Annotated in this window: 49 protein-coding genes and 1 tRNA gene; 34 read left to right on the plus strand and 16 right to left on the minus strand. The window is 63.3% G+C overall.

The features are described 5' to 3' along the window. Nucleotides 1-361: 361 nt before the first annotated feature. A complete protein-coding gene (locus tag HV770_RS02970; RefSeq protein WP_175158037.1) occupies nt 362-1,558 on the minus strand; it encodes a M20 aminoacylase family protein in 1,197 nt (398 codons plus the stop codon). A 188-nt stretch (nt 1,559-1,746) separates the two neighbouring features. Between HV770_RS02970 and HV770_RS02975 the strand changes: the two genes are divergently transcribed. Together HV770_RS02975 and HV770_RS02980 are read left to right on the plus strand one after the other, a co-directional pair. After that, complete coding sequence (locus HV770_RS02975) at nt 1,747-3,825, plus strand: molybdopterin-containing oxidoreductase family protein (protein WP_175158038.1); 2,079 nt, start codon at nt 1,747-1,749, stop codon at nt 3,823-3,825. A 146-nt stretch (nt 3,826-3,971) separates the two neighbouring features. Then, nucleotides 3,972-5,645 carry a long-chain fatty acid--CoA ligase gene (locus tag HV770_RS02980; protein WP_175158039.1) on the plus strand — a complete coding sequence of 558 codons (1,674 nt, stop codon included), beginning with the start codon at nt 3,972-3,974 and terminating at the stop codon, nt 5,643-5,645. Between the two features lie 196 nt (nt 5,646-5,841). Here HV770_RS02980 and HV770_RS02985 read toward each other — a convergent pair whose 3' ends face one another. Next, nucleotides 5,842-7,011, minus strand: a complete 1,170-nt coding sequence (locus HV770_RS02985) for a porin (RefSeq protein WP_175158040.1) — start codon at nt 7,009-7,011, stop codon at nt 5,842-5,844. Nucleotides 7,012-7,312: 301 nt separating this feature from the next. On the opposite strand from HV770_RS02985, the gene coq7 reads away from it, so the two are divergent. From coq7 to lpxC, 18 genes are all read left to right on the plus strand, one after another. Beyond that, the gene (gene coq7 / locus HV770_RS02990) at nt 7,313-7,951 is read left to right on the plus strand and encodes a 2-polyprenyl-3-methyl-6-methoxy-1,4-benzoquinone monooxygenase (RefSeq protein ID WP_175158041.1); all 639 of its coding nucleotides are present in this window, start codon (nt 7,313-7,315) and stop codon (nt 7,949-7,951) included. Nucleotides 7,952-8,413: 462 nt separating this feature from the next. Next, nucleotides 8,414-8,842, plus strand: coding sequence for a division/cell wall cluster transcriptional repressor MraZ (gene mraZ / locus HV770_RS02995; RefSeq protein WP_120289375.1), 429 nt, complete (start codon nt 8,414-8,416; stop codon nt 8,840-8,842). Between the two features lie 15 nt (nt 8,843-8,857). Next, entirely contained in the window at nt 8,858-9,811 is a 954-nt protein-coding gene (gene rsmH / locus HV770_RS03000; RefSeq protein ID WP_175158042.1) for a 16S rRNA (cytosine(1402)-N(4))-methyltransferase RsmH, read from the plus strand. Continuing rightward, the gene (gene ftsL / locus HV770_RS03005; RefSeq protein ID WP_175158043.1) at nt 9,808-10,158 is read left to right on the plus strand and encodes a cell division protein FtsL; all 351 of its coding nucleotides are present in this window, start codon (nt 9,808-9,810) and stop codon (nt 10,156-10,158) included. Before rsmH ends, ftsL begins: the two co-directional genes overlap by 4 nt. Then, the gene (locus tag HV770_RS03010; protein WP_175158044.1) at nt 10,155-12,020 is read left to right on the plus strand and encodes a peptidoglycan D,D-transpeptidase FtsI family protein; all 1,866 of its coding nucleotides are present in this window, start codon (nt 10,155-10,157) and stop codon (nt 12,018-12,020) included. The genes ftsL and HV770_RS03010 overlap by 4 nt, the downstream gene beginning before the upstream one ends. Further along, nucleotides 12,017-13,564 carry a UDP-N-acetylmuramoyl-L-alanyl-D-glutamate--2,6-diaminopimelate ligase gene (locus HV770_RS03015; RefSeq protein WP_175158045.1) on the plus strand — a complete coding sequence of 516 codons (1,548 nt, stop codon included), beginning with the start codon at nt 12,017-12,019 and terminating at the stop codon, nt 13,562-13,564. Before HV770_RS03010 ends, HV770_RS03015 begins: the two co-directional genes overlap by 4 nt. Then, entirely contained in the window at nt 13,561-14,973 is a 1,413-nt protein-coding gene (locus tag HV770_RS03020; protein ID WP_175158046.1) for a UDP-N-acetylmuramoyl-tripeptide--D-alanyl-D-alanine ligase, read from the plus strand. The genes HV770_RS03015 and HV770_RS03020 overlap by 4 nt, the downstream gene beginning before the upstream one ends. Nucleotides 14,974-14,990: 17 nt before the next feature. Beyond that, nucleotides 14,991-16,160 (plus strand): phospho-N-acetylmuramoyl-pentapeptide-transferase, encoded by a 1,170-nt coding sequence (mraY, locus tag HV770_RS03025; RefSeq protein WP_095418165.1) that lies wholly within the window; start codon nt 14,991-14,993, stop codon nt 16,158-16,160. 30 nt (nt 16,161-16,190) lie between these two features. After that, nucleotides 16,191-17,705: a UDP-N-acetylmuramoyl-L-alanine--D-glutamate ligase gene (gene murD / locus HV770_RS03030; RefSeq protein ID WP_175158047.1), complete on the plus strand. Its 1,515-nt coding sequence runs from the start codon at nt 16,191-16,193 to the stop codon at nt 17,703-17,705. Next, nucleotides 17,702-18,979, plus strand: a complete 1,278-nt coding sequence (gene ftsW / locus HV770_RS03035) for a putative lipid II flippase FtsW (protein WP_175158048.1) — start codon at nt 17,702-17,704, stop codon at nt 18,977-18,979. Before murD ends, ftsW begins: the two co-directional genes overlap by 4 nt. After that, nucleotides 18,976-20,094: an undecaprenyldiphospho-muramoylpentapeptide beta-N-acetylglucosaminyltransferase gene (murG, locus tag HV770_RS03040; RefSeq protein WP_175158049.1), complete on the plus strand. Its 1,119-nt coding sequence runs from the start codon at nt 18,976-18,978 to the stop codon at nt 20,092-20,094. The genes ftsW and murG overlap by 4 nt, the downstream gene beginning before the upstream one ends. Continuing rightward, complete coding sequence (gene murC, locus HV770_RS03045; protein WP_175158050.1) at nt 20,091-21,494, plus strand: UDP-N-acetylmuramate--L-alanine ligase; 1,404 nt, start codon at nt 20,091-20,093, stop codon at nt 21,492-21,494. Before murG ends, murC begins: the two co-directional genes overlap by 4 nt. A 1-nt stretch (nt 21,495) precedes the next feature. Further along, nucleotides 21,496-22,437, plus strand: a complete 942-nt coding sequence (locus HV770_RS03050) for a D-alanine--D-alanine ligase (protein WP_175158051.1) — start codon at nt 21,496-21,498, stop codon at nt 22,435-22,437. Nucleotides 22,438-22,461: 24 nt separating this feature from the next. Then, the gene (locus HV770_RS03055) at nt 22,462-23,214 is read left to right on the plus strand and encodes a cell division protein FtsQ/DivIB (RefSeq protein ID WP_175158052.1); all 753 of its coding nucleotides are present in this window, start codon (nt 22,462-22,464) and stop codon (nt 23,212-23,214) included. A 27-nt stretch (nt 23,215-23,241) separates the two neighbouring features. Continuing rightward, nucleotides 23,242-24,474 (plus strand): cell division protein FtsA, encoded by a 1,233-nt coding sequence (gene ftsA, locus HV770_RS03060; RefSeq protein ID WP_007180311.1) that lies wholly within the window; start codon nt 23,242-23,244, stop codon nt 24,472-24,474. A gap of 157 nt (nt 24,475-24,631) precedes the next feature. Next, nucleotides 24,632-25,834 (plus strand): cell division protein FtsZ, encoded by a 1,203-nt coding sequence (ftsZ, locus tag HV770_RS03065; protein ID WP_175158053.1) that lies wholly within the window; start codon nt 24,632-24,634, stop codon nt 25,832-25,834. Between the two features lie 255 nt (nt 25,835-26,089). Next, nucleotides 26,090-26,593 carry a peroxiredoxin gene (locus HV770_RS03070; protein WP_168665842.1) on the plus strand — a complete coding sequence of 168 codons (504 nt, stop codon included), beginning with the start codon at nt 26,090-26,092 and terminating at the stop codon, nt 26,591-26,593. A gap of 289 nt (nt 26,594-26,882) precedes the next feature. Beyond that, complete coding sequence (gene lpxC, locus HV770_RS03075; protein ID WP_175158054.1) at nt 26,883-27,800, plus strand: UDP-3-O-acyl-N-acetylglucosamine deacetylase; 918 nt, start codon at nt 26,883-26,885, stop codon at nt 27,798-27,800. Between the two features lie 66 nt (nt 27,801-27,866). Here lpxC and HV770_RS03080 read toward each other — a convergent pair whose 3' ends face one another. After that, a complete protein-coding gene (locus HV770_RS03080; protein WP_175158055.1) occupies nt 27,867-28,352 on the minus strand; it encodes a DciA family protein in 486 nt (161 codons plus the stop codon). Between the two features lie 290 nt (nt 28,353-28,642). Here HV770_RS03080 and secA point away from each other — a divergent pair, with 290 nt between their 5' ends. The 4 genes from secA (at nt 28,643) to HV770_RS03100 (ending at nt 34,193) form a co-directional block, all read left to right on the plus strand. Beyond that, on the plus strand, nt 28,643-31,459 hold the full coding sequence (gene secA, locus HV770_RS03085) for a preprotein translocase subunit SecA (protein WP_175158056.1): 2,817 nt from the start codon (nt 28,643-28,645) through the stop codon (nt 31,457-31,459). 150 nt (nt 31,460-31,609) lie between these two features. Further along, nucleotides 31,610-32,851 (plus strand): bifunctional glutamate N-acetyltransferase/amino-acid acetyltransferase ArgJ, encoded by a 1,242-nt coding sequence (argJ, locus tag HV770_RS03090; RefSeq protein WP_175158057.1) that lies wholly within the window; start codon nt 31,610-31,612, stop codon nt 32,849-32,851. 53 nt (nt 32,852-32,904) lie between these two features. Beyond that, nucleotides 32,905-33,774, plus strand: a complete 870-nt coding sequence (locus HV770_RS03095; protein ID WP_175158058.1) for an ATP-binding protein — start codon at nt 32,905-32,907, stop codon at nt 33,772-33,774. Next, nucleotides 33,771-34,193, plus strand: coding sequence for an NUDIX domain-containing protein (locus tag HV770_RS03100; protein WP_121315761.1), 423 nt, complete (start codon nt 33,771-33,773; stop codon nt 34,191-34,193). Before HV770_RS03095 ends, HV770_RS03100 begins: the two co-directional genes overlap by 4 nt. 58 nt (nt 34,194-34,251) lie before the next feature. Here HV770_RS03100 and yacG read toward each other — a convergent pair whose 3' ends face one another. The 9 genes from yacG to HV770_RS03145 form a co-directional block, all read right to left on the minus strand. Then, nucleotides 34,252-34,449 carry a DNA gyrase inhibitor YacG gene (gene yacG, locus HV770_RS03105; RefSeq protein WP_121315760.1) on the minus strand — a complete coding sequence of 66 codons (198 nt, stop codon included), beginning with the start codon at nt 34,447-34,449 and terminating at the stop codon, nt 34,252-34,254. Between the two features lie 125 nt (nt 34,450-34,574). Next, entirely contained in the window at nt 34,575-35,330 is a 756-nt protein-coding gene (gene zapD, locus HV770_RS03110) for a cell division protein ZapD (RefSeq protein ID WP_175158059.1), read from the minus strand. Nucleotides 35,331-35,570: 240 nt separating this feature from the next. After that, entirely contained in the window at nt 35,571-36,173 is a 603-nt protein-coding gene (coaE, locus tag HV770_RS03115; protein WP_175158060.1) for a dephospho-CoA kinase, read from the minus strand. 3 nt (nt 36,174-36,176) lie between these two features. Next, nucleotides 36,177-37,118: a prepilin peptidase gene (locus HV770_RS03120; protein WP_175158061.1), complete on the minus strand. Its 942-nt coding sequence runs from the start codon at nt 37,116-37,118 to the stop codon at nt 36,177-36,179. Nucleotides 37,119-37,146: 28 nt separating this feature from the next. Then, a complete protein-coding gene (locus tag HV770_RS03125; protein ID WP_175158062.1) occupies nt 37,147-38,376 on the minus strand; it encodes a type II secretion system F family protein in 1,230 nt (409 codons plus the stop codon). Next, nucleotides 38,373-39,668: a GspE/PulE family protein gene (locus HV770_RS03130; protein WP_175158063.1), complete on the minus strand. Its 1,296-nt coding sequence runs from the start codon at nt 39,666-39,668 to the stop codon at nt 38,373-38,375. Before HV770_RS03130 ends, HV770_RS03125 begins: the two co-directional genes overlap by 4 nt. A 151-nt stretch (nt 39,669-39,819) precedes the next feature. Next, entirely contained in the window at nt 39,820-41,118 is a 1,299-nt protein-coding gene (locus tag HV770_RS03135; RefSeq protein WP_175158064.1) for an HlyC/CorC family transporter, read from the minus strand. Between the two features lie 197 nt (nt 41,119-41,315). Beyond that, nucleotides 41,316-41,392: transfer RNA gene (locus HV770_RS03140), tRNA-Pro, on the minus strand. Nucleotides 41,393-41,440: 48 nt separating this feature from the next. Beyond that, the gene (locus HV770_RS03145) at nt 41,441-42,433 is read right to left on the minus strand and encodes a polyprenyl synthetase family protein (RefSeq protein ID WP_175158065.1); all 993 of its coding nucleotides are present in this window, start codon (nt 42,431-42,433) and stop codon (nt 41,441-41,443) included. A 240-nt stretch (nt 42,434-42,673) separates the two neighbouring features. Here HV770_RS03145 and rplU point away from each other — a divergent pair, with 240 nt between their 5' ends. The 4 genes from rplU (at nt 42,674) to proB (ending at nt 45,814) form a co-directional block, all read left to right on the plus strand. Further along, on the plus strand, nt 42,674-42,985 hold the full coding sequence (gene rplU, locus HV770_RS03150; protein ID WP_007180329.1) for a 50S ribosomal protein L21: 312 nt from the start codon (nt 42,674-42,676) through the stop codon (nt 42,983-42,985). Nucleotides 42,986-43,010: 25 nt separating this feature from the next. Next, nucleotides 43,011-43,274, plus strand: coding sequence for a 50S ribosomal protein L27 (gene rpmA, locus HV770_RS03155; RefSeq protein ID WP_020071242.1), 264 nt, complete (start codon nt 43,011-43,013; stop codon nt 43,272-43,274). A gap of 227 nt (nt 43,275-43,501) precedes the next feature. Continuing rightward, entirely contained in the window at nt 43,502-44,620 is a 1,119-nt protein-coding gene (cgtA, locus tag HV770_RS03160) for an Obg family GTPase CgtA (RefSeq protein WP_175158066.1), read from the plus strand. Nucleotides 44,621-44,695: 75 nt separating this feature from the next. Next, nucleotides 44,696-45,814 (plus strand): glutamate 5-kinase, encoded by a 1,119-nt coding sequence (gene proB, locus HV770_RS03165; RefSeq protein ID WP_042320793.1) that lies wholly within the window; start codon nt 44,696-44,698, stop codon nt 45,812-45,814. Nucleotides 45,815-45,937: 123 nt separating this feature from the next. Here the strand turns inward: proB and HV770_RS03170 are convergent, their stop codons facing one another. Both HV770_RS03170 and HV770_RS03175 read right to left on the minus strand, forming a co-directional pair. After that, a complete protein-coding gene (locus HV770_RS03170) occupies nt 45,938-46,495 on the minus strand; it encodes a CNP1-like family protein (protein WP_175158067.1) in 558 nt (185 codons plus the stop codon). 76 nt (nt 46,496-46,571) lie between these two features. Continuing rightward, a complete protein-coding gene (locus HV770_RS03175; protein WP_175158068.1) occupies nt 46,572-47,312 on the minus strand; it encodes an RNA pyrophosphohydrolase in 741 nt (246 codons plus the stop codon). 303 nt (nt 47,313-47,615) lie between these two features. Between HV770_RS03175 and HV770_RS03180 the strand changes: the two genes are divergently transcribed. Together HV770_RS03180 and HV770_RS03185 are read left to right on the plus strand one after the other, a co-directional pair. Next, nucleotides 47,616-49,352 carry a proline--tRNA ligase gene (locus HV770_RS03180; RefSeq protein WP_175158069.1) on the plus strand — a complete coding sequence of 579 codons (1,737 nt, stop codon included), beginning with the start codon at nt 47,616-47,618 and terminating at the stop codon, nt 49,350-49,352. A 12-nt stretch (nt 49,353-49,364) separates the two neighbouring features. After that, nucleotides 49,365-49,964: a MarC family protein gene (locus tag HV770_RS03185; RefSeq protein ID WP_175158070.1), complete on the plus strand. Its 600-nt coding sequence runs from the start codon at nt 49,365-49,367 to the stop codon at nt 49,962-49,964. 163 nt (nt 49,965-50,127) lie between these two features. Here the strand turns inward: HV770_RS03185 and HV770_RS03190 are convergent, their stop codons facing one another. Together HV770_RS03190 and ffh are read right to left on the minus strand one after the other, a co-directional pair. Then, on the minus strand, nt 50,128-50,679 hold the full coding sequence (locus tag HV770_RS03190) for a hypoxanthine-guanine phosphoribosyltransferase (RefSeq protein ID WP_042320806.1): 552 nt from the start codon (nt 50,677-50,679) through the stop codon (nt 50,128-50,130). Between the two features lie 166 nt (nt 50,680-50,845). Further along, nucleotides 50,846-52,213 (minus strand): signal recognition particle protein, encoded by a 1,368-nt coding sequence (gene ffh / locus HV770_RS03195; protein ID WP_121315750.1) that lies wholly within the window; start codon nt 52,211-52,213, stop codon nt 50,846-50,848. Between the two features lie 81 nt (nt 52,214-52,294). Here ffh and HV770_RS03200 point away from each other — a divergent pair, with 81 nt between their 5' ends. From HV770_RS03200 to HV770_RS03215, 4 genes are all read left to right on the plus strand, one after another. Then, nucleotides 52,295-53,221, plus strand: coding sequence for a cytochrome C assembly family protein (locus HV770_RS03200; protein WP_175158071.1), 927 nt, complete (start codon nt 52,295-52,297; stop codon nt 53,219-53,221). A gap of 10 nt (nt 53,222-53,231) precedes the next feature. After that, on the plus strand, nt 53,232-53,552 hold the full coding sequence (locus HV770_RS03205) for a PP0621 family protein (RefSeq protein ID WP_175158072.1): 321 nt from the start codon (nt 53,232-53,234) through the stop codon (nt 53,550-53,552). After that, nucleotides 53,549-54,145, plus strand: a complete 597-nt coding sequence (gene ampD, locus HV770_RS03210) for a 1,6-anhydro-N-acetylmuramyl-L-alanine amidase AmpD (RefSeq protein ID WP_175158073.1) — start codon at nt 53,549-53,551, stop codon at nt 54,143-54,145. Before HV770_RS03205 ends, ampD begins: the two co-directional genes overlap by 4 nt. Before the next feature lie 527 nt (nt 54,146-54,672). After that, nucleotides 54,673-57,669 carry a ribonucleoside-diphosphate reductase subunit alpha gene (locus HV770_RS03215; protein WP_175158074.1) on the plus strand — a complete coding sequence of 999 codons (2,997 nt, stop codon included), beginning with the start codon at nt 54,673-54,675 and terminating at the stop codon, nt 57,667-57,669. Nucleotides 57,670-57,671: the final 2 nt, after the last annotated feature.

A 57,671-nucleotide genomic window follows, 5' to 3' on the forward strand; every position in this document is an offset into this window, starting at 1 on the left:
CCCATCCCGAACAGGACCGTGAAACGACTCCACGCCGATGATAGTGCGGATTGCCCGTGTGAAAGTAGGTAATCGTCAGGCTCCCCAGCAGCAACAGAAACCCCACCCCGACAAGGTGGGGTTTCTGCGTTTACGGCGCGGCAGGGCACCGTACGGAATAGAGGAAAACGGCCCGGGCAGGCGCTTCGCGCGTTGCTCCGGACGGCACCTCAGCGTTCCCCTATCCCCAGCGCATCCGCATAAGCCAACAGTTCCAAATGGCGGCGAGTACACTCCCCGCCAATCACATTACCCACCCCATCACGCGCCCGGCAGCACAAATACAAGCGGCGACGCCTCACACGTTGCCGTGTGCCGGTCACTACTTCCCCTGCGGCAGAAACCGTTGTGCCAGACGAACCCAATACGTCGACCCGATTGGCAATAATTCGTCGTTGAAATCGTAACTCGCGTTATGCAGCATACAAGGGCCAGCTCCATGTCCGGCCTCCCGGTGGCCGCCATCGCCGTTGCCTAGAAAGGCGTAGCAACCCGGCTTCGCCAGCAGCATGAACGAAAAGTCCTCCGCGCCCATGGTCGGCTCAACCGCGTCGTCGACATTCTCTGCCCCAACGATCTCCTTCATAACCGAAGCAGCAAAACGGGCTTCCTCGCCACTATTGATAGTCGGCGGATAGTTTCGATGAAAGTGGATCGTGACGGAGCAATCGTAAGCGTCTGCTGTACTTTCAGCGATCTTGCGCATACGCGCTTCGATCAGGTCGAGCGTTTCAGTGGTGAATGTTCGAACCGTCCCGGCGATCCACGCATCGTTGGGGACGACATTGACCGCGTCGCCGGCGTGAATCTGGGTAATTGACAGGACGGCAGTATCGAGCGGCTTTTTGTTCCGCGTGATGATGCTCTGCAGCCCGTTTGCGATCTGCACCGCCGTAAAGACAGGATCCCGGCCGTTGTGCGGAAGCGCTGCATGCGAGCCCACCCCTTTTATTTCGATCCGGAACTCATTGCTCGATGCCATGATCGGGCCTTCGGTCACGCCGAAGTGGCCCGCCGGCATTCCCGGCCAGTTATGGATGCCGAACACCGCATCCACCGGAAACTTGACGAATAGACCGTCATCGATCATTGCCTGGGCGCCGGCTCCGCCTTCTTCCGCCGGTTGGAAAATGAATACGATCGTACCGTCGAATTCGCCGTGTTTGACCAGATGCCGGGCGGCACCGAGAAGCATCGCGGTATGTCCGTCATGGCCGCACGCGTGCATTTTGCCGTTGTTTTTCGACCTATGATCGAAGCTGTTCAACTCCTGAATCGGCAGCGCGTCCATATCGGCGCGCAGGCCAATGGCGCGGGAACTATTGCCGCGTTTCAAGACGCCGACCACGCCGGTTTTGCCTAATCCGCGATGAGTTTCAATGCCCCAGGACTCAAGCGTTCTGGCAACGAGATCTGCAGTCGAAGTCTCTTCGTAACGCAGTTCGGGGTTGGCGTGAATTGTTCGTCGAAGGGTCTGAATTTCGCCGTGAGCGGCCTGGATTTCTGGGATCAGTTTCATGATGGAGTGATATTGCGCTTGTGCTTTGACTTGCGTGGGATCGCTCGGGGTCACATCGACCCGGGCACGGTGATAAACGATTCTACGCCGAAGGCAATTTTGGCGGCACCATCCAGGCTAACTGCCAGTGGACGTAATAAAATCCCGCTTTACTCACTGCTTACTGCTTCTTCGACGAAGTTCCGACAATGAACGCCCCGACTGAATTCGCTCGCGCCGTGTGCCCGCACGATTGCCCTGACACCTGCGCGATGCGTGTGACCGTCGAGAATGGCCGGGCGATCAAGGTCGCCGGCGATCCCGACCATGCGCCGACGCAAGGCGCGTTGTGTACCAAGGTCAGCCGCTATGCGGAGCGTGTGTACCATCCGAACCGGCTCAGCACGCCGATGAAGCGTGTCGGTCGCAAAGGCGAGGGCCGCTTCGAGCCGATCACCTGGGACGAAGCGCTGGAGCTCGCGGCCACCCGTCTGTCAGAGATTGCACGCCGCTCGCCGGAGGCGATCTTGCCCTACAGCTATGCCGGCACGATGGGGCTGGTGCAGGGCGACAGCATTGCGCAGCGGTTCTTTCACAAGCTCGGCGCCTCGCAACTCGACCGCACGATTTGCGCGGCGGCCGGCGCGGCCGGCTTGAAATATACCTACGGCGCAGGCATCGGCATGCTCACCGAGTTTTTCGCCGAGAGCGAGGTGATCCTCATCTGGGGCGCGAATCCCATCGCGTCGAGCTTGCATTTCTGGACCCGCGCCCAGGAAGCCAAGCGTCGTGGCGCGCGACTGATTGCGATCGATCCGTACCGTTCGCTGACGGCGGAAAAATGCCACCAGCACATTGCACTGAAGCCCGGTACGGATGGCGCCTTGGCGCTCGGCATGATGCATGTGCTGATTACGGAGAACCTGCTCGATCACGCCTACATTGCGGCTCACACACTGGGCTTTGCGGAACTGAAGGCGCGAGCGCTCAGCTACCAGCCGTCGCGAGTCAGCGAGATTTGCGGCATCGAAGAGTCGGTGATCGTCGATCTCGCGCGACTTTACGCGAGTACGAAGAAAGCCGCGATTCGCATGAACTACGGGTTGCAGCGGGTGCGCGGCGGTGGCAACGCCGTACGCGCGATTGCTTGCCTGCCGTCGCTGACGGGCGCATGGCGCGAAAGAGCGGGCGGGGCGTTGCTATCGTCGGGAGGCTGGGCACCGGTCGATTCGCATGCCCTGCAGCGTCCGGACCTGATGCCGGGCTGGCCCGCCAAGCCAAGCCGTGTGATCAATATGAACGCGATTGGCGACGCGCTGCTGCATCCCGGCGACGCCACGTTCGGCCCTAAGCTCGAAGCCATCGTCGTCTACAACTCGAATCCCGTTGCGGTCGCGCCGGACTCGGAGCGGGTCGCGGCGGGTTTCGCGCGCGAAGACCTGTTCACCATCGTCCTCGAGCATTTTCAGACTGACACCGCGGACTATGCCGATCTGCTCCTGCCCGCGACGACGCAGCTCGAACATCTCGACGTGCACAAGTCGTACGGTCACACACATGTGATGCTCAACTTGCCGGCGATCGCCCCGGTCGGCGACGCACGTCCGAATACGGAAATATTCCGTGGCCTCGCACATCGGATGGGCTTCGACGAACCGGCGCTGTTCGAAAGCGACGAAGCCGTCGCGCAGGCCGCTTTTCGCTGGCAGGACAGCACGCTGGAAGGCACGGACTGGGACGCGTTGAAGAAGGTCGGCTGGGCAAAGCTGAATCTGCCCGACGCCCCTTTCGCCGACGGTGGTTTCCGAACCCCGTCCGGCAAATGTGAGTTCTACAGTGAGCGCCTTGCGCAACAAGGCCTCGATCCGCTGCCCGACTACCTGCCGCCGTACGAGTCCGCCGACGGCGCGCCCGAACTCGCCGCGCGTTACCCGCTCGCGATGATCTCGCCGCCCGCCCGCAATTTCCTGAACAGTACGTTCGTGAACATCGAAAGTCTGCGCGCGACGGAAGGCGAGCCGCATCTGGACATCCATCCTGCGGATGCGCACGCACGGGACATCGTCGACGGTGCGCAGGTGCGCATCTTCAACGATCGCGGCTCGATGCAGGCGCGCGCCCGCGTCACCGACAAAGCGCGCGAAGGGCTGGTCGTCGGCCTTTCCATCTGGTGGAAAAAGCTCGCGCCGGACGGCCGCAACGCCAACCAGGTGACAAGCCAGGCGCTCACCGATCTCGGCGGATCGGCCACTTTCTACGACTGCCTCGTCGAAGTCGAGCGCGTCTGAAACCCGTCAGGAATCCCGGCAGCGTTCGCCTCCAGCGGGTTGGAGGCTGTCGTCTAACCCGGTGGCTTTTCGCAAATAGCAACGGGATGCGCATGCTACGATGCGTTTTTAGCACGACCATTCGAAAATAAATCAGGAGACGCTGCATGGACAAAATCTGGCTGAAATCTTATCCGCCCGGCGTTCCCGCAGACATTGACCCGACGCGCTATTCATCGGTTGCCGACCTGCTCGAAGAAGCCTTTCGTGAGCATCGCGCCAAACCAGCGTTCGTCTGCATGGGCAAGGAGATCAGCTACGGCGAGCTCGACGCGCTTTCACGCAAGCTTGCTGCGTGGTTTCAGTCGAAGGGTCTCGCGCGCGGCGCGCGCATCGCGATCATGATGCCGAACGTGCTGCAATATCCGGTCGCGATTGCCGCGATTCTGCGGGCCGGCTACGTGGTCGTGAACGTGAACCCGCTGTACACGCCTCGCGAACTCGAACATCAGTTGAAGGACTGCGGCGCGGAAGCGATCATCCTGCTCGAAAACTTTGCGCATACGCTGCAGGCAATCGTGCGCAATACCGCGGTCAAGCACGTCGTCGTGGCGGCGATGGGCGATCTGATGGGCATCAAGGGCACGCTGGTCAACTTCGTCGTGCGCAAGACGAAAAAGATGGTGCCGGCGTGGAATCTGCCGGGCCACGTCAAGTTCAACGCCGCGGTCTCGGAAGGCGGGCGCCAGCATTTCAAGCCGGTGCAACAGGGTCCGGATGACGTCGCGTTTCTCCAGTACACGGGCGGAACGACCGGCGTGGCGAAGGGCGCGACGTTGCTGCATCGGAACCTGATCGCCAATGTCATGCAGTCGGAGGCGTGGCTCAATCCGGTTCGCGCGAACCGTACAGACATCGACCAGTTCATCACCGTCGTCGCACTGCCGCTCTATCACGTGTTTGCGCTGACCGTGTGCGGGCTGCTGACGATCCGCACCGGCGGACTCGGCGTGCTGATTCCGAATCCGCGCGACATCCCGGGCATGATCAAGGCGCTGGAAGGTTATGCGATCACGACGATCCCCGCCGTCAATACGCTATACAACGCGTTGCTGAACAGCCCGGACTTCCACAAGCTCGACTTCTCGAAGCTGCTCACCGCGAACGGCGGCGGCATGGCCGTGCAAGAGGCGGTCGCCAAACGCTGGTTCGAGTTGACGAATACGCCGATCGTCGAAGGTTACGGGTTGTCGGAGACGTCGCCATGTGTGACGTGCAATCCGGTGACCGTCACCGAATACAGTGGGACGATCGGTTTGCCGTTGCCATCCACGGAAGTGTCGATTCGCGACGACGAAGGCAACGAAGTGCCGCTCGGTCAGCCAGGCGAAATCTGCATTCGCGGCCCGCAGGTGATGGCTGGCTACTGGAACCGGCCGGACGACACCGCCAAGGTGATGACGCCGGACGGCTTCTTCAAATCGGGCGACGTCGGTCTGATGAACGACGGCGGCTTCGTGAAGATCGTCGATCGCAAGAAGGACATGATTCTGGTGTCCGGCTTCAACGTGTATCCGAACGAGATCGAGGACGTGGTCGCCAAGTTGCCGGGCGTGTTCGAAGTCGCAGCGGTCGGCGTGCCGGACCAGCACTCGGGCGAGGCCGTCAAGCTGTTCGTCGTGAAGAAGGATGAGGCGCTGACCGACTCGGATATCTTCGCGTACTGCAAGACGCAATTGACCGGCTACAAGCGGCCGAAGGTCGTCGAATTCCGCACGGAACTGCCAAAGAGCAATGTCGGCAAGATTCTGCGCCGCGAGTTGCGCGACGGGCGCGCATAAGAGCAACCGTCGAAGCGCCTGATTCCACACGAAGCCGACATCACGGAGCGCATAGCAAAAAGAGAAAGCCCCGGCAGACGGAAGTCTGCCGGGGCTTTCTCTTTTGTCATCACATTGCACCTGGCAGCCAAGCGCAACCGCCATAAAAAAAGGCGCCCGAAGGCGCCTTTGAGGCAGACTGCTTTATTACGACTTATTAGAACTTGTGGCGGATGCCGACGCGAGCCGCGAACTGGTTGCTGCCCGACGAACCCGTCAGGCCGTTGATGCCTGCCGTTGCGTCGACCGTAGCGCCAGCCTGGTTGAGCGTTTCACCCAGAGCGTGCTGGTACACGCCGATCACGTAGACGTCGGTACGCTTGGACAGGAAGTAATCCACGCCCAGCGAGCCTTGGTGATACTGAGCACGGTCTGCGCCGTTGATTTCCGCGCCGCGCGTGTAGTCATACGCTGCGCCAACCAGCAATGCCGGCGTCAACTGATACTTGAAGTTGATTTCGCCGTTGTTGAACGTAACCGACTGGCCAGCGAACGGCGACGCGAACGACTTGCCGAGGTTGGCGAAGCGGATGTTCGAGTACGTCAGGCCGATCGTTGCCGCGCCGAACGTGTATGCGCCGCCTGCACCGATCACCTGGTACGTGTTAGCCGACGTGAAGCCACCGTAGATCGGGTTCGTCACTGCGGCAGCTGCTGCAGTCGTCGTGCCGCCGTTGTTGAACAGGCCGCCCGTCGCTGCCGGCGTGCGTGCGTTCAGGTAGCCGACGCCCAACACGAGAGGACCGTTGTTATAGCCAGCACCCAACGACCAGATCTGGTTGCCGGTGATGTTGCCTGCCTGGCCACCGAGGCTGTACGTGCCGCCGAACGTCAGGCCGCCATAGTTCACGCTCGTGAACTTGACCGTGTTGTTGGTGCGGTATGCGTTGTTGAAGTTGTCGATGTCGCCCGGGTGAGCACCGATGTAGCCGCCCCATTGGTCGCCCGATTCCAGCGGACCGACGTAGTCGACGACTGAGTCGTACTGACGACCCAGCGTGACCGTGCCGAACTGGCTCGACAGACCGACGTAAGCTTGACGACCGAACATCAGGCCGCCTTGACCCAGCTTGCCGTTGGTCACGTCAAAGCCGTTTTCCAACACGAAGATTGCCTTCAGACCGCCGCCCAGGTCTTCCGTGCCGCGCAGGCCGAAACGCGAGCCTTGCAGAACACCGCTGGACATGTCGTACTTGTGGCTGCCGCCTGCGTTGGTATTCATGTTGATACCAACGTCAATAATGCCGTACAGGGTCACGCTGCTCTGAGCATGTGCGACGCCTGCGAATGCGCCCAGTGCTGCGAGAGCGAGAAGCGACTTTTTCATCGAATGATCTCCAAGGATTACGAATCTTTTGTACAAGGCGAATATTTATCTAGCGTTGAGGCCTTGCTGTCTAACTTCGCGAGAAGTTGCACGTAATGTAACAAAAGGCATACATGGCACAAAGAAAAAGGAGGTCGCCAGGAACGCTCCTGTTTCGTTTACGCAACATGGTCTAAAATCCAAAATTGGCTGGTTGATTCATGCGAATTCGTGCTTGCCGCGAAACTGGTTTTGCGCCGCAAACCCCTGTCGCACGGACCCGCCGGTTCGATGAAGCGATTGTTGAATCAGGGAGTGCTTAATGTTTCTGGACGAGTTGATTAGCGAGTTTGATCGGGGTTTACGCTCAATCACGGGCGTATCGCGGATGAGTCGTCCGTTGCCGGTTCCGCAAGAATCGGCGGTGACGGCGCAGGCGCCCGAACTGTCACCGGCGGAGCGCGCGCACGCGGCCGCATTGATGCGCGTCAATCACGTTGGCGAGGTATGCGCGCAGGCGCTGTATCAGGCTCAGAAACTTGCGACCCGGTCGCCGTCGTTGCGCGCCGTGTTCGATCACGCCGCCGCCGAGGAAGAGGATCACCTTGCGTGGACCGCGAAGCGTCTCGAAGCGCTCGACTCGCGTCCCAGCCTGCTGAACCCGCTGTGGTATACGGGGGCGCTGGCGATCGGCCTCGCGGCGGGACGCCTCGGCGACCGCGTCAGCCTCGGCTTCATGGCTGAAACCGAGCGTCAGGTGGAGCAGCATCTCGACAGCCATCTGGATCACCTGCCCGCTGCGGACCATGAGTCGCGCGTGATCGTCGAGCAGATGCGCGCGGACGAAATGGCGCACGGCAAGGCGGCCATGGATGCCGGCGGCGTCGAGATGCCGTTTCCCGCGCGCGCGCTGATGCGTGCGGCTTCGAAAGTCATGACTCGCACTGCCTATTACATATAAAGGCGCGGCCACCGCGCACCCGTTTCCGAAGTGGGACGGCGCCTCGCGCGCCGTCCGCCGCAGATCCTCGAGTCACCCTCTGCCGTCTCTTAATTCCCCGCTGCGATCTGTTTCATTCCGTACTGTTCCCTCAGACTTTTCACGTATCACCTTCACAAGTTGCACTAGCTCATTCATTTATAACGGTTTTCCGTTTTATGTCTGATGTGAAGTAGTCGCGCTAAGTCCTTGTTCTAACAAACAAAATTCGCTCGAAAACCGGCTGGCTCCCTTGACCCCTGTTTGTCGTTACTCTAAAGTGGGAGACAGTGTGAGAAAGTGTATTTTTGTGTGATCTCGCGGGCGGTTTGGGGTAGATTTTCACGAATCGGACAGCGGGCACAAAAGTGCCGGCGAGCAACCAGTTGCATGGGACCGCAGTAAGCGCTAAAGCGCCAACTCCGGTCGACAGGGGAGAACGAAGTGTTCCAAGGGGCGTCGGCGCTGACGCTCGATGCGAAAGGGCGGATGTCGATTCCCTCTCGTTATCGGGATGCGCTGCAAACACAGGCAGAGGGCCGGGTGACGATCACCAAGCACCCGGACGGCTGCCTGTTGCTCTTTCCTCGCCCTGAATGGGAAATCTTCCGCGACAAGGTCGACAAGCTGCCGATGAACGCGGCCTGGTGGAAGCGCATTTTTCTCGGCAATGCAATGGATGTGGATATGGACGGCGCAGGCCGCGTGCTCGTGTCGCCGGAACTGCGCACGGCCGGTGGGCTGGAGAAAGAAGTGACCTTGCTCGGCATGGGGCGTCACTTCGAGTTATGGGATGCACAAACCTACGCCGCGAAGGAACAGGCGGCGATCGCCGAGGGCATGCCCGAAGCGTTGAAGAATTTCACGTTCTGATCGCGGCTTACATATATGGCACCTGCGATGGGAAACGAATTGCAGCATCGCACGGTGCTGCTGAATGAAGCGGTCGATGCGCTGGTCACGCGCGCGGACGGCGTGTATGTGGACGGTACGTTCGGGCGCGGCGGTCACAGCCGCCTCGTGCTGGAGCGGCTGAGCGAGTCGGGGCGTCTGATCGCGTTCGACAAGGATCCGCTCGCCATTGCCACGGCACAGCAGATCGCGGATCCGCGCTTTGGCATCGTGCACGAGAGTTTTGCTTCACTGCGCACCGCGATTGCGGAGCGCGGGGTAGGGCGGGTGTCGGGCGTTTTACTGGATCTGGGCATATCGTCGCCGCAAATCGACGATCCGGAGCGGGGCTTCAGCTTCCGCGCCGACGGCCCGCTCGACATGCGGATGGACCCGACGCGCGGCGAGTCTGCCGCTGACTGGCTCGCGCGGGCCACGGTGCAGGAACTGACGGAGGTGATACGAGATTATGGGGAAGAACGGTTTGCTTTTCAGATTGCAAAGGCGCTTGTTGCTCGCCGGGCAGAGTCCGACCGTCTTGGGCCTCTCGTCAGCACGGGCGAGCTTGCCCAAATCGTGGCTAACGTCGTCAAAACCCGTGAGAAGGGCAAGGATCCGGCAACCCGCACCTTTCAAGCTATACGGATTCACATCAATCAAGAGCTTGCGGAGCTGCAAGTCGTTTTAGAAGCAGCGTTGTCGCTGCTGGAGCAAGGGGGGCGGCTGGTGGTCATCAGCTTTCATTCGCTCGAGGACCGGATCGTCAAGCGATTCATGCAGGCGCACGCCAGTACGCCTGCGGTCGATCGTCGTCTGCCGATCCGCGCCGTCGATTTGCCGAGCCCCCCGCTCAAAATCATCGGCCGCGTGTTCGCGAGCGACGCTGAAGTCGCCGCGAATCCGCGCGCCCGTTCTGCCGTGATGCGTGTGGCGGAGCGGATCGTGCCATGAATCGTCTCAACATCTTCCTGCTGATCATCGTGATGGGTTGCGCCTTGTCGGTCGTCAATGCGACCAACCAGCAGCGGCAGATCTTCATCCAGTTGCAGCGCGCTCAATCGCAGGAGCGACAGCTGCAGCAGGATTATTCGCAGCTTCAATATCAGCAGAGCGCGCTCTCCAAGACCTCGCGCATCGAGCAGCTCGCCACCGCCTCGCTGAAAATGCAATCGGTCACGACCGGCCGCACGCAATATCTGACGCTCGATGCGGGCGCCGCGCGCGCCGAGGACGCGCCGATTCCGACATCCGGTCCGGCGTCCGCGCCGGCGGCGACCCGTCGCGGAGGCGTGCGATGAAAAAATCGTCGGCTCGCAAGAGCGTGGCCTTTTCGGCCAATCCGATCCTGTCCGTGCGTCTGCCGATGTGGCGCTCGAAACTGGTCGTGTTCCTGCTGTTCATGGCTTTCGTCGCGCTGGCCGGGCGCGCCTTCTGGATTCAGGGACCGGGCAACGCGTTCTATCTGAAGCAAGGTGAAATCCGCTATCAGCGCCGGCTCGAGTTGCCGGCTACGCGCGGCAAGATTCTCGACCGCAACGGTCTCGTGCTCGCCACGAGCCTGCCGGTGCGCGCGATCTGGGCGATTCCCGAATCGGTGCCGGACGACCTCGGCGCGGACAAGCTGAATTCGCTCGGGCAATTGCTCGGCATGACGAACAAAGAACTGCGCCGCAAGCTGTCGGAAGACAAGAACTTCGTCTACGTGAAGCGCCAGGTGCCGGTCGACGTCGCTGCGAAAGTGACGGCGCTGAACATCCCCGGCATTTATGCGCGCGACGAATACAAGCGTTTCTATCCGGAAGGCGAGATCACGGCTCACCTGATCGGCTTCACGAACGTCGAGGACGAAGGCCAGGAAGGCGTCGAACTCGGCGACCAGAAGCTGCTCGCCGGCATGTCGGGCAGCCGGCGCGTGATCAAGGACCGCATGGGCCACATCATCGAGGATGTGGACGAGCAGGTCGTGCCGCACAACGGCCAGGACGTCGATCTGTCGATCGACAGCAAGATTCAGTACATCGCGTACACGAACCTGAAAGCGGCCGTCGAGAAGTTCAAGGCGAAGGCCGGCGCGGCGATGGTGATCGACGTGCGCACCGGCGAAGTGCTCGCGCTCGTCAACTATCCGACCTACAACCCGAACGACCGCACGCACCTGACCGGCGACCAGTTGCGCAACCGCATCCTGACCGATACGTTCGAGCCGGGCTCGATCATGAAGCCGTTCACGGTGTCGCTCGCGCTCGATCTGCACCGCGTGACGCCGACTACACTGGTAGATACGGGAGCGGGCCGCTTTGTGCTCGATGGCGCACCGATTACCGACGACAGCGGCTTCGGCGTGTTGACGGTGGGCGGCGTAATCCAGAAGTCAAGCAACATCGGCGCGACGAAGATTGCGATGCAGCTCAAGCCCGAAGAGATGTGGAACATGTACACCAGCATCGGTCTCGGCCAGGCGCCGAAGGTCGGTTTCCCCGGCGCGGCGGCGGGCCGTCTGCGTCCGTGGAGAAGCTGGCGCCGCATCGAGCAGGCCACCATGTCATACGGCTACGGCCTGTCGGTGTCACTGTTCCAGCTGGGCCGCGCGTACACCGCGATCGCGCATGACGGCGAGATCATGCCGGTGTCGATTTTCCGCACGCCAGGCGACCAGCCGGCCACCGGCCCGCAGATTTTCGCGCCGACGACCGCGCGTGAAATGCGCGCCATGCTCGAAACCGTGACGGCGCCCGGCGGTACGTCGCCCGATGCGGCGGTGCCGGGTTATCGCGTCGGCGGCAAGAGCGGTACCGCGTATAAGCATGGTGCGCACGGCTACGACCACTCCAAATACCGCGCGTCGTTCGTCGGCATGGCGCCGATGCCGAATCCGCGCATCGTCGTGGCCGTGTCCGTCGACGAACCGACGGCGGGCAGCCACTTCGGCGGGCAGGTGTCGGGCCCGGTGTTCTCGGGCATCGTCGGCGATACGCTGCGCTCGCTGAACGTGCCGCCGGACATGCCGGTCAAGCAGATGGTCGTGTCCGACGATGCGGCGCCGGCCGCCCCCGGCGCGCCGGCTACGCCGCCGGGCGCCAGGAAGATTTCCACCAGCGCCGGCGCGAAGAAGATGACGATTTCCGCCAGCGCGAAGAGCCACCCCGGAGTCGAGCGATGAGCGCGCTGCGTACCAAGCACCCAGCGCACCGGCAGGTGGCCGACGCCCTCACCTGGCTGCACGCCCGCGTGCAGCCAGACGCGCATCTGCATGCCGACACGCGCTCGCTCGCGGCCGGCGACGTGTTTTTCGCCTACGCGGTGGATGGCGCGGACAACCGCCCGTTCATCGAAGGCGCGATCGAGCGTGGCGCGGTCGCGGTGCTGGTTCAGCCCGAAGGCTTCGGCGGCGCGATCGATCCGTCCATCGCGCTCGCCGTGCCGGCGCTGAACGAAATCGCCGGTTCGATCGCGAGCGGCTGGTACGACGACCCGAGCGACAGCATGCTGACGCTCGGCATCACCGGGACGAACGGCAAGACCTCGTGCAGCCAGTGGATCTCGGCGGCGCTGACCGCGCTCGGCCAGCGTTGCGCGATCATCGGCACACTCGGCACCGGTTTGCCTGGCCAGCTCGTGCACACCGGTTTCACGACCCCCGACGCGCCGCAACTGCAGCGCAGCCTCGCGCAATTGCGCGCGGCGGGCGCGCAGGCGGTGGCGATGGAAGTGTCGTCACACGCGCTGCATCAGGGGCGCGTGAACGGCACCGCGTTCGACATCGCCGTGTTCACGAATCTCACGCAAGACCACCTCGACTATCACGGCACGTTCGACGCTTATGAGGCGGCGAAGGCGCGTCTGTTCGCGTGGCCCGACCTGCGCGCTGCCGTGATCAATCGCGACGATGCCGCCGGCCGCCGTCTGCTCGCCAGCACGCGGCGCCACGCGCGCACGATTGCCTACGGTCTCGACGCCGCTCAGCAGGACGCGCCGCAAGCCGACGCGCTGCTGCTCGCATCGAACATACGCGCAACCGCCACCGGCACCGCATTCCAGCTGAACACATCGGACTGGGGCAACGCTGAAGTCGAAGTGCAAACGCTCGGCGCGTTCAACGTTAGCAATCTGCTCGGCGTGCTCGGTGCGCTGCTCGCCGCCGACGTGCCGTTCGATGCCGCACTCGCCGAACTCGCGAAGCTCGAATCGGTGAACGGCCGCATGCAACGCCTCGGCGGCCGCCTGCAGAACGACGAGCCGCTCGTTGTAATCGATTACGCGCACACGCCGGACGCGCTCGAAAAAACGCTCGACGCGCTGCGCCCGATGGCGGCCGCGCGCGGCGGCGAACTGATCTGCATGTTCGGGTGCGGCGGCGACCGCGACGCGACCAAGCGTCCGCTGATGGGCGCGATCGCCGAGCGATTCGCGGACGGCGTCGTCGTGACCAGCGACAACCCGCGCAGCGAAGACCCGCAGTCGATCATCGAACAGATCGCCGCGGGCATGAAGGACGCGTCGAAGGCGCGCCGCATCGAGGACCGCGCGAGCGCGATCCTGCAAGCGATCCGCGGCGCCGCGCGCGAAGACGTCATCGTGCTGGCCGGCAAGGGGCATGAGGCAACACAGGAAATCATGGGCAAGAAACGCGCTTTCTCCGATCAGGACCACGCCCGCCTCGCGCTCGCCGCGCGGGCGACGCATGCACGCGGAGGTAGCGAATGAGCATGTTCACGCTGCGTGAAGCCGCCGCGCTGATTCCCGGCGCAACCGTGCCCGGCGACGATGGGGTCGCATTCGAACGCGTGTCGACCGACAGCCGCAGTGCCGGTCCCGGCGATCTGTTCGTCGCGATCAAAGGCGAGCGTTTCGACGCGCACGATTTCCTGCCGGAAGTCGCCGCGCGCAACGTGACGGCCGCGCTCGTCACGCGCACGCCGGACGGCTGGAGCGTGCCCGCGATTCGCGTGGCCGACACGCGCGTCGCGCTGGGCGCGCTCGCCCGCGGCTGGCGTCGCCGGTTCGGCATGCCGCTCGTCGCGGTGACGGGCAGCAACGGCAAGACCACGGTCAAGGAAATGATCGCGTCGATCTTCGCCGCCGCCGTCGGCGATCACGCGCGTCTTGCGACCGCGGGCAACTTCAACAACGACATCGGCTTGCCGCTCACGCTGTTCCGTCTGCACGCCGCGCATCAACTGGCGGTGGTCGAACTCGGCATGAACCATCCGGACGAAACCTCGCTGCTCGCAAAAATCGCCGAGCCGACGGTGGCCGTGGTGAACAACGCGCAGCGCGAGCATCAGGAGTTCATGGCGACCGTCGAAGCGGTCGCGCTCGAACACGCGAGCGTGATTCACGCACTCAAGCCAGAAGGCGTCGCGGTCTTCCCGGCGGACGACGCCTACGCGAGCATCTGGCGCGTAGCGGCAACCGGCAACCGCATCATCGACTTCGCGTTGAACAACGATGGCCGCGCGACCGAAGCAGCGGTGACGGGCGCGTTCGACGGCAAGCAACTGAGCATCGACACGCCCGAAGGCCATCTCGACGTCACGCTGCAAGTGCTCGGCGACCACAACGCGCACAACGCGTTGGCCGCGACATCCGCCGCGCTGGCTGCGGGCGTGTCGCTCGACGCGATCAGGCGCGGCCTCGAATCGTTCGGCGCCGTCAAAGGCCGCTTGCAGGTGAAGCAGGCCGTACTCGGCGCGCTCGCCGGCGCCACCGTGATCGACGACACCTACAACGCCAATCCCGACTCGATGCGCGCCGCGATCGACGTGCTCGCCTCGTGCGCCGCACCGCGCGTGCTGGTGATGGGCGACATGGGCGAAGTCGGCGACAACGGTCCGGCGTTTCACCGCGAAATCGGTGCGTACGCCAAAGAGCGCGGCATCGACGCGCTGTATGCGATGGGCGACGCTTCGCGCGACGCCTGCAGCGCATACGGCGCGGGCGCGCATCACGTGGCCGACGTCGGCACGTTGATCGCGCAATTGCAGCAGGCCGGTTTCGGCGCTGCCGCAACGTTTCTCGTGAAAGGCTCGCGCTTCATGCAAATGGAGCGCGTGGTGGACGCCGTGACGAGTCCACAACCCAACGCAGCGGGCTCGACGCCCGCCGCACATTGAAATAGAAGGACCGAAGCATGCTACTGGCGCTGGCGCAATGGCTGCAGAATGACGCAAGCTTCTTGCGCGTGTTCAGTTATCTGACTTTCCGTGCGGTGATGGCGACCATCACCGCGCTGCTGATCGGGCTCGTCTGTGGCCCGGCCGTGATTCGCAAGCTGACCGCGATGAAGGTCGGCCAGGCCGTCCGCAAAGACGGCCCGCAGACTCACCTCGTCAAATCCGGCACGCCGACCATGGGCGGCGTGCTGATTCTGCTCGGCATCGCCGTGGCCACGCTGTTGTGGGCCGACCTGACCAACCGTTTCATCTGGATCGTGATGCTCGTCACGTTCGGTTTCGGTGTGATCGGCTGGGTCGACGATTATCGCAAGGTGGTCTACAAGGACCCGCGCGGCATGTCCTCGCGCGAGAAGTATTTCTGGCAGTCGGTGATCGGTCTGTTCGCGGCGGTGTATCTCGCGTTCAGCGTGTCGGAAGCGAGCAATGTGCGCGTGTTCGATCTGTTCATGGCGTGGGTGCGCAGCGGCTTGTCGATGGGCTTGCCCGCGCGCGCCGACCTGATGCTGCCGTTCGTCAAGTCGATCAGCTATCCGCTCGGCGTATGGGGCTTCATCGTGCTGACGTATCTGGTGATCGTCGGCGCGAGCAATGCGGTCAATCTCACCGACGGTCTCGACGGTCTCGTGATCATGCCGGTCGTGCTGGTCGGCGCATCGCTCGGCGTGTTTGCGTACGTGATGGGCAGCTCGGTCTATTCGAAGTACCTGCTGTTTCCGCATATCGCCGGTGCCGGTGAATTGCTGATCTTCTGTTCGGCGATGGGCGGCGCGGGGCTCGCGTTCCTGTGGTTCAACACGCACCCGGCGCAGATGTTCATGGGCGACGTCGGCGCGCTCGCACTCGGCGGCGCGCTCGGCACGGTCGCGGTGATCGTGCGTCAGGAAATCGTGCTGTTCATCATGGGCGGCATTTTCGTCGCGGAGACGCTCTCCGTGATGTTGCAGGTCACGTGGTTCAAATTCACCAAGCGCCGGTTCGGCGAAGGGCGGCGTCTCTTCAAGATGGCGCCGCTGCATCACCATTTCGAACTGTCGGGATGGAAGGAAACGCAGGTGGTCGTGCGCTTCTGGATCATCACGTTGATGTTGTGTCTGTTTGGTTTGTCCACGCTCAAGCTGCGTTAAGCAATAGTCGAAGTTAAGGGAAAGCAAGCGATGTTCGGCGAGAAGTTTCGGGATCGGCAAAAGCCGATGGTGCTCGTGCTGGGACTGGGTGAATCCGGTCTCGCGATGGCGCGCTGGTGCGCGCGGCACGGCTGTCGGCTGCGTGTGGCCGACACGCGCGAAGTGCCGCCGAACCTGTCCGCGCTGGAAGCGCACGGCGTCGACGCCGATTTCGTCGGCGGCCCGTTTTCGCCCGTGCTGCTCGAAGGGGTGGAGCTGGTCGCGATCAGCCCGGGCCTTTCGCCGCTCGCCGCCGACCTGTTGCCGCTGATCACGGCGGCGCGCGAACAGGGCATCCCCGTGTGGGGCGAACTCGAATTCTTCTCGCAGGCGTTGAAGACGCTCGGCGAAAGCGGCTACGCACCGAAAGTCATCGCGATCACCGGCACTAATGGCAAGACCACGACCACGAGCCTGACTGGCCTGCTGTGCGAGCGCGCCGGCAAGAAGGTCGCGGTGGCCGGCAACATCAGCCCGGCCTTGCTCGACAAGCTCAGCGAAGCGATCGAGCACACCGCGCTGCCCGACGTGTGGGTGCTCGAACTGTCGAGCTTCCAGCTGGAAACCGCGCACACGTTTTCGCCGGATGCGGCCGCCGTGTTGAACATCACGCAGGACCACCTCGACTGGCACGGCGGGCTCGATGCGTACGCCGCCGCGAAGGGCCGCATCTTCGGTACACAGACCGTGCGTGTGCTGAACCGCGATGACTCGCGCGTGATGTCGCTCGCACCTTCGGGCGACAGCGAAGCGGACACGATCACCTTTGGCGTCACCGAGCCGAAGAATGGCGGCGACTACGGTTTGCTGCGCGAGAACGGCATGATCTGGCTCGTCGAAGCGCACGATCGCGACGCGAGCGATGAGCCCACGCCGAAACGCCGTCGCAAGAACGAAGTGGCGACCCCGCCCGACATCGCGCTCAAGCGTCTGATGCCCGCCGACGCGTTGCGCATCCGGGGCCTGCACAACGCCGCCAACGCGCTGGCCGCGTATGCGCTCGCGCGCGCGATTGGCTTGCCGGGCGCGCCGTTGCTGCACGGTCTGCGTGAATACCATGGCGAGCCGCACCGCGTGGAGTTGATTGCGTCGATCGACGGTATCGACTACGTGGACGACAGCAAGGGCACCAATGTCGGTGCGACGGTGGCCGCGCTCGACGGCCTCGCGCAGCGCGCGGTGCTGATCGCCGGCGGCGACGGCAAGGGCCAGGCGTTCGAGCCGCTCGCCGCGCCGGTGATGCGCTGGTGCCGCGCGGTGATGCTGATCGGCCGTGACGCGCCGCTGATTCGCGCGGCGCTCGAACACAGCGGCATCGCCATGACCGATCACGCCACGCTCGAAGAAGCGACGCGTGCCGCCGCCGCGCTGGCCCAACCGGGCGACGCCGTGCTGCTCTCGCCGGCTTGCGCGAGCTTCGACATGTTCAAGGGTTATGCGCACCGTGCCGCCGTGTTTCGCAGCACGGTGGAAGACATCGCGGCCGAACGGGGGACGATGATATGAGCTGGTCGGAACGTTTCGGTTCGCGCCAGGCGGCTGCCGGCGATGCGGGCGGCTCGGGCGGAGCGGCGCGCATGGCGGGCCGCACGGGCGGCAGCGGGCTCGCGAGCGCCGTCAACGGCGTGCGTCCGCTGCGTTCGCGGATGCTCGACTACGATCACTCGCTGCTGTGGGTCGTTGTCGCACTGCTCGGACTCGGCGTCGTGATGGTGTATTCGGCGTCGATCGCGATGCCCGACTCGCCGAAGTACGCGTCGTATCGCGACTACGCGTTCCTCGTGCGCCAGATCATTTTCGTGACGATGGGCGCGGTGGTCGGCGTCGTGTCGTTCCGCATCCCGATCTCGACGTGGGACAAGTACGCGCCGAAGCTCTTCCTGATCTCGCTCGTCGCGCTCGTGATCGTGCTGATCCCACACGTCGGCAAGGGCGTGAACGGTGCGCGCCGCTGGATTCCGCTCGGCATCACGAACATGCAGCCGTCGGAAATCATGAAGCTCGCGGTGACGATCTACGCGGCGAATTACACGGTGCGCAAGCAGGAATACATGCACAGCTTCGCCAAGGGCTTTCTGCCGATGGCGGTCGCGGTCGGTCTCGTCGGCGCGTTGCTGCTGCTTGAACCGGATATGGGCGCGTTCATGGTGATCGCGGCAATCGCCATGGGCGTGCTGTTCCTCGGCGGCGTGAACGGCAAGCTGTTCGGCGGCCTCGTCGCCACGGCGGTGGGCACGTTCAGCTTGCTGGTGTGGGCGTCGCCGTGGCGTCGCGAGCGGATTTTCGCGTACCTCGATCCGTGGGACGACCGTTACGCGCAGGGCAAGGCCTATCAATTGACGCACTCGCTGATCGCGTTCGGGCGTGGCGAATGGTTCGGCGTGGGGCTCGGCGGCAGCGTCGAAAAGCTCAACTATCTGCCGGAAGCGCATACCGACTTCATCCTCGCGGTGATCGGCGAGGAACTCGGGTTCGTCGGCGTGCTGGTCGTGATCCTGATGTTCTACTGGATCGTGCGCCGCTCGTTCGAGATCGGCCGTCAGGCGCTCGCACTCGACCGCACGTTCGCGGGTCTCGTCGCGAAGGGCGTGGGCATCTGGTTCGGCGCGCAGACGTTCATCAACATGGGTGTGAATCTCGGCTTGCTGCCCACTAAAGGTCTCACGCTACCGCTCGTGAGCTACGGCGGCTCGGGAATTTTGCTGAACTGTGTCGCGGTCGCTGTGTTGATGCGCGTGGATTACGAGAACCGTGTGTTGATGCGTGGGGGCAAAGTATGACCGCTCTCCACCAACGCACGCTGATGGTGATGGCCGGTGGAACCGGAGGACACGTCTTCCCGGGGCTCGCGGTCGCGCATCTGATGCAGGCGTGGGGCTGGAAGGTCGTGTGGCTCGGCAACCCCGCGGGCATGGAAGCGACGCTGGTGCCGAAGCACGGCATCCCGATGGAATACGTGCGCTTCGGCGGACTGCGCGGCAAAGGTCTGAAGACCAAGCTGATGCTGCCGCTGAATCTGCTGCGCGCGTGCACGCAGAGCCTCTCCGTGCTGCGTCGCGTGAAGCCGGACGTCGTGCTCGGCATGGGCGGCTACATCACGTTCCCGGCTGGCTTGATGACCGCGTTGAGCGGCCGTCCGCTGGTGCTGCATGAACAGAATTCGATCGCGGGTCTCGCCAACAAGGTGCTCGCGAAGCTCGCCAAACGCGTGCTGGTTGCGTTTCCGAATGCGCTGCCGCACGGTGAATGGACCGGCAATCCGATTCGTGAGGAACTTGCGCGCGCGATTGCACCCAAAGCACGCTACGCGCAACGCACGGGTCCTCTGAATGTGCTGGTGGTGGGTGGCAGTCTCGGCGCGGCGGCGTTGAACGAAGTGGTGCCGCGCGCGGTCGCGCTGCTCGCGCCGAACGAACGGCCGCGCATCGTGCATCAGGCGGGTGCGAAGCATATCGAGGCGCTGCGCGAGAACTACGCGGCAGCGGGTCTGCAAAGCGGAGCCGAGCTCGAACTGGTGCCGTTCATCGACGATATGACGAGTGCGTACGCGAAGGCCGACCTCGTGATTTGCCGCTCCGGCGCGATGACGGTGTCGGAGATTTCGGCGGTAGGCGTGGCGGCGTTTTTCGTGCCGTTCCCCTATGCAGTAGACGATCACCAGACCACCAATGCAGCGTTTCTCGCCGATAACGGCGCGGCGCTAGTCGTGCAGCAACGTGACCTGTCGGCGGACACACTCGCCGACTGGTTGCGCAGCCAGACGCGCGAAACGCTCGCGGAAATGGCGGAGCGTTCGCGCTCGCTCGCGAAACCCGACGCCACGGAGCAGGTCGCGCAGATTTGCGCGACCGTGGCGGGTTCGATTTCGGGCGCGAGCCCAGAAGGAAAGCAATGAAACATATCGTCAAACACATCCACTTTGTCGGCATCGGCGGTGTCGGCATGAGCGGCATCGCGGAGGTGCTGGTCAACCTGGGCTATCAGGTAAGCGGCTCGGATCTGTCGAGCAACGCAATCACGGATCGCCTCGCCGCGCTCGGCGCGCGCATTGCGATCGGTCACGCGGCCGAGAACATCGAAGGCGCGAACGCGGTGGTGGTTTCCACGGCAGTGCGCAGCGACAACCCCGAAGTGCTGGCCGCGCGTCATCGCCGCATTCCGATCGTGCCGCGCGCGGTGATGCTCGCGGAACTGATGCGCCTGAAGCAGGGCATCGCGATTGCCGGCACGCACGGCAAGACCACGACCACTTCGCTGGTGGCGAGCGTGCTGGCCGCGGGCGGGCTCGATCCGACCTTCGTGATCGGCGGGCGGCTCATCAGCGCGGGCGCGAATGCGCGACTCGGCACGGGCGACTTCATCGTCGCCGAAGCGGACGAATCGGACGCGTCGTTCCTGAACCTGTTTCCGGTGATCGAGGTCATCACGAACATCGACGCCGATCACATGGACACCTACGGCCACGACTTCGCGCGGCTCAAGCAGGCGTTCATCGAGTTCACGCACCGTCTGCCGTTCTACGGCATCGCGGTGCTGTGCGTCGACGATCCGAACGTGAAGGAGATTCTGCCGTTCGTGTCGAAGCCGATCATCCGTTACGGTCTCGCGCCGGACGCGCAAGTGCGCGCGGTGAACGTAGAGGCGCGCGACGGCAAGATGCATTTCACCGCGATGCGCGAAGACGCGGCGCCGCTCGACATCGTGCTGAACCTGCCCGGTGAGCACAACGTGCAGAACGCGCTGGCGGCGATTGCGATCGCGACTGAACTCGAAGTGAAAGATGCCGATATCCAGCGAGCGCTCGCGGATTTCAACGGCGTGGGCCGGCGCTTCCAGCGCTACGGCGAAGTACCGGTTGCAACCGGGGGCGAGGTCGCGGGCGCTTATACGCTGGTCGACGACTACGGTCACCACCCGGTCGAGATGGCCGCCACGGTGGCGGCGGCGCGCGGCGCATTCCCGGGCCGTCGTCTGGTGCTCGCGTTCCAGCCGCACCGCTTCACGCGCACGCGCGATTGCTTCGAGGATTTCGTGAAGGTGTTGTCGACCGTCGATGCGCTCGTGCTGACCGAAGTCTATTCGGCCGGCGAAGCGCCGATCGTCGCCGCGGACGGCCGTGCGTTAGCGCGCGCGCTGCGAGTGGCGGGCAAGGTCGAGCCGGTGTTTGTCGATACGGTGGATGAAGTGCCGGGCGCGCTCGCAGCAGTGGTGCGCGACGGCGATGTGGTGATTACGATGGGCGCGGGTTCGATCGGCGGTGTGCCGGGTCGCCTCGCGCAGGAACTGAAGGTGTGAGATGAGCAGTATCGACCCTAAACAATTCGGCAAAGTGGCAGTGCTGCTCGGTGGAGATTCCGCCGAGCGCGAGGTATCGCTCAACTCCGGACGGCTCGTGTTGCAGGGCCTGCGCGACGCCGGCGTCGACGCGCATCCGTTCGATCCGGCCGAGCGCCCGCTCGCCGCGTTGAAGGAAGAAGGCTTCGTGCGCGCGTTCAACGCGCTGCATGGCGGCTACGGCGAGAACGGCCAGATTCAGGGCGCGCTCGACTTTTACGGCATCAAGTACACCGGCAGCGGCGTGCTCGGCTCGGCGTTGGGTCTCGACAAGTTCCGCACCAAGCTCGTGTGGCAGCAGCTCGGCATTCCGACGCCGCCGTTCGAAACAGTGCTGCACGGCGACGACTACGCGGCGCGCGCGAAAGACATCGTCGCGAAGCTCGGCTTGCCGCTCTTCGTGAAGCCGGCGAGCGAAGGGTCGAGCGTCGCGGTGATCAAGGTGAAGAGCGCGGACGCATTGCCGGCCGCGCTGATCGAAGCGGTGAAGTACGACAGGATCGTCGTGGTCGAAAAGAGCATCGAAGGCGGCGGCGAATACACCGCGTGCATCGCGGGCGACCTGGACCTGCCGGTGATCCGCATCGTGCCGGCCGGCGAATTCTACGACTATCACGCGAAGTACATCGCCAACGACACGCAGTATCTGATTCCGTGCGGTCTGGCGGCGCACGAGGAAGCGCGCCTGAAAGTGCTGGCGCGCCGGGCGTTCGACGTGCTCGGCTGCACCGACTGGGGCCGCGCCGATTTCATGCTCGACGGCGAGGGCAATCCGTACTTTCTGGAAGTGAACACGGCGCCTGGGATGACCGATCACTCGCTGCCGCCGAAAGCGGCGCGCGCAGTGGGCATCAGCTATCAGGAACTGGTTGTCGGCGTGTTGGCGCTGACGCTGCAGGATTAACCGGGGCGACCCGAAAGCAACACCATGTGGAACAACGTTCGCCAGCTCAATCTCGCCACCAACGCATTGCATGCGTTGCTGGTGCTCGTGCTGCTGGCGGCGGGCGGTTACTGGCTGATCCAGCGCCCGAATTTCGCGCTGCGCGAAATCCAGATCGATGGCGACACCGAGCACATCAATTCGCCGACGGTGCGCGCCGGTGTAGTGGGGCGGTTGAAGGGCAACTTTTTCACGGTCGATCTCGACGTCGCGCGGCAGGCGTTCGAGCAGATGCCGTGGGTGCGTCACGCGAGCGTGCGGCGGGTCTGGCCGAATGCGCTGGCTGTCACGCTCGAGGAGTACAAACCGCTGGGAACATGGGGCAGCGATCAGCTGGTCAGCGTCGACGGCGAGCTGTTCACCGCGAATCAGGGCGAGCTGGAACAAGATCTGCCCGCGTTCGACGGCCCGGACGGCACGGCAAAAGAGGTGGTCGCGCGTTATCACGACTTCCAGAAGTGGTTTGCGCCGTTGGGCGCGACGCCGGACGAAGTGACGCTGTCGCCGCGCTACGCGTGGACGGTGAAGCTGTCGAACGGCACGCAGGTTGAACTTGGACGCGAACGCAATCAGGACACGCTGCTCGATCGCAGCAAGCGCCTGACGGCGGCGTGGGGCGCGGTGACGCAACGTTGGGGAAAGGATATCGAGTATGCGGACTTGCGCTATCCGAACGGTTTCGCGATTCGCGCGGCTGGCATGCGCTTTATCAGCGAACCCGACAAGGGCAAGAAGTAAACGGACATCACACGCAATGAGCACGCTATGAGTAAAGACTATAAAGATCTGCTGGTCGCCCTCGACATCGGGACGTCGAAGGTCGTGGCCATCGTCGCCGAGTTGAAGGGCGAAGGTCACTACGAGGTGATCGGCCTCGGCCAGAGCGAATCGAAGGGGCTCAAGAAAGGCGTGGTGGTGAATATCGAAGCCACCGTGCAGTCGATTCAGCGCGCGCTCGAAGAAGCCGAGCTGATGGCCGACTGCAAGATCACGAATGTGTTCACCGGGATCGCCGGCAGCCATATCCGCAGCTTCAATTCGAGCGGCATGGTGGCGATCAAGGAGAAGGAAGTCACGCAGACGGACGTCGCGCGTGTGATCGAAACGGCGAAAGCGATCAACATCCCGACCGATCAGCAGGTGCTGCATATCCTGACGCAGGAATTCATCATCGACGGTCAGGAAGATGTGCGCGAGCCGATCGGCATGAGCGGCATCCGCCTCGAAGTAAAGGTGCACATCGTCACCGGCGCGGTGAGCGCGGCGCAGAACATCGTCAAGTGCGTGCGCCGTTGCGGGCTCGAAGTGAACGATCTGATTCTGCAGCCGCTCGCGTCGTCGCTCGCGGTGCTGACGGAAGACGAGAAGGAACTCGGCGTGGTGCTGGTCGATATCGGCGGCGGCACGACGGATATTGCGATTTTCAGCGAAGGCGCGATCCGTCATACGGCCGTGATTCCAATTGCCGGCGATCAGATCACGAGCGACATCGCGATGGCCTTGCGCACGCCGACGCCGGACGCCGAAGACATCAAGGTCGATTACGGCATCGCCAAGCAGGCCTTGGCCGATCCGGACGAGATGATCGAAGTGCCGGGTCTCGGCGAGCGCGGTCCACGCACGCTGTCGCGCCAGGCGCTGGCGGCGGTGGTCGAGCCGCGCGTCGAAGAACTGTTTTCGCTCGTGCAGCAGGTGGTGCGCGAGTCGGGTTACGAGGAACTGCTGAGCTCCGGGGTGGTGCTGACCGGCGGCGCGTCGATGATGCTCGGCATGGTCGAATTGGGTGAAGACATTTTCCTGAAGCCGGTGCGCATCGGCGTGCCGGAATACGCGGGCGGTCTCGCCGACGTCGTGCGCAATCCGCGCTATTCGACGGCAATGGGCCTGCTTGTCGAAGGACGCTCGCAACGCATGCGTGGCCGCAAGGTCGCGGTGCAATCGGGCTCGATGGGACAGGTGTTCACGCGCATGAAGGACTGGTTCCTCGGGAACTTCTGACGCAACGGTTTTGCTGCACAGATTTCGCTGAACGGGTTTCGAACGGGTTCTAAAAAATACGCGCTGGTGCCGGCGGCCGGCGCGCGACAGGCGGTTGCCCGATCTCCTGCCGAATAACGGCCGAGTGGCTGTAATTTTTTATCTTGACGGAGGCAACATGGAATTCCAGATGCTGGAAACCGAAACGAACGGCACCATCATCAAGGTGGTCGGAGTAGGTGGCGCTGGCGGCAATGCCGTTCAGCACATGATCAACAAAGGCGTGCAAGGCGTCGACTTCATCGTGATGAACACGGACGCGCAGGCACTGTCGCGTTCGCGCGCCACCGCGGTGATCCAGCTCGGCAATACGGGTCTGGGCGCCGGCGCCAAGCCGGAAATGGGCCGCGCCGCAGCCGAAGAAGCACGTGAGCGCATCGCCGACGCATTGCGTGGCGCACACATGGTCTTCATCACGGCCGGGATGGGCGGCGGCACGGGCACGGGTGCAGCACCGGTGGTCGCGCAGATCGCCAAGGAAATGGGCATCCTGACCGTCGGTGTGGTCAGCAAGCCGTTCGAGTTCGAAGGCGGCAAGCGCATGCGCGTCGCTGAAGCCGGTTCGCAGCAACTGGAGGATCACGTCGATTCGCTGATCGTCGTTCTGAACGACAAGCTGTTCGAGGTGATGGGCGACGACGCCGAGATGGACAAGTGCTTCCAGTGCGCGGACGATGTGCTGAACAACGCAGTGGCCGGCATCGCGGAAATCATCAACGTCGACGGTCTGGTGAACGTCGACTTCGAAGACGTGAAGACGGTGATGGGCGAGCAGGGCAAGGCGATGATGGGCACGGCGACGGTTGCCGGCGTCGATCGCGCGCGGCTGGCCGCCGAGCAGGCCGTTGCCAGCCCGCTGCTGGAAGGCGTGGATCTGTCGGGTGCGCGTGGCGTGCTGGTCAACATCACGTCGAGCCGTTCGCTGCGTCTGTCGGAAACGCGCGAAGTGATGAACACGATCAAGAGCTATGCTGCAGAAGACGCAACCGTGATCTTCGGCGCGGTGTACGACGATGCGATGGGCGACGCGCTGCGCGTGACGGTCGTGGCAACGGGTCTGGGCCGTGCGGCGAAGAAGCAGCAATCGGCACCGATGACGCTCCTGCGCACCGGTACCGACAACCAGCCGATCGGCGGGATGCAGCACGCAGCGCATGCTCCGTCGGCGTCGCACGCGAGCACGGCCGATTACGGCGCGCTGGACACGCCGGCAGTGTGGCGCACCTCGCGCGATACGGCCGCGTCGCACGTGCAGGCGTTGCAGGAAAAGGGCGTCGACACGTACGACATTCCGGCATTCCTGCGCAAGCAGGCGGACTGAGCGCGCGAGCAGGCTTTCGTTGCCGCGCTGTCTTTAGCAGCGCTGGCCGACGAATGCACGAGCGTGGCGGGTGAACAGCGAACAGGCCGCGTATCGTTCAGATTCGCGGCAGGAAAAGTGCCCTCTTCGGATTCGCGAAGCGGATTGGGCGACTGTCGCCGAACGGCGGAGCCAGTAGTACGTTAAGGCCCAGCCGGATTTCACTGCGACACGAGAACGTGCGAGCGTGCTTCGCATCGATGCAAAGGACTGAGCATGATTCAAGCAGGTGACAAGCTGCCCGACGCAACGCTTTTCGAGTTTATCGAAGACGAGCGGGCGGGCTGCACGTTGGGGCCGAACAGCTTCAGCGTGCGCGAGCAGACGGCGGGTAAGCGCGTGGTGATTTTCGGATTGCCGGGCGCGTTCACGCCGACCTGTTCGGCCAAACATGTACCGGGTTATGTCGAGCACGCCGGGCAGTTGCGCGCTCTTGGCATCGACGAGATCTGGTGCGTGTCCGTCAACGACGCGTTCGTAATGGGCGCGTGGGGACGCGATCAGCACGCCTCGGGCAAGGTGCGCATGATGGCGGACGGCAGTGCGGCTTTCACACGGGCGCTCGGTCTCGAGCAGGATTTGTCGGCGCGCGGCATGGGAATCCGTTCCCAGCGCTACGCGATGGTGGTCGACGACGGCGTGGTCAAGACGTTGAACGTCGAGGCTGCCGGCAAATTCGAAGTCAGCGATGCAGGGAGTATTCTCGCCACGTTGAGCTAGTTGCGCGGCGTCGCGCCTTCGCCTCTCCTCTGCGCGGATGTGCCGCGTTGCGGCAGGGCAACGGTGGATAAGACGCTTTTGTGACAGGCCGTTACGCGGGCCGATGACCGGAAACGCCTCCGTTCCGGACATCGGCCCGTCACGCTTTCCCTGACGGGCGCCCATTGGGTAATGCCGCGAAACAGATTGATACGTTCCGCGCAGCGACGCTCCTTAGGGTATTGGAGTATACTTCGCGCTATGGAATAAAAAGTCCCGATTGGGATTTTCAATCGAATAGAAGATCACCATGTTGAAGCAGCGCACTATCAAATCAATCGTCAAGACAGTTGGCATCGGGCTGCACTCCGGCCGTAAAGTCAACCTGACGCTCCGCCCGGCGGCGCCGGACACTGGCATCGTGTTTTCGCGCGTGGATCTGCCCACGCCGGTGGACATCCCGGCGTCGGCGATGGCGATTGGCGATACGCGTCTCGCTTCCGTGTTGCAAAAAGATGGCGCGCGCGTGTCGACCATCGAGCACCTGATGTCCGCCTGCGCCGGTCTCGGCATCGACAATCTTTACGTCGACGTCACCGCCGAAGAAATTCCGATCATGGACGGCAGTGCCGGTTCGTTCGTGTTCCTGATCCAGTCCGCGGGTATCGAAGAGCAGAACGCGGCGAAGAAATTCATCAAGGTCACGAAGCCGGTCGAAATTAGCGACGGCGACAAGTTTGCGCGCCTCGATCCCTACTTCGGTTTCAAGCTGAAGTTCACGATCGACTTCCGTCACCCGGCCGTTGACAAGACCGGCCAGGCGCTGGAAGTGGATTTCGCCAACACGTCGTACGTGCGCGAAATCGCGCGTGCCCGCACGTTCGGTTTTGCGCATGAAGTGGAAATGATGCGCGAACTGGGTCTGGCACGCGGCGGCAGCATGGACAACGCGATCGTGCTCGACGAATACCGCATTCTGAACAACGACGGCCTGCGCTACGACGACGAGTTCGTGAAGCACAAGATGCTCGACGCGATCGGCGACCTGTATGTGGTCGGTCATCCGTTGCTGGCGTCGTACAACGCGTACAAGTCGGGTCACGGCCTGAACAACGCACTGCTGCGCGAGTTGCTGGCGCATGAAGACTCGTACGAAATCGTCACGTTCGAAGACACGCAGAAAGCACCACGCGGCTTCGCGTACGAAACGCAAACGGCATTCGCATGACGCCTTTGTTTGATCACGCGGAAGCAAGTGCATAAAAAACGGCCCACGCGGGCCGTTTTTTTTCGTTCAGCGATTTCTTCGATGCCTTGCCGCCATTCTCGCCAGCGCTTCCTGGAGCGGGGACGGCGCGAGCGACTCGGAGAGCGCATACAGTGCGTCGGCGCCGGTCGGCGTCATGCGCGCCTGCTTGACCGGCGGGGGCGCTTTGACCGGCTGCGGCCGCACCCGAATTCTCAGCGCATTGACCGGCCAGCCGCGCTGCTGCAGGTCCGCCAGTAGCCGCGGCTCCAGATGCCGCAGCCGCGCGGCGAGCGCATTGTGCGCAGCAAAGAGGGCCAGCACGCCGTCCTTGATGAAGCCCGGCTCAACGCTCGTCGCCAGATAATCGGGCAGCAGCGCACGCAGATCCTTTTCCAGCGCGGCGATCTGCTCGACGCCCGCGCGCAGGGCCGCGAAGGCGTCCGTGCGATTGAGCACCTCGGCGACAGGCTGGGGGCGGCGCGCCTTGAACTGCTGGGGCGGCGGCCTTGAAAAGGACGGAAAACGGCTCATGTTTGACGGTAGCGGCGTGTTCGCACCCGATGCGCGTCCACGCTGCGATTGTACCGTGCGGGATGCCCGCGAGCCCGTCTCGATGCGTGCTGTCAAAGATCGCTGCGGCGGGCTTCAGATGCCTTGCTGCCGTCGCGGCTCTGACACAGGCGCTGCCGGGGGCGCGTGCTAAAATGCCCGATTCGAATTCACTCTTGGACTAAGCCGCCGAGGCCCTTCCGACCCCGGAGCGCGCGTGCCTGAACAACACGCCGTGACCCAGCCGAAGCCGCGACGCAGACACCGATCCGATGACCACCGGTTTTCTACAAAAGATTTTTGGCAGCCGCAACCAGCGGTTAGTCAAGCAATATCAAAAGACCGTCGCGGCGATCAATGCGCTCGAACCGCAGATCGAGCAATTGACGGACGATCAACTGCGCGCCAAAACGGGTGAATTCCGCCAGCGCGTCGCGAGCGGCGAATCGCTCGACAAGCTGCTGCCCGAAGCGTTTGCCGTGTGCCGCGAGGCCAGCAAGCGGGTGCTGAAAATGCGCCACTTCGACGTGCAACTGATCGGCGGCATGGTCCTGCACTACGGCAAGATCGGCGAAATGCGCACTGGCGAAGGCAAGACGCTCGTCGCCACGCTGCCGGTGTACCTGAACGCGCTGTCGGGCCGCGGCGTCCACGTGGTCACGGTCAACGACTACCTCGCTCAGCGCGACGCCGAATGGATGGCGCGTCTGTACAACTTCCTCGGTTTGTCGGTCGGCATCAACCTGTCGCAGATGGACCACGAAGCGAAGCAGGCAGCTTACGCCGCCGACATCACGTACGGCACGAACAACGAATTCGGCTTTGACTACCTGCGCGACAACATGGTCTACGAGACCGAAGCGCGCGTGCAGCGAGCCCTCAACTTCGCGGTGGTCGACGAGGTTGACTCGATCCTGATCGACGAAGCGCGTACGCCGCTGATCATCTCCGGCCAAGCCGAAGATCACACCGAACTCTATGTGCGCATGAATGCGCTGCCGCCGCTGCTCGAACGCCAGATCGGTGAAGAGAAGGCGGACGGCACCGGCGTCGAAAAGCCGGGCGACTATACGCTGGACGAGAAGGGCCGTCAGGTGTTCCTGACCGAGTCGGGCCACGAAAAGGCCGAGCGCCTGCTCGCCGAGTGGGGCCTGATTGGCGAGGCCGAAAGCCTGTACGCACCGCAGAACATCACGCTGATGCACCACGTGTACGCGGCACTGCGCGCGCACACGCTGTTCTTCAAGGATCAGCACTACGTCGTGCAGAACAACGAAGTGGTGATCGTCGATGAATTCACCGGTCGTCTGATGGCGGGCCGCCGCTGGTCGGACGGCTTGCACCAGGCAGTGGAAGCGAAGGAACACGTGAAGATCCAGAGCGAGAATCAGACGCTCGCATCGATCACGTTCCAGAACTACTTCCGCATGTACGCGAAGCTGGCCGGCATGACCGGCACAGCCGATACCGAAGCGTACGAATTCAACGAGATTTACGGTCTCGAAACGGTCGTGATCCCGACCAACCGGCCGCCCAAGCGGCTCGACAAGCAGGATCAGATTTACAAGACCGCCAAGGAGCGCTACGACGCGGTGATCCGCGACATTCGCGAGTGCTACGAGCGCGGTCAGCCGGTGCTGGTCGGCACGACGTCGATCGAGAACTCCGAGCTGCTCTCGCATCTGCTGAAGCAGGCCGGTCTGCCGCACGAAGTGCTGAACGCGAAGCAGCACGCGCGTGAAGCCGAGATCGTCGCCGAAGCGGGCCGCCCGAAGCGCATCACGATCGCCACCAACATGGCGGGCCGTGGTACCGACATCGTGCTTGGCGGCAATGCGGAAAAGCAGGCGTCGTTCATCGAGCAGGACGAGACGCTGTCCGACGACGAGAAACAGCGCCGCATCCAGAAGCTGCACGACGAGTGGCAGGCGCTGCACGATCAGGTGAAGGCCGCGGGCGGTCTGCACATCATCGGCACCGAGCGTCACGAATCGCGCCGCATCGACAACCAGTTGCGCGGCCGCGCCGGCCGTCAGGGCGATCCGGGTTCGTCGCGCTTCTATCTGTCGCTGGAAGATCCGCTGCTGCGCATTTTCGCGGGCGACCGTGTGCGCGCGATCATGGATCGCCTGAAGATGCCGGAAGGCGAGGCGATCGAAGCGGGCATCGTGTCGCGCTCGATCGAATCGGCGCAGCGCAAGGTCGAAGCGCGCAACTTCGACGTTCGCAAGCAATTGCTCGAATACGACGATGTGTCGAACGATCAGCGCAAGGTGATCTATCAGCAGCGCAATGAATTGCTCGAAGCGAACGACATCACCGAGACCATCGGCGCGATGCGTCATGGCGTGGTCGCCGACATCGTTCACCAGTTCGTGCCGGCGGGCAGCATCGAAGAGCAGTGGGACGTGCCCGAGCTCGAGGAAGTGCTGCGCAACGAATGGCAGCTCGACCTCGCGATCCAGGAAATGATCAACGAGTCGAACTCGATCAGCGCGGACGAGATTCTCGAAGCGGTCGAAGCCGCCGCCGACGAAGCGTACGAGGCGAAGGTCGAACTGGTCGGCCGCGAATCGTTCAGCGCGTTCGAACGCTCGATCATGTTGCAAACGTTGGACCGTAGTTGGCGCGAACATCTGGCCGCGCTCGACCATCTGCGCCAGGGCATCCATCTGCGCGGCTATGCGCAGAAGAACCCGAAGCAGGAATACAAGCGCGAAGCGTTCGAACTGTTCGCCGCGATGCTCGACGCAGTGAAGCTCGAAGTCACCCGCGTGGTAATGAACGTGCAGATCCAGTCGCCCGAACAGTTGGAAGAGGCGGCCGAACAACTGGAAGAGCAGGGCAGCCATCTCGAGAACGTCGAGTTTCGCCACGCCGAGTTCGCCGAAGCTGCGGCCGCAGCGCCGGTCGCCGCCGAAGCGGCCACCGCTGCGATGATCGGCGACGCGATGAGCCACGGCCACGGTGCGGCGTCGCCAGCGACGGTGAATTTCGGCGCGGACAACGTGCCGAAGGTCGGCCGCAACGATCCCTGCCCGTGCGGCAGCGGCAAGAAGTACAAGCAGTGCCACGGCAAGATCGTCTGATGCCGAAAGCGGCGCGCTCCTGAGCGCGCCGCGTCGTTTTACGCAGCGCTTTGCTGTTGATTTCGCGGTGGCTCGGCAACCTGCCCGGGCCATCAGTTCCGTTTCCTCGATGCCGGCGCCTGCCGGCATTTTCTTCGACAGGTCGCGACCATGGCTGTCAATTTCCCCTCGATCGATCCCGCTCAACTCCACCCTGTCGCCGGCGTTACGCTCGGCTGGGCCGAGGCGAACATCCGCAAGCCGAACCGTAAAGACGTGCTCGTCATCTCCGTCGACGAAAGCGCGACGGTAGGCGGCGTGTTCACGCAGAACCGTTTTTGCGCGGCGCCCGTCACGGTGTGCCGTGAGAATCTGGCGCGCGTGCGCGCCGGCGGCAAGCCGATCCGCGCGCTGGTGATCAACACGGGCAATGCGAACGCGGGCACGGGTGAGCCGGGTCTCGTGGCGGCGCGCGAAACGTGCGCCGAACTCGCGCGTCTCGCCGACATCGCGCCGGAACAGGTGCTGCCGTTTTCGACGGGCGTGATTCTCGAACCGCTGCCGGTCGATCGTCTGAAGGCCGGTTTGCCGGCCGCGCTGGCCAACCTTAAGGAAGCGAACTGGTACGACGCCGCGCAGGCGATCATGACCACCGACACGCTGGCGAAGGCCGCCTCGCGCCAGGTCACGATCGACGGCCACACGGTCACGCTGACCGGCATCAGCAAGGGCGCGGGCATGATCAAGCCGAACATGGCGACCATGCTCGGGTTCCTCGCGTTCGACGCAGCGCTCGCGCAGCCGGTGCTGGACGCGCTGGTCAAACATGTCGCGGACCGCTCGTTCAACTGCATCACGATCGATGGCGATACGTCGACCAACGATTCGTTCATCCTGATCGCGTCGGGCAAATCGAGCCTGCCGGCGATCACGTCCACCGATTCGCCCGCTTATGCAGCGTTGCGCGATGCGGTGACCGAAGTCGCCCAAACGCTCGCGCAACTGATCGTGCGCGACGGCGAAGGCGCGACCAAGTTCATGACCGTGCATGTCGAAGGCGGCTCGAGCGCCGGCGAATGCCGGCAGATCGCGTATGCGATCGGTCACTCGCCGCTTGTGAAGACAGCCTTCTATGCATCGGACCCGAACCTCGGCCGCATTCTGGCGGCCATCGGCTATGCCGGCGTGGACGATCTCGACGTCGGCAAGATCGATCTGTATCTGGACGACGTGCTGGTCGCGACCGCCGGCGGCCGCAACCCGGCCTACCGTGAGGAAGACGGCCAGCGCGTCATGAAGAAGAGCGAGATCGGCATTCGCGTCGTACTCGGCCGCGGCGATGCGCAAGCCACGATCTGGACTTGCGATCTGTCGCACGACTACGTGAGCATCAACGCTGACTATCGCTCGTAACCAGGTTCATTGGGCGGCCTTCGGCCGCGCATTGGGCCGCTTACCTCACCGTCATGGACAAACTCGAACAGTTTTTGACCCGGGCCGAAGCCGTGCTCGTCCGTCTTGAGGCGATGCTTCCGCCCGCCGCGCCTGAGATCGACTGGTCGGCCGCGGTCGCTTTTCGCTGGCGCAAGCGCCAGGGGCGCGGCTACCTGCAGCCGGTGCCCGCCATCTCGTCGATCACGCTCGACGACTTGCAGAACATCGATCGCCAGAAAGGGCTGATCGAGCAGAACACGCGCCAGTTCGTGCACAGGCAGCCGGCCAATAACGTGCTGCTGACGGGCGCGCGCGGCACCGGCAAATCGTCGCTGATCAAGGCGTGCCTGAACGCCTACGCGAAAGACGGCCTGCGTCTGATCGAAGTGGACAAGGACGATCTGCACGATCTCGGCGATATCGTCGACCTGATCGCGAAGCGGCCGGAGCGCTTCGTGGTGTTTTGCGACGACCTGTCGTTCGAAGACGGCGAGTCCGGCTACAAGGCGCTGAAGGTCGCGCTCGACGGTTCGATCGCCGCCCAGTCCGACAACGTGCTGATCTACGCGACGTCGAATCGCCGTCATCTGTTGCCCGAGTACATGAGCGACAACGAGACGTACAAGCACACGTCCGACGGCGAGATTCATCCGGGCGAGCTGGTGGAAGAAAAGATTTCGCTGTCAGAGCGTTTCGGGCTGTGGGTCAGCTTCTATCCGTTCAAGCAGGATGACTACCTGTCGATCATTGCCCACTGGCTGCGGCATTTCGGTTGCGACGACGCCGAAGTCGAGGCCGCGCGCGGCGACGCGCTGGTTTGGGCGCTCGAACGCGGCTCGCGCTCCGGACGCGTCGCGTGGCAATTCGCTCGCGACTGGTCCGGCCGGAAGAGCCCGGCATGAGCGACGCGCAGAAGAATGCCGCGGGCCGTCCGGTGACGGAAGTCGCCGTCGGCGTGCTGATTCAGCCGGACGGGCGCTATCTGCTGGCGCAGCGTCCGGCCGGCAAACCGTATGAGGGTTACTGGGAATTTCCGGGTGGCAAGCTGGAGGCGGGCGAGTCGGTCGAGGCCGCACTTGCGCGCGAGCTCCACGAGGAACTGGGGATCGACGTAGAGGCAAGCCATCTTTGGCATACGCTCGAACACGATTACCCGCACGCCTATGTGCGGCTCTTCTTCTGCAAGGTGACGCAGTGGTCCGGCGAGCCGCACGGCCGCGAAGGCCAGGCGTTCGTCTGGCAGGCGTTGCCTGCTGACGTCGCGCCGCTATTGCCGGCGACCATTCCGGTACTGGAATGGCTCGCGGCGGAAAAGAACTGATAGACAGAAGGTTAGGGCGGGCGCTGTGCTAGTAGCGTCTGCCGCCACAGGAGCCCGCTCAATGCGGGTTGTAGTCCCCCCCGGGTGTCTCATCCGACGACGCTTCCTGATCGGTCCCACCGATCTTGTACTTCTCAGCGGCCCAAGCGCCGAGATCGATCTGCTTGCAGCGATCGGAGCAGAACGGACGGTAGCGGCTTTCGGGGGTCCAGCGGACATCCTTGCCGCAAGTGGGGCATTTGACGACGGTAGGCATACGGTCAGGCAGTCAATCGCAAACGGAACAAGTAACGAATATAGGGGCATTTCGCGCCACTTTAAAGGCGCATCCCTCTATCCGGATCCGGCGGGCGAACGTCGCACGCCAGGTGGCGGGCCTGTTTATAGGCTGCAAAGCGTGAGCTGGAACGGCACGTCGACATCGACGGCACGCGGACGCAAATCGCCGTCCTGCACCGTGAACCGCACCCACAGCATGTACTTGTTGGCGCTCGCCTCAGGAATCACCCGCAATTCAGGCGCCACCCGAACCTGCATCAATTGATACGAACGCCCCGACAGCATCTGCTGATAGCTGCCTTGCATCGCCATCACCTTGGATGCCTGGCCGGATTCACGGGCGAGCCGTAGAACGATGGTGGCTGCGTCGCGAAGCGGCAGTAGCGGCGTGACCCACTTGGCGATGTCCTGGCGGCGCTGATTGGGATGAAGCTGTTGCCACGCATAGTAGGACGGCAGGTCGAATTTGCACGTGCCACCAGGGATGATCGCGCGGCTGCGAATGCTGGCAAGCCACTCGTTGTCTGCAAGATGCTGGCCGGTCTTGCCCTGCATCTGCCCGAGTCCCGCGAGAGTCTGTTCGATTTCGCCGAGCACGGCTTCCAGCGCGTTCTGCTCGATTCCCGGGTTGCCGCGAAACGGCGCCAGCGTTTGCCGTTGACGCTCGAGTTCCTTCATCAGATCAGACTTCAGATCCGCGCGACCCGCAACTTCTGAGATTTCGAACAACGTTGTCAGTGCGACGTGATGTTCCCTGGCGTCTTCCTGAGTCAGAAAGAACGTGAAGCGCTCGAACAGATCTTCGAGGCGCAACAGCGTCCGGATTCGCTCGTTGAAGGGATACTCGTAAAGGATCAAGCGGGGTCGCCTCGGGCGTGGTCGGTGACGGGAATGCAGAACATTCTAATGCCGTGGGACTACCCTAGCAATCACGCACTTTTTCAGCGCGCTTTCGCAACTTTTTTCACGTGTTTCGGGCACTTTCCGCGTGCTTTGGCTTACACGCTGCCGTAAAGTTCAACGAGAAGGGCATGCGGCGGCGCGTGGTTTTCATGTGTCGCGCGCGTTTTTTCGCTTCGCCGACGGCGCGGTTTCGGCTCATGCGCCCGCGAGGGACAGATACGCGCGATGCTGCTTGTCGACTTGCGCCTTCAGCGTGCCGAGCGGCGCGTTGTCGTTGTCGATCACGTCGTCGGCTGCGGCGAGGCGCGCTTCGCGCGTGGCTTGGCGGGCGATGATCGCCAGCACCTGGTCGCGGCTGAAGCCGTTGCGGCTCATGACGCGCGCAATCTGCGTCTCGACGCTGCAATCGACGGTCAGCACACGGTTCACGCGGTGCTTCCAGCTTCCCGACTCGACCAGTAGCGGCACCACGACAATTACGTAAGGGCCTTGTGCTTCGCGCTGCTCGCGCTTGGTCTGCGCACGAATCAACGGATGCGTGATGGCTTCGAGACGTTTGCGGGCGCCCTCGTCGCTGAATACGAGTTCCCGCATGCGCGCGCGCTCGAGTGAGCCGTCGGCGGCGACGAACGCGGGGCCGAATTCCGCGGCAATCGGCGGCATCGCCATGCCGTGCGGCGCGGTGATGCGATGCGCGATCAGGTCCGTGTCGACGAGCGACACGCCGTGCGCGGCGAACAGATCGGCGACGGTCGATTTACCACTGCCGATGCCGCCGGTGAGTCCTACGACAAACATGCTTCAGCCTCCCAGAGCCAGATACAGCGGTGTGCCGAGAAACAGCGTGAGCGCGCCACCCGCTGCGAGAAACGGCCCGAACGGCAGCGGCTCTTCGAAGCGCATGCGGCCGCGCCACGTCGCCGCGAGGCCGACCACCGCGCCCGTCACCGCGGCGATCAGCACGATCTGCGGCAAGGCGGCCCAGCCGAGCCACGCGCCAAGCGCCGCGAGCAGCTTGAAATCACCGTAGCCCATGCCTTCGACGCCGCGCACCAGCCGGAACAGCCAATGCACGGCCCACAGCACAAGGTAACCGAAGATGGCGCCGAGCACCGCATCGTGCAGGCTCGCAAACATGCCGTTGAAATTGACGATGAGACCCGTCCACAGAAGCGGCAGCGTCATCGAATCGGGCAGCAGATGCGTGTCGATGTCGATCGCGCTCATCGCGAGCAGCGCCGCGCACAAGCCGAAGGCGGCGAGCGCCGTGGTCGTCGGGCCGAACAGCGCGAGGGCGCCCGCCGCGAACGCGGCGCTGGCAATCTCGAGCAGCGGATAGCGCAGGCTCACGTGTGCGTGGCAGGCAGAGCAGCGTCCACGCAGCAGCACATAGCTCAGCACCGGCAGATTCTCCCACGTGCGCAGGACGTGCCCGCAATGCGGACACGCGCTACGCGGCACCCACAGGTTATAGCGCGCAGGCAGGCCATCTTCGGGCGGCGGCTGGTCGCTGGTGTCGCTGATTTCCGCATGCCACGCACGCTCCAGCATGATCGGCAGCCGATGCACGACCACGTTCAGGAAGCTGCCGATCACGAGGCCGAACACGATGGCAAACGCCATCTGCAGACCGGCGGGCAAGCTGCCGAACGCGAGGCCGAATCCGGTCGCGAGGTGGCTGGGCAGCAAGGCCGAGAGCAGACTGGAAGAAGTTTCTGACACGAGTGGAAAAGGCGCCTGCATGGATAAGGGATTGGATTCGGCTGCGATCCTACACCACGTTGCCGAGTTGAATAATGGGAAGATACATCGCGATCACGAGGCCGCCGACCAGCGTCCCCAGCACGACGATCACGAGCGGCTCGCACAGGCTCGACAGCGTGCCGATCTTCTCGTCTACCTGACGATCCGCGAGCGACGCCACGTCGATCAGCATGGTGTCGAGCGCGCCGGACTCCTCGGCCACTGCCACAGGCTGCACGACCTCGGGCGGAAAGCAGCGCGCCGCGCGCATGGCCGTCGCAAGTCGCTCGCCGCGCCGCAGCCGTGCGGCGATGTCGAGCGTGGCCCGGTCGAAGAACGCGTTGCCTGTCGCGTGAGTCAATGAATCGAACGCGTCGGCGAGGGGTGTGCCGGCCGATAGCAAGGTGCCGAGCGCACGGCTCCAGCGTGCCGCGCACAGCGTACGCAGCAACGGCCCGACGACCGGCATTCTCAGCGACAGACGTGCGAACCGGATGCGGGCAATGTCGGAACGTCGTAGCAGGAAACTCACTGCCGAAGTCAACACGAAGATCAACGCGATGATGGGCAGGCTCCAGCGCGCCGCGCCCGACGACAAGGCGAGCACGAACTGTGTCGGTGCGGGCAGCTTCGCGCCGAAGCCGTCGAAGATCTGTTTGAAGGTCGGCACGACCCACACCAGCAAGGCAGCGGTGATCGCCGTGGCCAGCAGCAGGATCGCGACCGGATAGGTCAGTGCCGCGCGCACTTTCGCGCGCTGCGCGGCGGCGCGTTCGCGGTCATCGGCGATTCTCGCGAGGACGGCGGCCAGCGCGCCGGCCGCCTCGCCGACTTCGACGAGTTGACAGTACAGCGCATTGAATTGCCCCGGGTGCCTTTGCAACGCCGCAGAAAAGCGCAGGCCCGCCGTGATGTCGCGCGCCAGTGCGCCGACGATGCGCGGCATGCCCTGACGGTTCGACGATTGCCCTTGCGCCAACAGATCCAGCGCGGGCGCGAGCGGCAAACCGGCACGCAGCAGACTGGCGAGTTGTCGTGTGAATAGCGTTACGTCCGCAGCGCGCGCCTTGGGGCGCGGCGCCGCTCCATGCGCGGCGAGTTCGACGATGAACAGATCTTCGCGCTTGAGCATGGCTCGAGCGGTGCTCGCGTCCGGCGCGATCAGCGTGCCGTTCTTGTGTAGGCCGGCGACATTGACGCCGCGCCACCGGAAGCGCGTGTCGGCCGCAGGATGCGGATGAGTCGTGACCGTGCTCATGCGATTTCGGTGGCAGCCAGTGCTTCAGCGAGACTGGTGGTGCCGTCGCGTACACGTGCCAACGCCGCGTCGCGCAACGTGGCCACCTGTTCGGTTTGCGCGAGCCGTGCGAGCTCATGCGTGCCGGCGCTTGAGACGATCAGTTCGCGCATCGCATCGGAGACAGGCATCACTTGATGAACTCCGACGCGGCCTTTGTAACCGATACCGTGACAAGCCGCGCATCCGGTTGCCGCATACGGCTGCCAGCCCTCGAGCTGACGATCGTCGAAGCCGGCGGCCCGCAGCGCCGTCGCCGATTGCGGCGCGGGCGTACGGCACGCGACGCACAGACGCCGCACGAGCCGCTGTGCCGTTACCATCCGCAGCGCTGCCGCGAGGTTGTACGGCTCGACGCCGATATCGATCAGGCGCGCGATCGCGGCAGGCGCATCGTTCGTGTGCAGGGTCGACAGAACGAGGTGGCCCGTTTGGGCGGCTTTCACGGCGACATCGGCGGTTTCATCGTCGCGAATTTCACCGACCATGATCACATCGGGATCCTGTCGAAGGAATGCGCGCAGCGCCACAGCGAAAGTGAGCCCGGCCTTTTCACGCACGCTGACCTGATTGATGCCGGCCAGCTGGATTTCCGCCGGGTCTTCCACCGAGCACAGATTGCGCGCCTCGCCGTTCAGCAGGTTCAGGAAGCAGTACAGCGACAGCGTCTTGCCGCTGCCCGTCGGCCCGGTGACGAGCACGAGACCGTGCGGCGCGTGAATCGCGGCGTCGAGCGCCTCACGTTGGCGCGCATCGAGGCCCAGCGAGTCGAGCGAAAGATCGGTGGGCAATGCGTCGAGCCGGCGTAAGACGAGTTTTTCGCCGAACAGCGTTGGCAGCGAATTGACGCGATAGTCCTCGATCCGCCCGGGCGACGTCGCGATACGCAGGCGACCGTCCTGTGGCACGCGCCGCTCGGCGATGTCCATGCGCGCCAGCACCTTCACCCGCGTAATGAAGGCGTCGCGCAAATGAGCGGGCGGCTGCGGAATCTCATGCAGCACGCCGTCGATCCGCAATCGCACGCGCCAGCCGTGCTCCGCCGGCTCGATGTGAAGGTCCGACGCGTTGCGCCGGGTCGCTTCCTGCAATGTGTCGGTCAATAGACGTACGGCAGGCGCGTTGTCGGGATCGCTGAGCCGGGCCGCGCCAGCTTCGGTGGCGAACGGAGTGGGCTTCATGCGCGACGTGCTGTCATTGTCGAAAGCGATGGGCCGCGGCGACGTTGCCGCAACCTGAAAAGATGCTTGCATGGGAAACCGGTGATGAGCCGCCTGTAGAACATGACGGCTTCATCTTCCGGTAACGCGGCTGGCGCCGCCATTCGGCCAAACGGCTAATGGCGCGCGCCGCAGGAGTGTGTGATGCTGCCTGGTATATCGGACACCGGCGGCGTGAAGGACCTCAGCCTACCAGCGCTTTGCCGCCCTTCGTGCGCGTCGGCGGCTTGAACAGCTTGACGGTGCGAATCGCCTGATCGTCGCTGCGCATGACTTCGAGTTTGATTTCGCCGATCTGCACGCACACGTCGCCATCGGGAATGTCCTCGAGAATTTCGAGGATCAGGCCGTTAAGCGTCTTGGGGCCGTCGGTGGGCAGTGTGAGGTGCAGCCAGCGGTTCAGCTCGCGCAACGGCATGCTGCCCGCGACGATGCATTCGCCGTTCTCATTCCAGCCACCGCGCGAATTGGCGCTACGCGGAATCGATGTCGTGAATTCGCCGATCAGCTCCTCGATGATGTCTTCCGGCGTGACGAGGCCTTGCAGTTCGCCGTACTCGTTGACGACCAGCGCGGTGCGGTGACGGCTTTCCTGAAAGTATTGCAATTGCTGGAAGACTGGCGTGCCGCTCGGCACGAAGTACGGCTCGGCCAGCAGTTCGCGTAGCGTCTCGCGCTCCAGCTCCTGGTTGTGCAGGGCCGCGAGCGTCTTGCGAACATGCAGCACGCCCAGCACCCGGTCGATGTCGCCCTGGTAGACGATCAGCTTGTTGTGATAGCAGGTTTCCAGTTGATGCAGAATCTCTTCGAACGGTGCATCGAAGTCGAGCGCTTCGATCCGGCGGCGCGGGATCATCACGTCGTCGACGGAAATGTTTTCGAGGTCGAACAGGTTCAGCAGGATGCTGCGGTGCTTGGTCGGCATGAAGCTGCCCGACTCCAGCACGATGGTGCGCAGTTCCTCGGTGGACAGACGCTGGTCGTGCGCGCCTTTCGTATTGATGTGCAGCACGCGCAAGATGCCGTTGGCGAACAGGTTCACGAACCAGACGAGCGGCTTCGCGGCGCGCATCAGCGGCGCGATCAGCAGGCTCGCCGGCAGGGCGATCTTTTCGGGAAACGTCGCGCCGACGATTTTCGGCGTGATCTCCGCGAACACGATGATGAGGAACGCAACGATGCCGGTCGCGATCGACAGCACCAGGTTGTTGCGGCCGAACGTGTGCAAGGCGATCGAGGTAGTGAGCACCGGGATGATCGTGTTGAACAGGTTATTGCCGATCAGCACGACGCTCAACAGTTGATCGGTGTGGGCGAGCAGACCCTGAGTGGTCTTTGCGCCGAGCGCGTTCTGGCCGGCGAGGTGTTTCAGGCGATGGCGATTGATCGCCATCATCGCCGTTTCGGAAATCGAAAAGAAGCTGGAGCAGATAAGCAGCAGAAAGACGGCGCCAATCTGCGCCCATAAGGGAAGTTGTTCCACGCGTCGTGAAGAATAGGGGAGAGGATGGAGAGAATATAGCAGAGGGGGCGCGGCGAGCCGTGTTGGCGGAGGGCGGGGGGGCTCAATCGCGCATAGGCGACGAGCGTCGCGCATGATGCAGGAAAATGGCGCGTAAAACAAAAAACCGCCCAGCAAGCTGCGGCGGTTTTTCGAGCCTCGAACTGACAAGGCAAATCTGGTCGGGGTGAGAGGATTCGAACCTCCGGCCTCTACGTCCCGAACGTAGCGCTCTACCAGGCTAAGCTACACCCCGATTTGTACTGCGAACTCGATTCGGACTAGCCCGGCGTTTCAGTCTCGTTCAAGACTGTCTTGCCGTCGAGTAAGAACATAATTCTAGCAGGCTATCCTTGAAAATGGAACTGGGAAACGAAGAAATTGCTGCTGCGGCTGCTTGGGCTTCCTGTTTCGCGCACTCGAGCGTGTGGTCCAGCGCGCCTGAACGCGTGATAGCCTCGAAAATCGTGTCGAAACGGTCCGTGCCGCCTTGTTCGATCGCTTCGCGCGCCAGTGCCGATTGCTCGGGCGTGCCGCGCTCGATCAGATAGATCAGCGGGAGCGTGGGTTTGCCTTCGCGCAGATCGTCGCCGGCGTTCTTGCCCATCGACTCGGCCGTGCCGGTGTAGTCGAGCCAGTCGTCCATGATCTGAAAAGCGGTGCCGATGCGGCGGCCAAATTCCGCGGCGGCCGCTTCGGTTTTCGCGTCCGAACCGGCCAGCACCGCGCCGAGCTGGGCGGCGGCTTCGAACAGCTTGGCGGTTTTGTAGCGGATCACCTGCATGTAGCGGGATTCGTCGACGTCCGCGTCGTGCATGTTCAGCAACTGCAGCACTTCGCCCTCGGAGATGATGTTGGTCGCCTCCGACAGGATCTCCATCACGCGCATCTTGCCCACACCCACCATCATTTGGAACGAGCGCGAGTACAGAAAGTCGCCGACCAGCACGCTCGCGGCATTGCCGAACAGCGCATTGGCGGTCTGGCGGCCGCGCCGCAGATCGGATTCGTCGACCACGTCGTCGTGCAGCAGCGTCGCGGTGTGGATGAATTCGACGACCGCCGCCAGTTCATGCCGGTGCCCGGTGGTTTCGCCCAACGCGCCCGCCACCAGCAACAGTAGCGCGGGTCGCAGCCGCTTGCCGCCGGCGCTGATGATGTACTCGGAAATCTGATTGATCAGCATCACGTCGGACGCAAGACGGTGCCGGATGACGCGATTGACCTGCTGCATGTCTTCGGCGATCGGAGCAAGCAGGCTGGCGGCGTTGGAGGAGGGGGTGGCAGTCGACGACATGATGGCTGAATTGGGTAGTGCCGCGAATTATAAGGCGAATCGCGGCAGTTCCGGGTCGCTGGCTGCGGCGCGGCGCACTCGAGGCCTCATTCAGGGCCGCGCGCCGGGGTCGTGCGGCAAGGCGCCGGCCTTCGCGCGCGGCGGCTCTCAATGAGTTTTGACCAAGCAGCTAACTCTATGTATAATCACGGGTTTCCGCGCGCGGTGCGTGGGAAAAATGAACACAGAGTGAGGTTCTCAATGTACGCGGTCATAAAAACCGGTGGCAAGCAGTATAAAGTTGCCGTCGGCGAAAAACTTAAAGTAGAACAGATACCGGCAGACATTGACGCTGAAATCACGCTCGACCAGGTTCTCGCAGTGGGCGAAGGCGAATCGATTAAGTTCGGTACGCCGCTGGTCAGTGGGGCTTCCGTCAAGGCTACCGTCGTGTCGCAAGGTCGTCACGCAAAAGTGACGATCTTCAAGATGCGTCGCCGGAAGCACTACCAGAAGCATGGCGGCCACCGCCAGAACTATACCGAACTGCGCATCGACGCGATCAACGCGTAAGCGCACCGGTTAAGGAGCAAATCAAATGGCACACAAAAAGGCAGGCGGATCATCCCGCAACGGCCGCGACTCTGAATCGAAGCGCCTCGGCGTGAAGGTTTATGGCGGCCAGGCTATCAACGCTGGTGGCATCATCGTGCGTCAACGCGGTACGCGTATGCACGCTGGTGAAAACGTCGGTATCGGCAAGGATCACACCTTGTTCGCGCTGACAGACGGCCACGTTCAGTTCTCGACGAAAGGCGCAGCGAAGAAGCACATGGTCAACGTCGTCCCGGCAGCAGTCTGAGCTTACTCAGGCACGGGCTTCAGGACCGGAAAAAGGCCCCGCGAAGTTAGCGGGGCTTTTTTTATTGCAGCGCTTTCGCCCGATTCGCGAAATCGATCATGCATGACGAGGCGGCTATGCCGTTCGGTCGATTGATCAACCTGCGGCGGGCGCGGCAAAATAGCAGCATCCGATAGCAACAAACTTGGCAGCACCATCTGGCAGTACACCACGGGACGGAGTTACGCATGAAGTTCATTGACGAAGCGAGGATTGAAGTCATCGCCGGCGACGGAGGGGATGGCAGCGCGTCGATGCGCCGCGAGAAATTCGTTCCGTTCGGCGGCCCGGATGGCGGCGACGGCGGCCGGGGCGGCAGCGTGATCGCGGTCGCAGACCGCAACATCAACACGCTGATCGACTACCGCTACGCGAAAAAACACTTGGCGCGCAACGGCGAAAATGGCCGTGGCGCGGACTGCTACGGCAAGGGCGGCGATGACATCACGCTGCGCATGCCGGTTGGCACGACGATTACCGACATGGAAACCGGCGAGCTGATCGCCGATCTGACCGAGCACAACCAGAGCGTGCAGATCGCGCAGGGCGGCGCGGGCGGCCTCGGCAATCTGCATTTCAAATCCAGTACGAACCGTGCGCCGCGTCAGAAGACCGACGGCAAGCCGGGCGAGCGCCGCATGGTGCGCCTCGAATTGAAGGTGTTGGCCGACGTCGGCCTGCTCGGCATGCCGAACGCGGGCAAGTCGACCTTCATCTCGTCGGTGTCGAACGCGAAGCCGAAGATCGCCGACTACCCCTTCACCACGCTCGCGCCGAATCTCGGCGTGGTGCGGGTCGGGCCGAGCCGCAGCTTCGTCATCGCCGACATCCCCGGTCTGATCGAGGGCGCGGCCGAAGGTGCGGGTCTCGGTCACCAGTTCCTGCGTCACCTGCAACGCACCGGCTTGCTGCTACACATCGTCGACCTTGCACCGTTTGACGATGCGGTCGATCCGGTCGCGGAAGCCAAGGCGATCGTCAACGAACTGCGCAAGTACGACGAGCTGCTTTACGAGAAAACGCGCTGGCTGGTCCTGAACAAGCTCGACATGGTGCCCGAAGACGAGCGTGAAGCGCGGGTTTCGGCATTCCTCGAAGGCTTTGGCTGGGACGGACCGGTGTTCGAAATCTCGGCGCTGACCGGTCAGGGCTGCGAAAACCTTTGCTACGCGGTGTTCGATCACATCGCTGCGCATTCGGACGCGCAACGCGCAGCGGAAGCCGAAGATCTCGCCGCCGACGTGCGTTTTCGCGAGAAGCCGGAAGCACCGGCTGCAGCCGACGAATCAAGCGCCGACCCACAGTAATAAAAAGCTCGAGCGCCGGCAGGCTTGGACGGGCTGCCGGCATGCATCATGCGTCATCTTGGGAGACAGCGCACAATGCGTTCCGTCATCGCAGATTCCCGGCGATTGGTAGTGAAAGTCGGTTCGAGCCTCGTCACGAATGACGGGCGTGGCCTCGATCATGCAGCAATCGGCCGCTGGGCCGCGCAGATTGCCGCGCTGCGTGCGCAAGGCAAGGAAGTGGTGCTGGTCAGTTCGGGCGCCATCGCCGAAGGAATGCAGCGGCTCGGTTGGACCAAACGACCACGCGAAATCGACGAATTGCAGGCGGCTGCGGCCGTCGGTCAAATGGGCCTTGCGCAAGTGTACGAAAGCCGCTTTGCCGAGCACTCGATTCAGACCGCGCAGATTCTGCTTACTCACGCCGACCTGGCCGACCGCGAGCGCTATCTGAACGCGCGCTCCACGTTGCTCACGCTGCTGCGTTTGGGCGTGGTGCCGATCATCAACGAGAACGACACGGTCGTTACCGACGAAATCAAGTTTGGTGATAACGACACGCTGGGCGCGCTGGTCGCCAACCTGATCGAAGGCGATGCGCTCGTCATCCTCACCGATCAGCAAGGTCTCTTCACCGCCGATCCCCGCAAGGACCCGAGCGCCACGCTCGTTCAGCAAGCCGATGCGGGTGCGCCGGAACTCGAAGCAATGGCCGGTGGGGCGGGCTCGAGTCTGGGTCGTGGCGGCATGTTGACGAAGATTCTTGCTGCGAAGCGTGCGGCTCACAGCGGCGCGAATACGGTGATCGCGAGCGGACGCGAAGCGGATGTGCTGTCGCGGCTGGCCTCAGGCGAGGCGATCGGCACGCAGCTGATCGCGCGCACCGCACGGATGGCAGCACGCAAGCAGTGGATGGCCGATCATCTGCAGGTGCGCGGCCATGTGGTGATCGACGACGGTGCGGTCGAAAAGCTGACCGCTGGCGGCAAGAGCTTGCTGCCTATCGGCATTGTCGGTGTGCAGGGCGCTTTTGCGCGCGGCGAGGTGATCGCTTGCCTGAGCCCTGCAGGGCACGAAGTGGCGCGCGGCCTGACAAACTACAGCAGCGCGGAAACCAAGCTGATTCAACGGCGTCCGAGCGGCGAGATCGAATCGGTGCTCGGCTACATGCTGGAGCCCGAGCTGATCCATCGCGACAACCTGGTGCTGGTCTGACTCACTGACCGGCAGACGTGTATGGCCGATAAAAAATGCCGTTCCAGCTTCCGTTAGAACGGCATTTTTTCATGTCCACGACGCGCCCGCATGATTGAACACACGGCGCTGAAAAATCGCGCCTCAGTGAATCAACGAGGTCGCGGTACGCTTGTAGCGGATATTCTCGATGATTTGCGCGGCCTTCCCCGTAGGCATCTTGTTCGCGCACATATAGTCCTGGTACAGCGCCGCGTGATAGGCGTTCAACGCGCCGTTCTCGATGCGCGAAAACTCGTTGGCGACCGTGCGGTCCCAGCCGTCATGATCCGCATTCAGGCCCGCATACAGACGCCATTCGTAAGTGTCGCAGCGGATTCCTTCGTAGTTCACATTGCGAGCGCCGCTCGGGCTCGTCACGACCACGGTATAACGCACCACGCCGTCGGTGCCGACGCTCAGCGAATTCCGGTCGATTGCGAACTGCAGCGGCGTATTGCCCGACACCTCGAACGGCAGCAGATTCGACTCTTGCGGCAGCGGCGGCAGGGTGTCCACTTGGTTTTCAACCCAGTTGCCTTTGCGGTCAAGCAGGTAGACGAACGCGCTGTCGTCTTGATTGGTGGGTTTGCCGGCGCTCGAGCAGCCAGCCAGCAGGGCGCCGGTGGCGACACACGCCACGACGAGTGCAAGTGCTTTCAATATGATTTCCCCGAAACACTGGCGCGGCTCGAGGAGCCGCGCCAGCAGAGGCGGCATGGACAGCCGCACAGAGTTGTTAATTGCGCACGCCCGGGCGGAACAGCAAGCCGGCGGTTTCGTCGGCCGATTCTTCCCGGCGCTCCGGATCGGCGCACACATCGGCCGCTGACCTGGAATCCTGACCGCAATCGGACGCGATCGTGACGTGAACCGATGTTTCGATGCTGACGGACGTTACGGAAGTCACCGTCATTACCGTGGAATCCGGTGGGCTTTCCATCGACGACGCTATCCGGGGATAACGCGGCCCATGGTGCCCGCCAGGTTTTTCCGCACGCGGCGCAGCCCGGCGCATGAAACGGGATAGCTCCGTCAGCGCCAACTGATACACATCCCGCTTGAACTCGATCACACAGTCGAGCGGCACCCAGTACTCGTTCCAGCGCCACGCATCGAACTCAGGATGGTCGGTGGCGCGCAAGCAGATGTCGCAGTCGCGTCCTACCATCCGGAGCAAGAACCAGATTTGCTTCTGGCCGCGGTAATGACCGCGTACTTCGCGCTTTATGAACTTGTCAGGCACCTCGTAACGCAACCAGTCGCGCGTGCGACCGATCACCTTGACGTGCTCAGGAAGCAGTCCGGTTTCTTCGTGTAACTCCCGATACATCGCTTGCACGGGGGTCTCTCCGTACTTGATGCCCCCTTGCGGAAACTGCCAGGAATGTTCACGGAGCCGTTTGCCCCAAAACACCTCGTTGTGCGCGTTCAAGAGGATGATGCCGACGTTCGGGCGAAAGCCTTCACGATCCAGCATACAACCACCTTCGAATCCTTTAAAATTGCTTTGATTATAAACAGATAACGGACCCGACGCACCGAATCGCACCAGAATGGAACGAATCGCCGCAAAAGCCTCGCATTTGCGGTAGCCTGTCAGTCTTTCCGGGCCTTATCCCTTGTGCACAAGCTGTGCGCGCGGCTTCGGCGCCGCGCTCGGGCAGCGTCGTTGCCGGTGTCAGGCGAACCGTGCTGGCTCAGCGCCGGATCTGTATCGATTTCCCCACCGTTTTCACCTTTCGGGCGGTCCCTCCGGAGCCGCCGCTTTTGGATAATCTGAATGAAAGCTTCCCGTTTCTTTATCGGCACTTTGAAAGAAGCTCCCGCCGACGCCGAGATCGTCAGCCACAAGCTCATGGTGCGCGCCGGCATGATCCGCCGCGTCGCCGGCGGCATCTATAACTACCTGCCGGTCGGCCTGCGTTCGATCCGCAAGGTAGAAGCCATCGTGCGCGAAGAAATGAACCGGGCAGGCGCGATTGAATTGCTGATGCCGTCGGTGCAGCCAGCCGAGTTGTGGCAGGAATCGGGCCGCTGGGAAAAGTACGGCCCCGAGTTGCTGCGCTTCAAGGATCGCAAACAGTCCGACTTCGTGCTCGGCCCGACGCACGAAGAAGTGGTCACGGACATCGCGCGCAATCAGATCAAGAGCTATCGCCAGTTGCCGGTCAACTTCTATCAGGTCCAGACGAAGTTCCGCGACGAGATCCGCCCGCGTTTCGGCGTGATGCGTGGCCGCGAGTTCATCATGAAAGACGCGTACTCGTTCGACAAGGACGCCGAAGGTCTGCGCGAGTCGTATCGCAAGATGTACGACGCATACGTGCGAATCTTTACGCGCCTCGGTCTGGACTTCCGCGCGGTGGCCGCGGACAACGGTTCGATCGGCGGCAGCGGCTCGCACGAATTTCACGTGATCGCCGACACCGGCGAAGACGCGATCGCCTATTGCCCGACCTCGGACTTCGCTGCGAACGTCGAAGCGGCCGAAGCTCTGCCGCTCTACGCGCAACGCGCCGCCCCGGCCGAAGACATGAAGAAGACTGCGACGCCTGGCAAGGCGAAGTGCGAGGCCGTCGCCGAACTGCTGAACATTCCGCTCGAACGCACGATCAAGTCGATCGTGCTGGCAACGGAAAACGAAGGCGCCGAGCCGACCATCTGGCTACTGATGCTGCGCGGCGATCACGATCTGAACGAGATCAAGGCAAGCAAGCTGCCCGGTCTCACCGACTTCCGCATGGCAACCGAGGCCGAAATCATTGCAACATTCGGTACGCCGCCGGGTTACCTAGGTCCGATCAACACCAAGAAGCCGGTCAAGGTCGTCGCGGATCGCACGGTCGCGAACATGAGCGACTTCGTGGTCGGCGCGAACGAGGTGGATTACCACATCGCCGGGGTGAATTGGGGCCGCGATCTGCCGGAGCCGGTCGTCGCCGACATCCGCAATGTGAAGAAGGGCGATCCATCGCCGGACGGCAAGGGCGAGATCGACATCTGCCGCGGTATCGAAGTGGGCCACGTATTCCAGCTCGGCACCAAGTATTCGGAAGCGATGAACGCGAACTGCCTCGACGAAACCGGCAAGCCGCAGCCGATGGAAATGGGCTGCTACGGTATCGGCATCACGCGTATTCTCGGCGCCGCGATCGAACAGAATTTCGACGACAAGGGCATCATCTGGCCGGAGTCGATCGCGCCGTTCGAAGTTGTGCTGTGTCCGATGGGCTATGACCGTAGCGAGGCCGTGCGCGAGCAGGCCGACAAGCTGTATGCGACCTTGGTCGAAGCGGGCATCGACGTGATTCTCGACGACCGTGGCGAGCGCCCCGGCGTGATGTTCGCCGATTGGGAGCTGATCGGCGTGCCGCATCGTCTCGTGATCGGTGACCGTGGTCTGAAGGACGGCAAGCTCGAATACCAAGGCCGCCGCGACGCCGAACCGACGCTGCTGCCGGTCGAAGATGCCGCCCAGACGGTCATCGGGAAGGTGCGCGCGGCGTTGGCGCGCTAAGCGGAGCGGACGGTGGAGTACACCTTCCTCTCTGCCACCGTCCTGCTGATCCTGATCACCGATCCGCTTGGCAATATTCCGGTCTTCGTCAGTTGTCTGCGCGGGGTGGCGCCTGAGCGTCGCACGATCGTCATTTTGCGCGAGGTGGCGATCGCCTTTGCGATCCTGCTGATCTTCATGGTGCTGGGTCAGGGCTTTTTGCGCATGATGAGCCTGAGCGACCAGTCGTTGCGCATCGGCGGCGGGATCGTGCTGTTTCTGATCGCGCTGAGAATGGTGTTCCCGCATCCGGACGGTCCGTTCGGCGGCGACGCGCGCGGCGGCGAGCCGCTCATCGTGCCGCTCGCGATCCCGGCGCTGGCGGGTCCATCGGCGCTGGCGACGGTCATGCTGCTGACGTCGCAGGCGCCCGGCAAGATGTTCGAGTGGATTGGCGCGCTGACCGTCACGATGATCGTCTGCGCGATCGTGCTCATGCTGGCCGAGCGCATTCAGATCCTGCTCGGCGAGCGTACAATGGCGGCCTTCGAGCGGCTGATGGGTCTCGTGCTGGTGGCGATCTCGGTCGAAATGATGCTCGGTGGTATCCGGTCTTTCGTGCAGCATCTATGAGTCTGGGCGCACGAGAACCGTTCTGCACAAGCATCGAGTGCGCTCACGTTGCGCTTGCGGCGCAGAAAAAAAAGCGGCCCACATGGGCCGCTTTTTTACGCCATCTCTTCGCGGGGATCGACCGCATGCCGCCATGACAGCGGCGCTGTCAAACGCGCCTCGATCAAGCCCCTTCGGTCAGCGCACGAATCGTCGGCAGGTTGCGCCAGTAACCCTTCGCGTCCATCCCGCAGCCGAACACGTAGCGGTCCGGCACTTCGAAGCCGCAGTAGTCGGGGCGCAGCGGCTTCGCCTTCGGAATGATCTTCTCGCACAGCACCGCGCTCAGGAAGCGCTTCGCGCCCATCGCCAGGATGCGGTCGCGGATCGCGGCCATCGTCTCGCCTTCGTCGAGGATGTCGTCGAGCACGAGCACGACGCGGTCCTTCACCGACTCGGCCGGTGCGACGCGCCACTGCATCTCGTTGCCACCCTTGGTGGTGTTGCGGTAGCGGGTTAGATGGATGTAGTCGAACTCGAGCGGGAAATCGAGGTGCGGCAGCAGCATGCCGGTGAACACCGCGGCGCCGCCCATCACCGACAGCACGAGCGGAAAGTCCTCGCTCATCTCGTCGCGAATGGCGGCCGCCATGCCGCTGATCGACGCGTTGACGTCGCTGGCCGAAACGATTTCTTCGGAGTGGCTAAAAATGTGGAGGGCTTCTTCGCGGTTCATGACGTCTGGCGGGCGGTAACTGTATACATAGGGTGAAAGAGCGCCCCGCAGGAAGCTCCCTTGGGCAACGGCGGCTTGCGGGACAGAATAAACCCGCACGAACCTGGAGTCAGCCGCGCGCGCCGTGCTTCGTGTACGTGACGCGCGCCCACCGTTTTGCTAAAGCTTAGCGCATGCCGGGCAACATGCCCTTCATGCCGCGCATCATCTTCTGCAGATTGCCGCCCTTGAGCTTCTTCATCATCGTGCGCATCTGGTCGTACTGGTTCAGCATGCGGTTGACTTCCTGCACCTGCACGCCCGCGCCTGCGGCAATGCGGCGCTTGCGGGTGGCCTTGATCAGATCGGGCTTCGCGCGCTCCAGCGGGGTCATCGAGTTGATGATGCCTTCCATGCGGCGCATCTGCTTTTCGGCCTGGCCCATGTCGGCGCCGGCGGCGGCCTGCTGGAACTGCGCGGGCAGTTTGTCCATCAGCGACGACAGGCCACCCATGCCCTTCATTTGCGTGAGCTGCGCGCGGAAATCGTTGAGGTCGAAGTCGCCGCCTTTTTTGACCTTGTCGGCGAGCTTCTGCGCGGCTTGAACATCTACGCCGCGTTGCGCTTCTTCGACGAGAGCGAGAATGTCGCCCATGCCGAGAATCCGGTTCGCCATCCGATCCGGATAGAAGATTTCGAGGCCGTCGAGTTTTTCCGCGACACCGACAAACTTGATCGGCTTGCCCGTCACGTGGCGCACGGAGAGCGCCGCGCCACCGCGCGAGTCGCCGTCGAGCTTGGTGAGGACCACGCCGGTGAGCGGCAATGCGTCGCTGAACGCCTTGGCGGTGTTCACCGCGTCCTGGCCGAGCATTGCGTCGACGACGAAGAGCGTTTCCGCCGGTTTCAATTCACCGTGAAGCGCGGTGATTTCCTGCATCATCGCTTCGTCGATACCCAGACGGCCGGCCGTGTCGACCAGCAGCACGTCGTGGTAGTGGCGCTTGGCCCAGTCCACGGCGGCGCGTGCGATGTCGACCGGCTTCTGGTCCGGTTCCGACGGGAAGAAATCCGCGCCGACCTGCTCGGTCACCGTCTTCAGCTGCGCGATAGCGGCGGGGCGGTAGACGTCGCACGAAACTGTCAGCACCTTCTTCTTGTACTTCTCGCGCAGCAGCTTGGCGAGCTTGCCGACCGTGGTCGTCTTACCGGCGCCCTGCAGACCCGCCATCAGAATGACGGCCGGCGGCGTGACTGCGAGATTGAGCTCGACCGCCTTGCCTTCATAGTCGCCGCCGATGATCGCGGTCAGCTCGCGCTGCACCACGCCGACCAGCGCCTGACCCGGCGACAGACTGCTGATGACTTCCTCGCCAAGCGCCTTTTCCTTCACCTTGGCGATGAACTCGCGCACGACGGGCAGCGCCACGTCGGCCTCGAGGAGCGCCAGGCGAACTTCGCGCAGCATTTCCTGGGTGTTCGCCTCGGTGAGCCGGGCTTCGCCGCGCAGTGTCTTGACGACGCGCGCCATCCGTTGAGTCAGATTGTCGAGCATGGGGAGCGATGAACAGTGCGGCCCGCGCAGCACGCGACGTGGAAGACGTCGCGGAGTAGGGGCCTAGTGTAAACTTCGAATATGGATATTGTACTGTATGCCCTCACTGCGCTCCTCTATGGCGGTCTTGCCGTGGCAGGCTGGCGCTCGCACCGGCACGCCGCCGCGCGTCCCATGCTGGAGAGCGTGCCGCCGATGCCCGCTGCCGCGCGTATTCCGGTCGCTTCGGCCGCATCGGGCATGAGCACGCCGGGCCGTGCGCTGTTGTTCGTCGCGCTGCTCGCGCATGGCGTGCTGCTGCATGCCACCATCTTCCCGCAGAATGCGATGGTGTTCGGCTTCGCGTTCGCACTGTCGGCCATGTTCTGGCTCGGCGCGGGCATCTACTGGATCGAGAGTTTTTTCTTTCCGCTCGACGGCCTGCGCCTGCTCGTGTTGCCGCTCGCGTGCATCGCGTCGCTGTTGCCGCTGGCGTTTAACGGCGTGCGCGTGCTGCCGTACGCGGCCGCGCCGATGTTCAAGCTGCACTTCCTGATCGCCAACATCGCGTATGGTCTGTTTGCGATCGCGGCGCTGCACGCCATTCTGATGCTGCTCGTCGAGCGGCGTCTGCATGCGATGCGCGGCGGCCTCGCGCAACGGCACGCGGCCGCCGCGGGCAACGGCTGGCTGTCGAGCTGGCTCGACACGCTGCCGCCGCTGCTGACGCTGGAAAAGCTGCTGTTCCGTCTGATCGGCGCGGGCTTCGTGCTGCTGACACTCACGCTCGTGTCGGGCATCCTGTTCAGCGAGCAACTGGTCGACCGCGCGCTGCGGCTCGATCACAAAACCGTCTTTGCGATTCTTTCCTGGGTGATGTTCGGCGCGTTGCTGACCGCGCGCAAGGTGTCCGGCTGGCGCGGCCGTGCGGCATTGCGCTGGGTGCTGGCGTCGTTCGTCGCGCTGTTGCTGGCGTACGTCGGCAGCCGTTTTGTCTTCGAGGTGCTGTTGCACCGTGCCGTAGTGTGAGCGTGTCCCCATGCGACAAATTTTTTTGCTGATTCTGCTGTTCATCGTCGGCCAATGGCTGGTGAAGGCGGTGCGCCGTCACGATGCGCAAACGGCCCGCCGAACCGGCACGGGCGCGCAGGGCGCCAGCGCCAGAAGCGCCGATGGTGCTGCCAGCGGCGGCGCGCAGCCCACCGCCGCGCCGCAACTCGCGGAGCCGATGATCCGCTGCGTCGAATGCGGCGTGCACGCGCCGAAGAGCGACTCGGTCGAGGTGGCGGGGCAGCCGTTCTGCAGCGCCGCCCACGCGCAGCGTCACGGCGCGCGTCCCTCGGGCCGCGACGCTCGATGAGCGTCGAATTCGCCGTCGATGCAGACGGCTGGGTCGCCGCCGCTCGCCAACTGCCATCGCCGAATTTCGAAGCGCGGCCCGCCGGGGCCGTGCCGACGCTGATTGTCGTCCACAACATCAGCCTGCCGCCCGACGAGTTCGGCGGCACGGCGATCGCCGAACTGTTCCAGAACACGCTCGATTGCGATGCGCACCCGTACTACGACTCGCACCTGCGCGGCGTGCGAGTGTCGGCGCATTTCGTGATTCATCGCGACGGCGCGCTCGCACAGTTCGTCTCGTGCAACGCGCGCGCGTGGCACGCGGGGCCGTCGAATTTTTTCGGCCGCGAGCGCTGCAATGATTTCTCGATCGGCATCGAACTGGAGGGCAGCGACACGACTGCCTTCGAAGCGGCGCAATACCGCACGCTCGGTGCCCTGGTGAGCGCGCTGAAGGCGCGCTATCCGGTCGATGCGCTGGCCGGTCACTCGGACATCGCCCCCGGTCGCAAGACCGATCCAGGGCCGCATTTCGAATGGCAGCGGCTGCAAAAAGATACAGCGCTTGCGGATCAGTACTTCCCCTATCTCAAGTTTTCCAAAACGCTGTAGCACCCCTTCGCGCGAGTTCGCGTGATGCGAGGAGAGCAAGGCGTGGCCTCGTTCTCGGGGAGGCGGCTTCGCAGCGCGCGATGCAAAAAGTCAACCCCGACGGCCCAAATAAAACGATTTGACCTGACTTGAATCTCCACTATACTTGGTGCCGTAGATTCAGTCGCACACTATATCTTGTGTCGAGTGTGCATAACTGTGTGGATAACCCAGTGCATAAATCAGCGGCGCCCCGTTCGGTCGAACACGGCGCCGCAAGCATTCCAGCAGAGAAAAAATTTTGGGGCACAGCCGGTAGAGACCTCCGGCCGCACCTAGAAGCATTCAGGAAAAGGGCACAGCAAGTGATCGCGACACACCCGATGAAGACCGTGACGAATTCGAACCAGGCGTCATCGCAGTCGCATCCCGCCAGCCAGGCCGGCCGACCTTTTTCCTACCCCTCAGCGCTGCCGCTCGCGGCGGCGCAGCGTTCGATTTAATCCGCGGCACTCGCCGCACCATTTCCAGGACCAGGAGCTTTGCACATGCAAACCACCGACAACGTGACGACCCGGTACGAGGGTTCACCGACTGGCCAGGCCTTTGGCCAGGCACAAGGCGCTCAGGCGCTCGCGCCGCAGACGACCTACGCCGACTACAAGGTGATCCGTCGCAATGGCAGCGTGGTGTCGTTCGAGCCGTCGAAGATCGCCATCGCCGTGACGAAGGCGTTCCTCGCCGTCAACGGTGGTCAGGGTGCGGCGTCGGCGCGCGTGCGCGAACTGGTCGAGCAACTCACGCAGAGCGTGGTGCGCGCGCTCGTGCGTAGCCGCCCGAACGGCGGCACGTTCCATATCGAAGACATTCAGGATCAGGTCGAACTCGCGCTGATGCGCGGCGGCGAACATAACGTCGCGCGTGCTTACGTGCTGTATCGCGAGAAGCGCACGCAGGCGCGCGGTCACGACGAGCAGGTCGCCGCGAGCGCGCCGGGTCTGAACGTCACCGACAACGGCGTCACGCGTCCGCTCGATCTGGTCGCGCTGCGCGGCATCGTCGAATCCGCTTGCGCGAACCTGGGCGACGCCGTGAGCGCCGACCCGATCATCGCGGAAACGGTGAAGAACCTGTACGACGGCGTGCCGATGAGCCAGGTCTACGACTCGGCCATTCTCGCTGCGCGCACGATGATCGAAAAGGACCCGGCTTACAGCCAGGTCACGGCGCGCATCCTGCTGCACACGATCCGCCGCGAGATCCTCGAAGAAGAAGTCACGCAAGCCGAAATGGGCGAGCGTTACGCCGAATACTTCCCGCAGTTCATCAAGCGCGGCGTGCAAGCCGAACTGCTCGACGACAAACTGCTGCAGTTCGACCTGAAGCGTCTCGGCGCCGCGCTCGACAACAACCGCGACCTGCAATTCGGCTACCTCGGTCTGCAAACGCTGTATGACCGCTACTTCCTGCATCACGACAACGTGCGCATCGAAATGCCGCAGGCATTCTTTATGCGTGTCGCGATGGGCCTCTCGCTGAACGAGATCGACCGCGAAGCGCGTGCGATCGAGTTCTACAACGTGCTGTCGAGCTTCGACTTCATGTCGTCCACGCCGACGCTGTTCAACTCGGGCACGCGCCGCTCGCAACTGTCGTCGTGCTACCTGACGACGGTCGACGACGACCTCGACGGCATCTACGAAGCGCTGAAGGAAAACGCGCTGCTCTCGAAGTTCGCCGGCGGTCTGGGCAACGACTGGACGCGTGTGCGTGCGCTCGGCTCGCACATCAAGGGCACCAACGGCAAGTCGCAAGGCGTCGTGCCGTTCCTGAAGGTCGTCAACGACACGGCGGTCGCCGTGAACCAGGGCGGCAAGCGCAAGGGCGCGGTGTGCGCATACCTGGAAACGTGGCACCTGGACATCGAAGAATTCCTCGAGCTGCGCAAGAACACCGGTGACGACCGTCGCCGCACGCACGACATGAACACGGCGAACTGGATTCCCGACCTGTTCATGAAGCGCGTGATGGAAGGCGGCGACTGGACGCTGTTCTCGCCGTCCACCTGTCCGGATCTGCACGACAAGTTCGGCGCCGAGTTCGAAGCGGCTTACACGGCTTACGAAGACAAGGTCGCGCGCGGCGAGATCAAGCTGTTCAAGAAGATTCCGGCGGCGCAACTGTGGCGCAAGATGCTGGGCATGCTGTTCGAAACCGGCCACCCGTGGATCACGTTCAAGGACCCGTGCAATGTGCGCTCGCCGCAACAGCACGTCGGCGTCGTCCACTCGTCGAACCTGTGCACGGAAATCACGCTGAACACCAGCGACGCCGAAATCGCGGTCTGCAACCTGGGCTCGGTGAACCTCGTCGCGCACCTGAAGGAACAGGCCGACGGCACGCTCGCGCTCGACCACGACAAGCTCAAGCGCACCGTCAGCGTGGCGATGCGCATGCTCGACAACGTGATCGACATCAACTACTACGCGGTCGCCAAGGCGCGTAACTCGAACCTGAAGCACCGTCCGGTCGGCATGGGCATCATGGGCTTCCAGGACTGTCTGCACCTGCTGCGCACGCCGTACGCGTCGCAAGAGGCGGTTCAGTTCGCCGACACGTCGATGGAAGCGGTCTGCTACTACGCCTACTACGCATCGACCGAACTGGCGCAGGAGCGCGGCCGTTACTCGAGCTACCGTGGCTCGCTGTGGGATCGCGGCATCCTCCCGCAAGACTCGGTGAAGCTGCTCGCCGAAGCGCGCGGCGGTTACGTCGAAGTCGATTCGAGCGAGTCGATGGACTGGACCGAACTGCGTTCGCGCATCGCCACCTACGGCATGCGCAACTCGAACTGCGTCGCGATCGCGCCGACGGCGACGATCTCGAACATCATCGGCGTGTCGGCCTGTATCGAACCGACGTTCCAGAACCTGTATGTGAAGTCGAACCTGTCGGGCGAATTCACGGTGGTCAACGACTACCTGGTGCGCGACCTGAAGGCGCGTGGCCTGTGGGACGAAGTGATGGTCGCCGACCTGAAGTACTTCGACGGCACGCTCTCGCGCATCGACCGTATCCCGGCCGACCTGCGCGCGATCTACGCGACCGCGTTCGAACTCGATCCGGTGTGGCTCGTCGAAGCGGCCTCGCGTCGTCAGAAGTGGATCGACCAGGCGCAGTCGCTGAACATTTACATGGGTGGCGCATCGGGTAAGAAGCTCGACGAAATCTACAAGCTCGCCTGGGTGCGCGGTCTGAAGACGACCTACTACCTGCGCACGATGGCGGCGACGCACGTCGAGAAGTCGACGGTCGCGCACGGCGCACTGAATGCGGTGAGCTCGGGTGGCGGCGAAGGTTCGGGCGGTGCGGCAGGTGGCGCGGCAGGCGGCTTCGGCGTGAGCGGCGGTGCAGCGTCGGGCGGCATTCAGGCTGCTGCGGCAGCGCCGGCGGTCGCGGTCGAAGCAGCGCCGGAAGCGGATGGTCCGGTGTGCATGATGCGTCCGGGCGACCCTGGCTTTGAAGAGTGCGAGGCTTGCCAGTAAGT

Source organism: Paraburkholderia fynbosensis (genome assembly GCF_902859935.1).
GTDB classification, from domain to species: domain Bacteria; phylum Pseudomonadota; class Gammaproteobacteria; order Burkholderiales; family Burkholderiaceae; genus Paraburkholderia; species Paraburkholderia fynbosensis.

Coding starts and splice junctions, on each gene's coding strand:
- HV770_RS03215 (WP_175158074.1), top strand. CDS start 54,673: ATGCAAACCACCGACAACGTGACGACCCGGTACGAGGGTTCACCGACT.
- rpmA (WP_020071242.1), top strand. CDS start 43,011: ATGGCACACAAAAAGGCAGGCGGATCATCCCGCAACGGCCGCGACTCT.
- ftsW (WP_175158048.1), top strand. CDS start 17,702: ATGAGCTGGTCGGAACGTTTCGGTTCGCGCCAGGCGGCTGCCGGCGAT.
- ftsA (WP_007180311.1), top strand. CDS start 23,242: ATGAGTAAAGACTATAAAGATCTGCTGGTCGCCCTCGACATCGGGACG.
- HV770_RS03200 (WP_175158071.1), top strand. CDS start 52,295: ATGGATATTGTACTGTATGCCCTCACTGCGCTCCTCTATGGCGGTCTT.
- lpxC (WP_175158054.1), top strand. CDS start 26,883: ATGTTGAAGCAGCGCACTATCAAATCAATCGTCAAGACAGTTGGCATC.
- HV770_RS03175 (WP_175158068.1), bottom strand. CDS start 47,312: ATGCTGGATCGTGAAGGCTTTCGCCCGAACGTCGGCATCATCCTCTTG.
- HV770_RS03055 (WP_175158052.1), top strand. CDS start 22,462: ATGTGGAACAACGTTCGCCAGCTCAATCTCGCCACCAACGCATTGCAT.
- HV770_RS03125 (WP_175158062.1), bottom strand. CDS start 38,376: ATGAGCACGGTCACGACTCATCCGCATCCTGCGGCCGACACGCGCTTC.
- cgtA (WP_175158066.1), top strand. CDS start 43,502: ATGAAGTTCATTGACGAAGCGAGGATTGAAGTCATCGCCGGCGACGGA.
- HV770_RS03145 (WP_175158065.1), bottom strand. CDS start 42,433: ATGTCGTCGACTGCCACCCCCTCCTCCAACGCCGCCAGCCTGCTTGCT.
- rplU (WP_007180329.1), top strand. CDS start 42,674: ATGTACGCGGTCATAAAAACCGGTGGCAAGCAGTATAAAGTTGCCGTC.
- HV770_RS02980 (WP_175158039.1), top strand. CDS start 3,972: ATGGACAAAATCTGGCTGAAATCTTATCCGCCCGGCGTTCCCGCAGAC.
- HV770_RS02970 (WP_175158037.1), bottom strand. CDS start 1,558: ATGAAACTGATCCCAGAAATCCAGGCCGCTCACGGCGAAATTCAGACC.
- rsmH (WP_175158042.1), top strand. CDS start 8,858: ATGGCACCTGCGATGGGAAACGAATTGCAGCATCGCACGGTGCTGCTG.
- HV770_RS03080 (WP_175158055.1), bottom strand. CDS start 28,352: ATGAGCCGTTTTCCGTCCTTTTCAAGGCCGCCGCCCCAGCAGTTCAAG.
- HV770_RS03095 (WP_175158058.1), top strand. CDS start 32,905: ATGGACAAACTCGAACAGTTTTTGACCCGGGCCGAAGCCGTGCTCGTC.
- HV770_RS03130 (WP_175158063.1), bottom strand. CDS start 39,668: ATGCAAGCATCTTTTCAGGTTGCGGCAACGTCGCCGCGGCCCATCGCT.
- HV770_RS03120 (WP_175158061.1), bottom strand. CDS start 37,118: ATGCAGGCGCCTTTTCCACTCGTGTCAGAAACTTCTTCCAGTCTGCTC.
- HV770_RS03205 (WP_175158072.1), top strand. CDS start 53,232: ATGCGACAAATTTTTTTGCTGATTCTGCTGTTCATCGTCGGCCAATGG.
- HV770_RS02985 (WP_175158040.1), bottom strand. CDS start 7,011: ATGAAAAAGTCGCTTCTCGCTCTCGCAGCACTGGGCGCATTCGCAGGC.
- HV770_RS03180 (WP_175158069.1), top strand. CDS start 47,616: ATGAAAGCTTCCCGTTTCTTTATCGGCACTTTGAAAGAAGCTCCCGCC.
- coq7 (WP_175158041.1), top strand. CDS start 7,313: ATGTTTCTGGACGAGTTGATTAGCGAGTTTGATCGGGGTTTACGCTCA.
- murD (WP_175158047.1), top strand. CDS start 16,191: ATGTTCGGCGAGAAGTTTCGGGATCGGCAAAAGCCGATGGTGCTCGTG.
- HV770_RS03020 (WP_175158046.1), top strand. CDS start 13,561: ATGAGCATGTTCACGCTGCGTGAAGCCGCCGCGCTGATTCCCGGCGCA.
- murC (WP_175158050.1), top strand. CDS start 20,091: ATGAAACATATCGTCAAACACATCCACTTTGTCGGCATCGGCGGTGTC.
- coaE (WP_175158060.1), bottom strand. CDS start 36,173: ATGTTTGTCGTAGGACTCACCGGCGGCATCGGCAGTGGTAAATCGACC.
- ftsZ (WP_175158053.1), top strand. CDS start 24,632: ATGGAATTCCAGATGCTGGAAACCGAAACGAACGGCACCATCATCAAG.
- HV770_RS03010 (WP_175158044.1), top strand. CDS start 10,155: ATGAAAAAATCGTCGGCTCGCAAGAGCGTGGCCTTTTCGGCCAATCCG.
- HV770_RS03015 (WP_175158045.1), top strand. CDS start 12,017: ATGAGCGCGCTGCGTACCAAGCACCCAGCGCACCGGCAGGTGGCCGAC.
- murG (WP_175158049.1), top strand. CDS start 18,976: ATGACCGCTCTCCACCAACGCACGCTGATGGTGATGGCCGGTGGAACC.
- secA (WP_175158056.1), top strand. CDS start 28,643: ATGACCACCGGTTTTCTACAAAAGATTTTTGGCAGCCGCAACCAGCGG.
- ftsL (WP_175158043.1), top strand. CDS start 9,808: ATGAATCGTCTCAACATCTTCCTGCTGATCATCGTGATGGGTTGCGCC.
- yacG (WP_121315760.1), bottom strand. CDS start 34,449: ATGCCTACCGTCGTCAAATGCCCCACTTGCGGCAAGGATGTCCGCTGG.
- argJ (WP_175158057.1), top strand. CDS start 31,610: ATGGCTGTCAATTTCCCCTCGATCGATCCCGCTCAACTCCACCCTGTC.
- ffh (WP_121315750.1), bottom strand. CDS start 52,213: ATGCTCGACAATCTGACTCAACGGATGGCGCGCGTCGTCAAGACACTG.
- HV770_RS03100 (WP_121315761.1), top strand. CDS start 33,771: ATGAGCGACGCGCAGAAGAATGCCGCGGGCCGTCCGGTGACGGAAGTC.
- ampD (WP_175158073.1), top strand. CDS start 53,549: ATGAGCGTCGAATTCGCCGTCGATGCAGACGGCTGGGTCGCCGCCGCT.
- HV770_RS03050 (WP_175158051.1), top strand. CDS start 21,496: ATGAGCAGTATCGACCCTAAACAATTCGGCAAAGTGGCAGTGCTGCTC.
- mraY (WP_095418165.1), top strand. CDS start 14,991: ATGCTACTGGCGCTGGCGCAATGGCTGCAGAATGACGCAAGCTTCTTG.
- HV770_RS03190 (WP_042320806.1), bottom strand. CDS start 50,679: ATGAACCGCGAAGAAGCCCTCCACATTTTTAGCCACTCCGAAGAAATC.
- HV770_RS02975 (WP_175158038.1), top strand. CDS start 1,747: ATGAACGCCCCGACTGAATTCGCTCGCGCCGTGTGCCCGCACGATTGC.
- HV770_RS03070 (WP_168665842.1), top strand. CDS start 26,090: ATGATTCAAGCAGGTGACAAGCTGCCCGACGCAACGCTTTTCGAGTTT.
- proB (WP_042320793.1), top strand. CDS start 44,696: ATGCGTTCCGTCATCGCAGATTCCCGGCGATTGGTAGTGAAAGTCGGT.